We start from the raw sequence: 56,600 nt of genomic DNA, 5'->3' as shown, positions 1-56,600 counted from the left end.
GGAGCGTCTTGCCCTCGAGGTATTCGAGGGAGGCGCCGCCACCGGTCGAGATGTGACCGAACGCGTTTTCGTCGAAGCCGAGCGTACGCACGGCCGCGGCGGAGTCGCCGCCACCGACGACGGTGAAGCCGTCGGTCTCCACGAGTGCCTGGGCGACCGCCTTGGTGCCCTCGGCGTAGTCGGGGTGCTCGAAGACGCCCATCGGACCGTTCCAGAAGACGGTCCCGGCGTCGGCGAGCTTCGAGGCGTAGAGCTCTCGGGTCTTCGGGCCGATGTCCAGGCCCTCCTGGTCGGCGGGGATGGCGTCCGAGGCGACGGTGGTCGGGTTCGCCGGGGCCTTCGTCTTCAGGTCCGGGAACTCCGGGGACACCAGGACGTCGACCGGCAGCAGGAACTCGACGCCGCGCTTCTCCGCCTCCGCCAGGTACTCCAGGCACGTGGCCTTCTGGTCCGCCTGGAGCAGGGAGATGCCGACCTCGTGCCCCTTGGCCGCGAGGAAGGTGTAGGCCATGCCGCCGCCGATGAGGATGCGGTCGGCCTTCTTGAGCAGGTTGTCGATGACACCCAGCTTGTCCGAGACCTTGGCTCCGCCGAGCGCCACCACGTAGGGGCGCTTGACGTCCTCGGTGAGCTTCTTCAGGACGCCGACCTCGGTGGCGATGAGGTAGCCGGCGTAGTGCGGCAGCCGGGCGGGAAGGTCGACCACGGACGCGTGTCCGCGGTGGACGGCACCGAAGCCGTCGCCCACGTACACGTCGGCGAGGGCCGCCAGCTGGTCCGCGAACGCGCCGCGCTCCGCGTCGTCCTTGCTCGTCTCGCCCGCGTTGAAACGCAGGTTCTCCAGCAGCGCGACGTCTCCGTCGCCGAGCGCGGCGACGGTCGCCTTCGCGCTGTCGCCGACCGTGTCGGTGGCGAACGAGACGCTCCCGCCCAGGATTTCACCGAGCCGCCTGGCGACGGGGGCGAGAGAGAACTGCGGGTCCGGGGCGCCCTTGGGACGGCCCAGGTGGGAGGCGACGATCACCTTGGCGCCCGCCTCGGCGAGCTTGGCGATGGTCGGGGCGACGGCGCGGATGCGCCCGTCGTCGGAGATGGTCTCGCCGTCCAGCGGGACGTTGAGGTCGGCGCGGACGAAGACCCGCTGACCGGCCACGCCTGCGGCGAGGAGTTCGTCGATCGTCTTCATGAGTGAGGCTCCCGAGGGCTGATGGTGCTCCGTGATCGTAGTCATGGCCGTTCGGTACGTGAGTCAGGGCCCGGGCGCGCGTTCCCGCGCTGCCCGGGCCCTGCACTCACGCCGAGGTGTCTGCCCTGTCGATCAGAGCTGGTTGCCCACGAAGACCGTCAGGTCGACGAGGCGGTTGGAGTAGCCCCACTCGTTGTCGTACCAGCCGATCACCTTCACGCTCTTGCCGTCCTGGACCATGGTCAGGGACGAGTCGAAGGTGCAGGAGGCCGGGGCGTTGACGATGTCCGAGGAGACGATCTCGTCCTCGGTGTAGTCGAGGAGGCCCTTCAGCTCACCCTCTGCAGCCTTCTGGAAGGCGGCGTTGACCTCTTCCTTGGTGACCTCGCGGCCGAGCTCGACGACGAGGTCGGTGACCGAGCCTGTGGGCACCGGGACGCGCATGGCGATGCCGTCCAGCTTGCCCTTGAGCTGCGGAAGGACCAGGGCCGTGGCCTTGGCGGCACCGGTCGTGGTCGGGATGATGTTCTCGGCGGCGGCACGCGCGCGACGCAGGTCCTTGTGCGGGAAGTCGAGGATGCGCTGGTCGTTGGTGTACGCGTGCACCGTCGTCATCAGGCCCTTGACGATGCCGAAGTTCTCGTCGAGGACCTTCGCCATCGGCGCCACACAGTTGGTGGTGCAGGACGCGTTCGAGATGACGTGGTGGTTCGCCGGGTCGTACTTGTCGTGGTTGACACCCATAACGATGGTGATGTCCTCGTCCTTGGCCGGAGCCGAGATGAGGACCTTCTTCGCGCCACCCGCGATGTGCTTCGCGGCGTCTTCCTTCTTCGTGAAGATGCCGGTCGACTCGATGACGATGTCGACGCCGAGCTCGCCCCAGGGGATGTCGGCGGGGTTGCGCTCGGAGAGCACCTTGATGGTGTGGCCGTCGACCGTGATCGTGTCGGCGGTGTGGGAGACCTCCTGCTTGAGGCGGCCCAGGATCGTGTCGTACTTCAGCAGGTGAGCGGTGGTCGCGGTGTCACCCAGGTCGTTGACGGCCACAACCTCGATGTCGGCACCCTGTTCCAGCAGTGCGCGGAAGTAGTTACGCCCGATACGGCCGAAGCCGTTGATGCCTACGCGGATCGTCACGAACCGATCTCCTCGTGGTACGCCGGCCATGCGGTGCCGGCGAGCTGTATTTGGGATGTCCCCGACCACCCCCGACCCTACCTCTCCGAGGCTCCCGTGGTGACATCCAGATGCCTCATACGCGGCAGTGCGGTCCGTACCCGTCAGTAGGGGTACGGACCGCCACGCTTCGGGGTTTGGATCGCCCCGATTTGCCACGGAGTGTCGGTGGCTTACAACGGTGTTGTCACTCGTTCGTGAGCGGGTCGGCTCACTTGTCGAGTGACGTCAGCGCCTTTCCGAGCAGTGCCGCACGGTCGGCCGCCGCGGGCACCTGCTCCAGGCCGAAGCCCAGCAGCACGGTGTCCTTCGTGGTGACCGCTCCGTACGTCTTGAACAGGGCACCCGTGCGCGCCCAGTCCTTCAGGACCCCGGGGCTGCCCAGGGGCGGTCCGGCCGCGGTCCAGGCGCCCAGGGACGTCTCGAAGCCGTCGGTGTCCTTCGCGGTGCCGCCGACGACGAGCGAGGCGTCGTCCGCGAGGACACCGTGCCCGCCGGAGCTCGGGTCGGTGATGTAACTGATCGAGACCTCTACGGACTTGCCGGCGTAGGCGCTGAGGTCGAAGGCCGTCTGCCGCCAGCCCGCGGAGCTGCCGGTGAGGCTGTTCCAGGAACCGGTGGTACCGGTCGCCGCGCAGTCGCCGCCGGTGATCGTCAGGTAGTGGTTCAGCCAGGGGTGCTCGCCGATCAGGAAACCGGCCCCGCACTCCGACGGCACGGTGGTCCTGGTGGCCCCGCCCGTCTCCGCGAGGGTCGTCCAGTCGTCGGCGCCGACGGTGTGCGCCTCGACGACCGCGTGGTCGTAGCCGGGTTCGGTGTCCCACTGGAGCCGGGTGCTGAGGGACGGCTTGTCGGCCGCGCTCACGCCGGTGAGGTCGATGGTGCGGCTGAGACGCTTGTAGGCGTCGTCGGTGTGCACCGCGGCGGCCATGTAGGAGCCGGAGTACGGCCCGTACGGGTTGACCGTCCCGGCGAACTGGCCGGCGCCCGCGCTGGCGAACTGCGGGTACCGGTCCACGGCCAGCTCGTCGGAGGTGACGCTGTAGGTGCCGGCCTTGTCGAGCGGGTTGCCCGGCGCGTCACCGAGGGCTCCGGTGAAGCCGCCGAGGCCGCCGGAACCGGCGAAGCCGGTCGCGCCCGGGATCGAGGTGCGCGAGTAGGCACCCAGGTAGTACTGGCTGAAGTCGTTCGACGGGGTGCCGTCGGCGAGGCGTACGCTGCCGCCCGCGAGTTCGCCCGCCTCGATGAGCCGGCCGCCCTCGTTGAGGTAGGCGCGCAGCTGGATCTGGGTGTCGTTGCCGGGGCCGTTCGCGCCCGAGTAGTGGACGACGGTCCCGAAGTGCCCGAGCACGCCGAGCGCGTCGGGCGCGCCCTGGGTTGCGACGTCCCAGACGATGGCCCGATGGCCGTTGGCCTTCAACGCGTCCACGTAGGTCTGGGCCTGTGTCGCGGCCGCGCCCTCCTCGGCGACCACGAGGGTGTCCGCCTTCGGCCGTTCGGCGACGGTGTAGGTGAAGTGCGGGCCGGAGACCTTCTTGCCGTTCCTGGTCTCGCCGGTGAACCACACCTCGACCTTGTCGCCCGGCGCGCCGCCGCGGACCTTGGCCCGGTACTCGTCGAAGTAGAGGTTGTCCTCACCGCCGTAGACCGCACCGCCCTTCCAGGGCTTCAGTGCCTGGCCCCGCACGCGGCCGCCGTTGACGCGGTACTTGAGCTCCTTGTCGCGCACGGCCTTCCGTACGACGACCGCGATCCGCTGGTCGGCGCCGCGCGAGTACGACGTGGAGAACGTCGCCGGGGTGAAGTCGGCGGCGCTCAGGCCGACCGAGGAGACCGGCTGGTCGGGGTGGGCGGCGGTCTCGGCGACCGAGAGCGCGAACGGGACGTTCTTCGCGAACTCCTGCTGGATCAGCTTCTCGTCGTCCGGGAAGGTGAAGACCGACCGGCAGTCGGAGGCCTTCCAGGCGTCGTCGGGGTCGAGGTTCGACGCCGTCTGGCAGGTCGACATCTCGGGGGTGAACATCGACATGCCGTTGACGTTGGACGCGTGCCCGTCGGCCTCGCCGTTGGTGGTGTACAGCTCCGAGGAGATCTGCGAGTGGTAGCCGGGGATCGCCGGGTTGTCCGGGGTGCCCGCGAGCGCCTTGTAGGCGACGTCGTCCGGGGTCGGGGTGGCCACCTGCCAGCCGACACCGTAGAGGAGCAGTTCGGCGGCCGAGTGGTAGTTGATGCCGTAGCTGAAGCCGACGCGCTTCTCGAAGGCGTCCAGCGCCCGTGTCTCGGGCTCGGAACCCGGACCCGCGCCGCGGTAGGTCTCGCTGGTCGGGTTGGGGGACGAGCCCTCGTCGTCGTAGCCCCACTTGTAGGCGAAGTTGCGGTTGAGGTCGACGCCGTCGCCGGTGGAGATGACACCGTCGCCGTTGACGTCCCGCAGGTTCTTGCGCCACTGGCGGGTGGCGGGGCCCTGGAAGGTGTGGTCGTAGCCGTCGGGGTTGGCCGACAGGACGAACCACAGCTCGGTCGAGTCGACGATCTTCTTGACTCGCTTGTCCGTCTTGTAGTTGTCCAGGTAGTAGTGCATCAACCGCCGGGTCATCTCCGGCGTGATCCATTCTCGCGCGTGCTGGTTGGACATGTAGAGGACGGAGGGCTTGGAGCCGTCCTTGGACTTCCTGGCGTTCCTGGTCAGTTTGAGCGCGAGGATGTCCTGGCCGCCGACGGTCTTGCCGATGGACTCGACCTTGGCGAGGCCGGGGTTGGCCTGGCCCGCCCTGATCACCTCCTCCTTCAGCCCGCCACTGCCGCTGTAGGGGCGGAACACGCCCTGCGCCGCGTCCTCGACGCGTGTCTCCGCCTTGGCCGACAGGGTGTGTTCGGTGAGGGCGACGCCCTGCTTGCGCAGTTTCCTGGCCTGACTGTCGGTGAGGTAGACCTCGACGGCGGCCGTACCGCTTCCGGTGACCTTCTCGCCCAGCTCCTGGCCGTCCTGGCCCGCCTTGAGGAGCAGGGGCACCTGATTCCGGGTGACGTCGGCCCGGTAGACCCTGACCTGGTCGGGGTCGGTGTCGCCGGGACTTCCGTTCTGTGCCTGGGCTATGGGTGCGAGGCTCGCTCCGCCGAGCAGGAGCGCGCCGACAGCGAGGATCGATCTCGCTCTGTGTCTCATGAACCCCCCTAGCAGTGGTTCGCCGCAGCAGCGAACACATGCCAGGCTCATGACAGACCTTGATCGAGTCAAGGGCGCCTCACGAATGCGCAAACGCCGGTGCCGGTACCCAACAGGGCACCGGCACCGGCAAGTTGACCGCTACTCGTCAGCCGGCCAGATTGTCGGCCAGCTCCTCGGAGAGGTTGGCCTCCGTGCCCGGGATACCCAGGTCGGAGGCGCGCTTGTCGGCCATGGCCAGCAGACGGCGGATACGGCCCGCCACGGCGTCCTTGGTGAGCGGCGGGTCCGCGAGGGCCCCCAGCTCCTCCAGGGAGGCCTGCTTGTGCTCCATGCGCAGCCGGCCCGCGGCCGCGAGGTGCTCGGGCACCTCGTCGGCGAGGATCTCCAGGGCACGCTGGACCCGGGCACCGGCGGCGACGGCCGCCCGCGCGGAACGGCGCAGGTTGGCGTCGTCGAAGTTGGCGAGCCGGTTGGCCGTGGCCCGGACCTCGCGCCGCATCCGGCGCTCCTCCCAGGCCAGCACGGACTCGTGCGCGCCGAGCCGGGTCAGCAGGGCGCCGATCGCGTCACCGTCGCGGACGACGACCCGGTCGACGCCGCGCACCTCACGGGCCTTCGCCGCGATCGACAGCCGACGGGCGGCACCGACCAGGGCGAGCGCCGCCTCCGGGCCGGGGCAGGTCACCTCCAGGGAGGAGGAGCGTCCGGGCTCGGTGAGCGAGCCGTGTGCCAGGAAGGCACCGCGCCAGGCCGCCTCCGCGTCGCACGTGGCACCGGAGACCACCTGCGGGGGCAGGCCCCGAATCGGGCGCCCCCGGCCGTCCACGAGCCCCGTCTGCCGGGCCAGCTGGTCGCCGCCCGCGACGACGCGCACGACGTACCGCGAGCCGCGGCGCAGTCCGCCGGGCGCCATCACAATCAGCTCGGAGCTGTGGCCGAAGATCTCCAGGATGTCCCGCTTGAGGCGTCGAGCCGCCATCGCGGTGTCCAGCTCCGCCTCGATCACGATGCGCCCGCTCACCAGGTGGAGGCCGCCGGCAAACCGCAGAATGGCGGAGACCTCGGCCTTTCTGCAGCAGGTCCGCGTGACGGGGAGCCGGGAGATCTCGTCCTTCACCGCCGGCGTCATCGCCATGGGCCGATCCTTCCATGCATCCGAAAAATACGGTCGTACGCGGCGGCCAACAGCTCCGGGTCGTGCCGGGGGGAACCGTCGGTCCGGGCCACGGTCGCCAGCTCCACCGCGGCTCCGAGTCGCTTGGCGGCCTCGGTGAGCGAGTCGCGGTCGGGCACGGCGGCCTCGTCGGCCAGAACCACGTCCAGGGCGAGTTTAGGGGCGTGTCGCCCCAAAACCTCCAAATGACGCTGCGGGGAGAACCCTTCGGTTTCGCCGGGCTGCGGGGCCAGGTTCAGCGAGAGTACCCGGCGGGCCTTGGTCTGGGTGAGAGCGTCCAACAGCTCCGGGACGAGCAGGTGCGGGATCACCGACGAGAACCAGGAGCCGGGACCGAGCACCACCCAGTCGGCGTCCAGGACCGCCTCGACGGCCTCGGGCACGGCGGGCGGGTCGTGCGGCACCAGGTGGACGGACTGCACCTCGCCGGGAGTGAGGGCGACGGTCGCCTGGCCGAGGACCGTCTCCACTTCCTCCGGCCTGGCCGGATCGTGCCCCTTGACCAGGGCCTGGAGCTCCAGCGGGACGGCGGACATGGGCAGCACCCGCCCATGCGCGCCGAGCAGCTTGCCGACCAGGTCGAGAGCCTGCACATGGTCGCCGAGCTGCTCCCACAGGGCGACGATCAGCAGATTGCCGACCGCGTGGTCGTGCAGGTCCCCCTGCGAGTGGAACCGGTGCTGGATGACCCGGGCCCAGGTCTGGCCCCAGTCGTCGTCGCCGCACAGCGCGGCCAGCGCCTTGCGCAGGTCGCCCGGTGGCAGCACGCCCAGCTCGTCGCGCAGGCGCCCGCTGGATCCGCCGTCGTCGGCCACGGTGACGACGGCGGTGAGGTCACCCGTGATCCGGCGCAGCGCGGCGAGCGAGGCGGACAGCCCCATGCCGCCGCCGAGCGCGACCACCTTGGGCTGCGCGCCGCGGCGGCGCGGGCGGGCGCCGCGCGCTTCGGCGGGACGCCCGGCGCGTGCCTCGGGCGCCATCCGACGCAGCCTGGTCAGCCGCGGAGTTCGTTCCGTCATTCCCGTCCCATGTCCCGGTGCACGACCACCGTCTCCACACCCTCGGCCGCGAGCCGCGCGGCGAGCTTCTCCGACATCGCCACCGAGCGGTGCTTGCCCCCCGTGCAACCGATCGCGATGGTCACATAGCGCTTGCCCTCACGCCGGTAGCCGGCCGCGATCAGACGAAGCAGTTCGGCATACCGGTCGAGGAACTCCTTCGCACCCGGCTGGTTGAAGACATAGGCGGCCACCTCCTCGTTGAGGCCGGTGTACGGGCGCAGCTCCGGGACCCAGTGCGGGTTGGGCAGGAACCGCATGTCCGCGACCAGGTCGGCATCGACCGGGAGACCGTACTTGAAGCCGAAGGACATCACGGTGGCCCGCAGCTCGGGCTCCTCCTCGCCCGCGAACTGGGCATCCATCTTGGCGCGCAGCTCGTGCACGTTGAGACTGGAGGTGTCGATCACCAGGTCGGCGTCCCCGCGCAGCTCGCGCAGCAGTTCCCGCTCGGCGGCGATGCCGTCGACGATTCGGCCGTCGCCCTGGAGGGGGTGCGGGCGGCGCACGGACTCGAAGCGGCGCACCAGGGCGTCGTCGGACGACTCCAGGAAGACGATGCGCCGGGTGACGGCTCTGGAGTCGAGGTCGGCGAGGGATTCGCGCAGGTTGTCGAAGAAGCGACGGCCGCGCACGTCGACGACGACCGCGATCCGCGCCACATTGCCCTGGGACCGGGCGCCCAGCTCCACCATGGTGGGAATGAGCGCGGGTGGAAGGTTGTCGACAACGAACCAGCCGAGGTCCTCCAGACACTTGGCGGCCGTCGAGCGGCCGGCTCCGGACATGCCGGAGATGATCACCAGCTCGGGGATTGCCGCCTCGGGGACCCCGGCCTGTGTGACGTCCGTACTCACCTGTGCTCCGTTTTCCTGGACCGCTTCCCGCGGCTGGTCCGGGCCCGCTGCCCCATGGGCCTGATCTCGTTCCGGCGTGGGCTGTGCATCGTGCTCGGTCATGGCTCCTGCCGCCGTCGTTCGTCCGGGACGCCCGCGGTCACGGGCTCTCCCGAGGAATCCGCCGTCGTTTCGGGTTCCTCTTCCTCAATGATCTCTCCGGTCGCCGTGTTCACGGCGGGTACGGCCGGGGCCAGCCGGGCGAGGGTCGCCGCGATGGTCTCGGCCGTCTTCCGGCCTATTCCCGGCACTTCCTGGATCTGCTCGATTGTGGCGGATCGCAGCTTCTTCACCGAACCGAAGTGCTTGATCAGTGCCTGCTTCCGGGTCTCCCCGAGACCGGGCACATCGTCCAGGGGGCCCGCCCGGAAGCGTTTGGCGCGCTTGGTCCGCTGGTAGGTGATGGCGAAACGGTGAGCCTCGTCCCGGACTCGCTGGAGCAGATAGAGGCCCTCGCTGGTGCGCGGCAGCACGACCGGGTCGTCGTCGTCCGGCAGCCAGACCTCCTCCAGGCGCTTGGCGAGGCCGCAGACGGCGATGTCGTCGATGCCCAGCTCGTCGAGGGCCCGCCGGGCGGCCGCGACCTGCGGCCGGCCCCCGTCCACCACCACGAGCTGGGGCGGGTAGGCGAACTTCTTGGGACGGCCGTCGTCGTCCTTGAGGCCGGTGCCGCCGAGGCCGTCGGGCTCGGCGTCGTCCTCCACCCATTCGCCCGTCCGCTCCTTCTCCGCGAGGTAGCGGCGGAAACGGCGGGTGATCACCTCGTGCATGGAACGGACGTCGTCCTGGCCCGCGAAGCCCTTGATCTGGAAGCGGCGGTACTCGTTCTTGCGCTGGAGGCCGTCCTCGAAGACGACCATGGAGGCCACGACGTCGTCGCCCTGGAGGTGGGAGATGTCGTAGCACTCGATCCGGAGGGGGGCGCTGTCCAGGTCGAGGGCGTCCGCGATCTCCTCCAGCGCGCGCGAGCGGGTGGTGAGGTCGGAGGCGCGCTTGGTCTTGTGCAGGGCGAGCGCCTGCTGGGCGTTGCGTTCGACGGTCTCCATCAGGGCCCGCTTGTCGCCGCGCTGCGGGATGCGCAGCGACACCTGGGAGCCGCGGCGCCCGGTCAGCCATTCCTGGACCGGCTCGGTGGGCTCGGGCAGGGCAGGGACAAGGACCTCCTTGGGGACGGCGTCCCCGGTCTCCTCGCCGTAGAGCTGCTGGAGGGCGTGCTCGACGAGGGCGGCCGTGGTGACCTCCTCCACCTTGTCGGTCACCCAGCCGCGCTGACCGCGCACCCGGCCGCCGCGCACATGGAAGATCTGGACGGCCGCCTCCAGCTCGTCCTCGGCGACGGCGATCAGGTCGGCGTCGGTCGCGTCGGCGAGCACGACCGCGCTCTTCTCCATGGCCTTCTTCAGCGCCCCGATGTCGTCGCGCAGGCGGGCGGCCCGCTCGTACTCCATCTCCTCGGCCGCCTCCGTCATCCGCTTCTCAAGACGACGGAGGTATGTGCCCGTACGCCCGGCCATGAAGTCACAGAACTCCTCGGCCAGTTCACGGTGGTCGTCGGCGGAGACCCGGTCCACGCAGGGCGCCGAGCACTTGCCGATGTAGCCGAGCAGACAGGGGCGCCCGGTGCGGGCGGCGTTCTTGAAGACCCCGGCCGAGCAGGTGCGCACGGGGAACACCCGCAGCAGCAGGTCGACCGTGTCCCGGATCGCCCAGGCGTGTCCGTAGGGGCCGAAGTACCTGACGCCCTTCTTCTTGTGACCGCGCATCACCTGAACACGCGGGTAGTCCTCGTTCATCGTCACCGCGAGATACGGGTAGCTCTTGTCGTCGCGGTACTTGACGTTGAACCGGGGGTCGTACTCCTTGATCCAGGAGTACTCCAGCTGGAGTGCCTCGACCTCCGTGGACACGATCGTCCACTCCACGGAGGCGGCCGTGGTGACCATCGTGCGGGTGCGCGGGTGGAGGCTCGCCAGGTCCTGGAAGTAGTTCGCCAGGCGCTGGCGCAGGCTTTTCGCCTTTCCGACGTAGATCACCCGGCGGTGCTCGTCACGGAACCGGTACACCCCGGGAGAGTCCGGGATCTCGCCCGGCTTGGGACGGTAGCTGGAGGGGTCGGCCATGTCTCACACCCTACTGGCGAGCAGTGACAGCCCGGCGGGGCTGTGGACAACGCCCGCCGCCGCCCGGTCGGGCGAATCTCGGCCACTCCCGGGCACCTCGCGGGTCACCGAATGCCCGCGTTCGGCCGCGCTCTGTGAACGCCGGCCACCCCAAGGGCGAACCGGGAAACCGCGGGTCCGCCCGGGTACGACGGCACCCGCTCGGGCACCCCGCCCGGCCGGGTCGCGGCTCGGCCAGGTACGCCCCGCGCTCAGACCGGAGGTGTTGTCGCGTCTAGGTCAACACGCTTCAATGCGGGGGAACTCGGGAGGCCGTGAACGTCGGCGTACGGACGCGGCGTACGGGCGCGCAGACGCCCCGGCGCCCCAGGGGTGGCCCCGCCCGCGTGAACGGTCTGACCAACCGTAGTGATCATTCACAGAAAGGCCCCTCGGCATGCGGCACGCCACACAGCACGCGGACTTCGCCACCGCGGAACTGGACACGGCCCTGCGGGGCGGCCCCTTCCATGTCGCCCTCCGCGCCGCGATCGCCGCCCGCGGCCTGCCGCTCCAGCGCGTGCAGCATCACCTCTCACGGCACGGGGTCAAAGTGGGCGTGACGAGTCTGAGTTACTGGCAGCAGGGCGCCCGCCGCCCACAGCGCCCCGAGTCGCTGCGCGCCGTGCGGGCTCTGGAGGAGATCCTGCAACTGCCGGACGAGTCGCTGATCCGGCTGCTGGCCGAGGCCGACGAGCGCTCGGCCGCGCGACGCCCGGCGGCCCGCTCCTACCGCGCCCTGGTCGAGGCCTCGGACACGCTGGACCGGCTGCTGGCCGACCTCGGCTGGACCCTGGACGGCGGGCTGCACACCATCGGGCACCACGAGCGGGTACGCGTCGGTGCGCGCCGTGAACTGGCGGGCCGCGAGTCCCACCACATCGTGCGGGCTCACCGGGACGGCGTCGACCGCTTCGTGGCCGTCCACCACAGCGAGCCGGGCTGCGCACCGGAGAGCATGACGGTGCGCGCCCTGGAGAACTGCCGCACCGGACGTGTACGCCTGGACCAGCTGACCGGCGTACTGGTCACCGAACTGCTCTTCGGCACCCGGCTGCGGTCCGGCGACACTTACCTCTTCAGGTACGGCGTCGAGGACGGCGCGGCCGGAATCTCTCGCGAGTACGTGCGCGGCTTCGGCTTTCCCGGGGGCCAGTACGCACTCCAGGTGCGGTTCGACGCGCAGGCACTGCCGGTGCGCTGCCACCGGTTCGCCCAGCACTCCGCGGCCGCCCCGCGCAGCGGCCGGCGGGAGCTGCCGCTGAGCGTGCCACACCGCTCGGTGCACCTGGTCGAGCCGAGGGTCCGGCCGGGCCTCGTGGGGATCGCCTGGGACTGGGAGTGACCGACCGGGAATGACCGACCGGGCGTGACCCACTGGAAGTGCCCCCCCGTTACCGTTTTCGTGGCTCCGCAAAGGGGCCTCCGGCCTTCGGGTCCGGCATGACTTCCCCCCCTTGTTGTTGATGATCCGGGGGGTGGTGTCACCGGGCCCGGAGGCATCGACGGACCGCTGATGAGGGGCTTGAGCACCGGCTTCACCCGGGCCGGGAAAGCTCTCCGTAACGTGGGTGTGGCAGCTCGGTGCCGAGGCGAGGCCGGACGAAAGCGTGATGGAGGAGCCTGCACGTGATCGACACCGGTGACATCGACGTCTTCCTCGGCCTGGACGTCGGCAAGGGCGAACACCACGCCACCGCGGTGACCCCGGCCGGGAAGAAGGCGTTCGACAAGCGGCTGCCCAACACCGAGCCCAAGCTCCGCGAGCTGTTCGCGAAGCTCCAGACAAAGCACGGGACGGTGCTGGTCGTGGTCGACCAGCCGGCCTCGATCGGTGCCCTGCCGCTGGCGGTCGCGAGGGACATGGGCCGCCCAGTCGCCCTACTTACCGGGGCTGACGATGCGGCGGATCGCCGATCTCTATCCCGGCGAGGCCAAGACGGATGCGAGGGACGCGTTCATCATCGCGGATGCGTCCCGAGCGATGCCTCACACGCTGCGGGCGATCGACGGCGAGGACGAGACGATTGCCGAGCTCGAGATGATCGTCGGGTTCGACGACGACCTGGCCGGCGAGGCGACCCGCGTCGCGAACCGGCTGCACGGCCTGCTGACCCAGATCCATCCGTCGCTGGAGCGGGTGCTGGGGCCGCGGTTGCAGCACCCGGCCGTGCTGGCTCTGTTGGAGCGGTTCGGGTCTCCGGCCCAGATCCGCAAGGCCGGACGGCGCCGCCTGGTCACCCTGTTACGGCCGAAGGCGCCGAGGATGGCCGAGCGGCTGGTCGAGGAGATCTTCACCGCGTTGGATGAGCAGACCGTCACCGTTCCGGGGACCGAGGCGGCCACGCTGATCGTCCCGAGCCTGGCCGGATCCTTGGCCTCAGTCCTTGACCAGCGCAAGCTGCTGGCCGGGCGGATCGAGGAACTCCTGGACGCCCACCCTCTTTCGAAGGTCCTGACCTCGATGCCGGGAGTCGGCGTCAGGACCGGAGCCCGCATCCTGATCGAGGTCGGCGACGGCAGCACCTTCCCGACCGCCGGCCACCTCGCCGCCTACGCCGGTCTCGCCCCGGCGACCCGCAGCTCCGGGTCGTCGATCCGCGGCGAACAACCCTCCCGGAGAGGAAACAAACAGCTCAAACGGGCTTTCTTCCTCTCCGCGTTCGCCGCCCTCGGCGACCCGGCCTCCCGGGCCTACTACGACAAGAAGATCGCCCAGGGCAAGCACCACACCCAGGCCCTGCTCTGCCTCGCCAGACGCAGGGCCGACGTCCTCTTCGCGATGCTCCGCGACGGAACCTTCTACGAACCGCAGCCGTCTGCCTCAGCCACCTGACCTCGGGTCTGCGAGCAGAACGACTCGATCGGCCTCGACATCAAAGCCGAGCACGGGATGGCCATAGTGGCCTTCCGGATCCATCAGCACGGGCTTGTTCAGCCGCCTTCCGATCTCTCGCAGGAAGCCGCAGAACACATCGAGTCGATCCTGGCCCTGCAGCTCCCGCAGGTCGACGTCGAAGTCGACTTCGTCGTCGGCATAGAACCGGAAAATCGCCAGCACATCGGCAGTCGGCCAGACCCGCAGGTTTGGGCACTCGGCGTCCGCCGGGCGGCCCAGCACGGCCTCCGCCCGAGGCACCGGAAGCACCGTCTCTCCCTCGGAGTACTGGCACTTCCAGCCCTTCTCCGCGACAAGATCTAAGACCGCCTGCCAGTCCTGCACCGAGGCATCCGGGACACGCATGTCCGACAACGACCCCATCAAGTCCGGGTCGAAGAAGGAACTCACGTCATCCCACAGCAGATCAGCCACCCCGCCATGCTGCCCGGCTCCCTGACGCAACGCACCCCCGTTTCCCTTGACCAAAGACATAGGGGCACCCCCCCCGCTGCCCCGGCGGCGGTGGTCAGGCGCCGTGTCCCGCGACGATCCTGCCGTCGGCGACCTTGACCGGCAGCGGGTTCAGGGGCTCGGTGGCCGGAGCCCGGACCACCTTTCCCGTCACGGCGTCGAACTCGCTCCCGTGGCACGGGCAGATCAGGGTTGTGCCCTGGAGTTTGTTGATGGGGCACCCCGCGTGCGTACAGATCGTGCTGTACGCCTTGAGCGTGCCTGCCCGGTCTCGGCTGACGACCACGTTGTGCTCCCGGTACAGCGTGGCGCTTCCCTGTGCGACCTCACTCTCGGCTCCGAGGTCGACCGGCGCGGTGGGGGTCGCGTCCGCGGTGACGCCGCCGGGTGCCGAGCAGGCGGTGAGACCAAGTCCGGCCAGCGGCGTGACGGCGGCTCCGCGAAGGACGGCACGGCGGCTCGCGGAGGATCGGGGGGCCGAGGGTCGGCCGGGCATCGGGTCTCCACTGGTCGGGCTGGTGCGGGTGGTCGGAGGGTGGTGCGGGCCGACGATACCCGGACCGAGTCGTAAACGGCCCGGACCGAGTCGTAAACGCTTGCGTAAACGTTTACGACTTCCGTGCGATGGGATACCTTCCCGGCCAGAAGGCCCGTCCAGGCCCACGGAGGAGCACGATGCCGACCATGGCCGACGTAGCCCGGAGCGCCGGAGTCTCCGTGGCGACCGTCTCCCACGTGCTGAACGGCACGCGCCCTGTGCTGCCGAGCACTCGTCAGGCGGTGCTGGACGCGATCGACGAGCTGGGCTACACGCCCAACACGCTCGCCCGTTCGCTGGTGACCTCCCGCACCCGCTCCATCGGGCTCGCGGTGTCCGCGATCAGCAACCCCTACTTCACGGAGATCGTCCAGGGTGTCGAGGCCGCCGCCCTGGAGCAGGGCTACAGTCTGCTCATCGCCGACCCGCACGACGACCCCGTGCACGAACGCGAGGTCGTGCGGCTGCTCCATGAGCGCCGGGTGGACGGCATGATCGTCGCTCCCTCCGCCGATCCGCGGGAGCTGGTGGCCTACCTGGGGCGCCACTCGGTGCCGACCGTGTTTCTGGACCGGGTGATCGACACCCACCTCGACGGCATCGGCGAAGCCCCGCTCTTCGACCAGGTGTGCGCCGAGAACACCGAACCGGTGACCCGGCTCGTCACCCATCTCGCCGGACTGGGCCACCGCAGGATCGGTCTGGTCTCCGGCCTGCCGGGGCTCAGCACCACCGACGAACGGATCACCGGCTACCGGCAGGGCCTCGCCGCCGCGGGGCTGCCTCTCGACGACCACCTCGTGGTCCCCGGCGACTCCGGGTCGGCGCCCGCCGAGCAGGCGACCCGAGTGCTGCTGTCCCTGGCCGATCCGCCCACGGCACTGGTCACCGCCAACAACGCGATGACCATCGGAGCCCTCCGCGCCCTGCGCGCGCTCGATCTGGCCGTGCCGGACGACATCGCCCTGTGCTGCTTCGACGACTTCGCGTGGGCGGACCTGTTCTCACCCCGCCTCACCGCAGTCGCCCAGCCCAGCAGGGAGATCGGCACCCGGGCCGTGCGGGTGCTGCTGGACCGACTCGCCGCGCCGGACCGACCTGCCCGGACCTTGCGGCTGCCCTGCTCCTTCGTCCACCGCACCTCGTGCGGCTGCCCCGAGCGGCCCACGAGGGCCGCCGTCTCGCCCAGGAAGGGAACTTGACTCGTGATCGTCATCGCCGGTGAGGCACTGATCGACCTGGTACCGCGGGGTGCCGGCGCTCTCACGGACCTCCAGCCGGCTCTCGGCGGCGGCCCGTACAACACGGCCGTGGCGCTCGGCCGCCTTGGCTCCCCGACGGCCTTCTGCTCCCGTGTGTCGCGGGACGCGTTCGGTGAGGCCCTGCTCGACGGGCTGCGCAGGGCGGGCGTGGATGTCTCGGGTGTGCAGCGCGGCATGGAGCCGACCACCCTCGCGGTCGCCACCGTCGACGACAGCGGCTCGGCCGCCTACTCCTTCTACGTCGAGGGCACCGCCGACCGCCTGTTCAGCACCGCCGCCAGCCTCCCCGCCACGGCGCGCGCGGTGTCCTTCGGCACTTGCTCGCTCGTCCTGGAACCGGGGGCGAGCGCCTACGAGCAGCTGATGCGGACCGCGGCCGCACGCGGTCTGTTCACCGCGCTCGACCCGAACATCCGGGCAGGCCTGATCCCCGACGCGGACGCCTACCGGGCACGGTTCAAGAGCTGGCTGCCGTCGGTGACACTGCTCAAGGTCTCCGAGGAGGACGCCGAGTGGCTGGGTGGCACTCCGCGCGAATGGCTGGCCGCGGGACCTGCGGCCGTGGTGGTCACCCGGGGCGCCGACGGTCTGACCGCCTTCACCGGGGACGGTGCGGAGTACTCCGTACCGGGTGAGAAGGTCGAGGTCGTCGACACCATCGGTGCCGGCGACACGGTGAACGCGGCACTGCTGCACGGCCTGGCCGCGCGGGACGCCCTCTCTTCCGGGGCACTCGCCGGTCTGGACGCCGACGGCTGGAGGGGGCTGCTGCGGTTCGCGGCTCGTGCGGCAGCGGTGACCTGCTCGCGGGCGGGGGCGGAGCCGCCCTTCGCCGCTGAACTCGGGGACGTCCAGCGGCCTTCATGACTACTCGATGCTGTTGTCAAGGTTCGGCCGGACATGCGGTGCGCGGGACCTGTCGGACCGCGGTGCCGGGGTGGCTGTTGGTGGAACGAGCGGCGCCCCGCGAGGAGTTCCCGCGGGGCGCCTATTTTCTGAGGACTTGTCAGGACGTGTCCGTCCGGCTCACGCCTTGCGCGTCCGTGTCGTCTTCTTGGCCGGCGCGGCCTTCTTCGTGACCGCGGCCGCCTTTCCGGTCCCGGTGTCCGTGGTCCGGGCCGTGGCCGTCTTCTTCGCCGCCGACTTGGCGGCGACCGCCTTTCTGGCCGCCTTGCGCGGGGCGGGCACCGAGGACGCGTCGCTGATCCGGTCGGCGTCGAGGACCTCGCGCAGGAACTTGCCTGTGTGGCTCGACGGAACCCCGGCCACCTCCTCCGGCGTGCCCTCGGCGACAACGAGTCCGCCGCCCGCGCCGCCTTCCGGCCCCATGTCGACAATCCAGTCGGCGGTCTTGATCACGTCGAGGTTGTGCTCGATGACGATGACCGTGTTGCCCTTCTCGACCAGACCGGCCAGGACCTTCAGCAGTTTGCTGATGTCCTCGAAGTGCAGGCCGGTCGTCGGCTCGTCCAGGACGTAGACCGTGCGGCCGGTGGAACGGCGCTGGAGTTCACTGGCGAGCTTGACGCGCTGCGCCTCGCCGCCGGACAGGGTGGTAGCGGACTGACCGAGCCGCACATAGCCGAGACCGACGTCCTTCAGCGTGCTGAGGTGACGGGAGATCGCCGGGACGGCCTCGAAGAATCCCGTCGCCTCCTCGATCGGCATGTTGAGGACGTCGGCGATGGACTTGCCCTTGTAGTGGACCTCCAGGGTCTCCCGGTTGTAGCGGGCACCGTGGCAGACCTCGCACGGCACGTAGACGTCCGGGAGGAAGTTCATCTCGATCTTGATCGTGCCGTCGCCCGCGCAGTTCTCGCAGCGGCCGCCCTTGACGTTGAAGGAGAAGCGGCCGGGCAGGTAGCCGCGGACCTTCGCCTCGGTGGTCTCGGCGAAGAGCTTGCGGACGTGGTCGAAGACACCGGTGTAGGTCGCCGGGTTGGACCGCGGGGTCCGACCGATGGGCGACTGGTCGACATGCACGACCTTGTCGACCAGATCGTCGCCGTCCACCCGCGTGTGACGGCCGGGGACGTTTCTCGCGCCGTTCAGTTCTCGGGCCAGGTGTGTGTACAGAATGTCGTTGACCAGCGTCGACTTGCCGGATCCGGACACGCCCGTGACGGCCGTGAACACGCCCAGCGGGAAGGACACGTCGATGTCGCGCAGGTTGTTCTCGCGAGCGCCGTGCACCGTGAGGCGGCGGGACGGGTCCAGGGGACGACGGATGTCGGGTACCGGGATCGCCTTCCTCCCGGACAGGTACTGGCCGGTCTGGGACTCGGAGTTGGCCAGCAGTTCCTTGAGGGAGCCGCTGTGCACGACCTTGCCGCCGTGCTCGCCCGCGCCGGGGCCGATGTCGACGACCCAGTCGGCGACCTTGATGGTGTCCTCGTCGTGTTCGACCACGATGAGCGTGTTGCCCATGTCGCGCAGCCGGACCAGCGTCTCGATCAGCCGGTGGTTGTCGCGCTGGTGCAGGCCGATGGACGGCTCGTCCAGCACGTACAGCACGCCGACGAGGCCGGAGCCGATCTGTGTGGCCAGCCGGATGCGCTGGGCCTCGCCGCCGGAGAGGGTGCCCGCGGCACGGTTCAGCGAGAGGTAGTCCAGGCCGACGTCGACCAGGAACCGCAGCCGCTCGTTGACCTCCTTCAGCACGCGCTCGGCGATCTTCTTGTCGCGGGCGCTGAGCTTCAGCTGCCCCAGGAAGTCCGCGCAGTCGCTGATGGACATCGCGGAGACCTCGGCGATCGACTTCTCCATGATCGTGACGGCGAGGACGATCGGCTTGAGGCGTGAGCCCTGACAGGTGGGGCAGGGCACCTCGCGCATGTAGCCCTCGAAGCGCTCACGGCTGGCGTCGCTCTCGGCCTCGCTGTGCCGGCGCTTGACGAAGGGGACCGCTCCCTCGAAGGGCGTGGTGTAGACGCGCTCGCGTCCGTACCTGTTTCGGTACCGGACCTCGATCTGTGTCTTATGACCGTGGAGCAGGGCCTTCTTCGCGCGCTGTGGGAGGCCCCCGAAGGGGATGTCCGTGCGGAAGCCCAGCGCGTCGGCGAGGGCGCTGATCAGACGGCCGAAGTAGTCCTTGGTGTGGCCGTGCGACCAGGGGTGGATGGCGCCCTCGTCCAGCGACTTGTCCTGGTCAGGGACGATCAGCTCCGGGTCGACCTCCATGCGCGTGCCGATGCCGGTGCACTCGGGGCAGGCGCCGAAGGGTGAGTTGAAGGAGAAGGAGCGGGGCTCCAGTTCCTCGAAGGACAGGTCGTCGTACGGGCAGTACAGATGCTCCGAGTACATGCGCTCGCGCTCTGGGTCGCCGTCCGGGAGGTCGACGAAGTCCAGCACGACCATGCCGCCCGACAGGCCGAGGGCGGTCTCCACGGAGTCGGTGAGCCGGCGCTTCGCGGAGTCCTTCACCGTGAGGCGGTCGACGACCACCTCGATGGTGTGCTTTTCCTGCTTCTTCAGGGTGGGCGGCTCGGAGAGCTGGATGGTCTCGCCGTCCACGCGCGCGCGGCTGTAGCCCTTGGTCTGGAGGTCTGCGAACAGGTCGACGAACTCTCCCTTGCGTTCGCGGACCAGCGGGGACAGCACCTGGAACCGGCTGCCTTCCGGCAGTTCCAGGACCTTGTCGACGATGGCCTGCGGTGACTGCCGGGAGATGGGGCGGCGGCACTCGGGACAGTGCGGCTTGCCGATGCGCGCGAAGAGCAGACGCAGGTAGTCGTAGACCTCGGTGATCGTGCCGACCGTCGAGCGCGGATTGCGCGAGGTCGACTTCTGGTCGATGGAGACCGCCGGGGAGAGACCCTCGATGAAGTCCACGTCCGGCTTGTCCATCTGGCCGAGGAACTGGCGGGCGTACGAGGAGAGCGACTCCACATAGCGCCGCTGCCCCTCGGCGAAGATCGTGTCGAACGCCAGCGAGGACTTGCCCGACCCCGACAGGCCCGTGAAGACGATGAGCGAGTCGCGTGGCAGGTCGAGCGAGACATTCTTCAGGTTGTGCTCGCGCGCGCCACGGACGATGAGACGGTCGGCCACGCCGGTCCGCACCTTTCTTGAGAGAAGTGACAGGGGCGGGGCCCCCGTCACTTCCAGACTAGGGGGAGCCACTGACAACGCCGGTCGGATTCCCGGTTGGCTACAACAACCCGCGACCATCCAGCATGCCCGACGCCACGTCCGACCATATAGCACGCACATTCGATTTGCGGGCCTGGTCCATCACCTTCACCCGAAGGAGTGGCGGAGCTAGGGTCGGAGCCATGATTGATCATGAGCGTGACCTGGCGTCTGTACACGAAGCGACCGAGCGGCTTCTCGCCGCAGCCGCCGCCCTGGACAACGCGTCCACCGAAAAGCCGTCACGGCTGCCCGGCTGGACGCGTGGCCATGTGCTCGCCCACCTCGCCCGCAACGCGGACGCGCTGGTGAACGTTCTGGAGGGGCGCCCGATGTACACGTCCTCCGAGGCCCGGGACGCGGACATCGAGCGGGACGCGCCGCGCACCCTCGACCTGCACCTCGCGGACCTGCGTGAGAGCGCCGCACGGTTCCAGGAGGCAGGAGCCGTCCCCGCGGACTGGTCACGCACGGTGGCACTGCGCAACGGCGTCACCGACTCCGCGTCCAGGTTGCCGTTCCGGCGCTGGATCGAGGTCGAACTGCACCACGTGGACCTCGGTGTCGGGTATGAGCTGGAGGACCTGCCCGAGGAGTTCACGGTGCGCGAGATCGACTTCCTCGCGGAGCGCTTCGGTGGACACCCGGACGTGCCGTCCACCAGCCTGACCACCGGCGGAGGCCACGTCTGGACCACCGGCGGCGGGGCTCCCGGCGGTCCCGTCGTGGCGGAGGGGACACTCGCCGACCTCCTCGGCTGGCTCGCCGGACGCCGCGACGGGTCCGGGCTGACGGTGAAGGACGGCACGCTGCCGACCCTTCCCCCGCTGTAGATCACGGGCCCGGCCCGGAGGCGGACGGACGCGAGCCCGGGGGCGTGCGGACACGTCCCCGGGCCACTCCCCCGGCTATAGGCTGACCGGCATGACGTACAGCGGCGAGGTGACGGTCGGCGGACCGGCGGACGTGCACGAGCTCAAGGACCTGATGATCACCAAGATCGCGGTGGGTCCGATGAACAACAACGCCTATCTGCTGCGCTGTCGCGCCACCGACGAGCAGCTTCTGATCGACGCCGCCAACGAGGCGAGGACCCTGCTCGGCATGATCGGTGACGACGGCATCGCGTCCGTCGTCACCACGCACCGGCACGGCGACCACTGGCAGGCGCTCGCCGAGGTCGTGGCGGCCACGCGCGCGCGTACGTACGCGGGACGGGACGACGCCGCCGGCATCCCGGTGCCGACCGACGTACCGGTCGACGACGGTGACGTGATCCGGGTCGGGAACGTGGAACTCACCGCACGCCACCTGGTCGGGCACACTCCGGGGTCGATCGCACTGGTCTACGACGACCCGCACGGACATCCGCACGTCTTCACCGGGGACTGCCTGTTCCCCGGCGGCGTTGGCAACACGCACAAGGACCCCGAGGCGTTCGCCAGCCTGATCCACGACGTCGAGACGAAGATCTTCGACGCGTTGCCGGACGAGACCTGGGTCTACCCGGGCCACGGCAACGACACCACGCTCGGCACCGAACGACCGCACCTGTCGGAGTGGCACGCGCGCGGTTGGTGAGCAGCCGGGGCTCACTCAGGGGCGCTCGACTCTCATGCGCGCCCCCGCGTGCACGCTTTTCACGCCCCCAGCGCAGAATCCCCACGCACGACCGGCGCGAGCTCCATCCACGCGCCCCGTGTGAACTTTTCGCACGCGCCGATCCTCCGTGCGCGCTCCCGGGCCTCGTTGCCGCGCGGTCAACTGGAAGCAGCCCCGCGCAGGATGACGGCTCCTGAGCGGTACGGGTCGCCGGCCTTCCGATCCCCGCCCTCGGCCGGCGGCCCAGGCGCTCCGCCTCACGCGTCGGCCTGCGCCGCTCCCACCATGGCCGCCACCCGCTCCACGCCGAACACGTACCCCTGCACGCCGCAGCCCGCGATCACACCGTCGGCCCGCAGGGAGACGTAGGAGTGGTGCCGGAACGACTCCCGTTTGTGGATGTTGGAGATGTGGACCTCGACGACCGGCATGCCGTCGCAGGTGTTCAGCGCATCCAGGATCGCGACCGAAGTGTGCGAGTAGGCACCGGGGTTGATGACGATTCCGCAGTGGTGAAGCCGCGCCTCATGGATCCAGTCGACCAGTTGACCCTCGTGATTGGACTGCCGCAAGTCCACCGAACCCCCGTGCGTGGCCGCCGCCTTGGCGCACATCGCCTCGACATCGGCGAGCGTGTCCCTGCCGTAGATCTCCGGCTGACGCTGACCGAGCAGGTTGAGGTTGGGCCCGTTGAGGATCATGATTGGGGCGTTGGCCAGGCTTCGGGGCACGGTTCCTCCGGTCCGTTCGAGGCGGGGCGGTCGATGCGGACCGCCGCTCGGACCCGGTCTATCACGGTGCGCGGACAGGGCGAGGAGCATCGTCACCACCTGTGGCCTCCTGACGCGCTGTTGCCTCCCGACGCGCCACATGACCCATGTGTCACTCCCGTGCGCCCCCATAACTCATTTTCACCGTGGGTAACTGAAATGGTATGCATAATGCACACACTGTGAGAGCTCCTGCCCCCTCGATGCTGCGACTGGCGGCCGCCTCCCTCATCGGGACCGCGATCGAGTTCTACGACTTCTTCGCCTACGGAACGGCGGCAGCACTCGTCGTGGGGCCGCTGTTCTTCCCGGCCTTCTCCTCGGCGGCCGGGACACTCGCGGCCTTCGGGACGTTCGGCGTGGGATTCGTCGCCCGGCCGCTCGGGGCGGCGCTGTTCGGGCACATCGGGGACCGGCACGGACGACGCCCGGTGCTCGTCGCCTCTCTGCTGCTGACCGGGGTCTCGACGGTGGCGGTCGGCTGCGTGCCGACCTACGACTCGATCGGCGTCGCCGCTCCCCTGCTGCTCCTGCTGCTGCGCTTTCTGCAGGGGCTGGGGCTGGGCGGGGAGTGGGGCGGGGCGGCACTGCTGACCGCGGAGCACGCGCCGGCCGGACGGCGCGTGCTGTGGTCGAGCTTTCCGCAGATCGGGCCCGCCGTCGGCTTCGTGCTCGCCAACGGTGTGATGCTGGCCCTGTCGGCGACGCTGTCCGACGCACGGTTCACTCAGTGGGGATGGCGGGTGCCGTTCTGGGCGGCCGGGGCGCTGGCCCTGGTCGGGTTGTGGCTGCGGTCGTCGCTCACCGAGAGTCCCAGCTTCCTGGAGGTCGAGGACCGCGCGCGCCTGCCGCTCGCCGATGTCGCACGTCACCACTGGCGTCTGGTGTTGCTGACCGCCGGGGCGCTCACGATCGGGTACGCGGTGTTCTACACGGTGACGACCTGGTCCCTGGCGTACGGGACCGAGCGGCTCGGGGTGAGTCGTACGGTCATGCTGATCTGCATCATGGCCGCGGTCGTGGTGAAGGGATCACTCACGCCGCTGATGGCACTGCTCGGCGACCGCTACGGGCGGCGGCCGCTGTGCCTGGCGGGCTGTACGGCCGTCGCGCTATGGGTGTTCCCCATGGTCGCGCTCCTGGGGACCGCGGAGCCGCTGCTGATGTTCCTCGGATTCCTGGGGGCGCTGATCGGGTTCATCGCCATGTTCGCGGTGATCGCCGCCTACCTGCCGGAACTGTACGAGCCGCGGGTGCGCTGCACCGGCGCCTCGGTCGGGTACAACCTCGGCGGGGTCCTCGGGGGCGCCCTCACGCCGATCGTGGCGACCGCGCTCACGGAGCACGCCGGGCGCGTTCCCTGGGCCGTGGGCGCCTACCTGTTGGTGATCGCCCTGTTCAGCCTCGGATGCTTCGCGCTGCTGCCGGAGACCCGCCCGGTGCCGGTGGCGGCGGTGGAACCAGCCACTGGATGAGCCGTGATCCCGCAGTCCCACGACCCGCCGCCGACTGCCGTCACGGGTTGACGGCCAGTTCCAGATAGGCGGCGAACAGCACCAGGTGCACACCGCCCTGGAGTGGTGTGGCGCGTCCCGGTACGACTGTCAGGGAGCTGACCACGATGGTGAGGGCGAACAGCAGCATATGGGTGGGCCCGAGACCGAGGATCAGTGGCCCGGAGAGCCAGATGGAGGCGAGCGCGACGACGGGGATGGTCAGGCCGATGCTGGCCATCGCCGAACCGAGCGCGAGGTTGAGGCTGGTCTGCACCCGGTCGCGGCGGGCCGAGCGCAGCGCGGCGATCGTCTCCGGCAGCAGCACGAGCAACGCGATGATCACGCCGACGACGGCCTGGTTCAGACCGGCGGCCGCCACACCCGACTCGATGGCGGGCGAGACGCCCTTCGCCAGACCGACCACACCGATCAGGGCGAGGCCCAGCAGACCGAGGCTGATCCAGGCGGTGCGGGCGGACGGGGCCGCCGCGTGGGTGTCCACGGTGATCACCTCGCCCTGTCGGGTGATGGGCAGGAAGTAGTCGCGGTGGCGCACCGTCTGAGTGGCCACGAACAGCCCGTACAGGATCAGTGAGGTCAGCGCCGCGAAGGTGAGCTGTGCGCCGGAGAACTGCGGCCCCGGCTTGCTGGTGGTGAAAGACGGCAGAACGAGGCTGAGCGTGGCCAGGGTCGCCACGGTCGCGAGCGCCGCGCCGGTGCCCTCGGGGTTGAAGACGGCGGTGCCGTGGCGGAGCGAGGCGACGAGGAGGCACAGGCCGACCACACCGTTGCAGGTGATCATCACGGCCGCGAAGACCGTGTCCCTGGCCAGCGTGGCGCTCTTGTCGCCGCCGTCGACCATGAGCGTGACGATCAGGGCCACCTCGATGATCGTGACGGCGACGGCGAGGACCAGGGAGCCGAAGGGTTCCCCCACCCGGTGGGCCACCACTTCGGCGTGGTGGACGGCGGCCAGCACCGCCCCGGCGAGAACCACCGTCACGAGCGCCACGCCTCCACCGGGAAGGCGGCGCCCCCAAGTGAGGACCAGCAGGACGACTGCGAGCACCGGCACGAGGGTCGCCCACCGGCTGGTGAGCGACCCGAGCCGAGTGATCATGCTGCGATGGTGTCAGAGGCGTACGGGGTTCGCATTCCGGTCCTTTCCTGTTCCAGGATCCTGCCCCGGAGACCGACCGTCAGGTTCCGACGCTGTCCTTCGGAGCGTTCTCGTCGGCCGCCCGCGCCGCCTGCCTCCGGGACGCCAGCAGGCTGGTGATCGTGGTGACGATCAGGACTCCGCCGATCACACCCAGCGAGACCGGGATGCTGATCTCCGGAACGTGGACCCCGGACTCGTGCAGCGCGTGCAGTATCAGCTTGACGCCGATGAAGCCGAGAATGACCGACAGGCCGTACGACAGGTGCACCAGCTTCTTGAGCAGTCCGCCGATGAGGAAGTACAGCTGCCTCAGGCCCATCAGGGCGAAGGCGTTGGCCGTGAAAACGATGTACGGGTCCTGCGTCAGTCCGAAGATCGCGGGAATCGAGTCGAGGGCGAAGAGCACGTCCGTGGTGCCGATCGCGAGCATGACGACCAGCATCGGCGTCATCACGCGCTTGCCGTTCTGCTGGATCCACAGCTTGGTGCCGTGGTAGCGGTCGGCCACGCCGAACCTGCGCTCTGCGGCCTTGAGCAGCTTGTTCTCCTCGTACTCCTCCTCCGCCTCCTCGGTTCGGGCCTCCTGGATCAGCTTCCAGGCGGTCCAGATCAGGAAGGCGCCGAAGATGTAGAAGACCCACGAGAAGCTGGCGATGATCGCGGCTCCCGCGGCGATGAACACCGCGCGCAGGACCAGGGCTATCAGCACCCCGACGAGCAGCACACGCTGCTGGTACTGCGAGGGAACCGCGAACTTGGCCATGATCAGGACGAAGACGAAGAGGTTGTCGACGCTCAGCGACTTCTCGGTGATGAACCCCGCGAAGAATTCTCCGGCGGGCTGGCCACCGGCGAAGAAGAGCAGGCCGAGGCCGAAGAGCCCCGCCAGGACGATCCAGACGACGGTCCAGATCCCCGCCTCCTTGACCGACACGTCATGGGGTTTGCGCCCGATCAGGAAGTCGACCGCGATGAGGGCGGCGAGGCCCACGATGGTGAGGACCCACAGGGTCACCGAAACGTCCATTGCTCCTCCGGCAGTACGTAGCAGTACTTATCGGCGAACACTTCAGCGTCGCCGCTACCGGAGGTCTCTTCCACCCGAGATGGGCCGGCGCCCCGGGATCGGTCCGATCCGTATTGACGGGCACGCCGCAGCAGGCTGTAGCAGTCAGGGAGTACTCCCCTCCGTGCGGAAAACAGTACCCCAATCACCAAGGAAAGGTAAAGCGTTTGGTAAAGGTAAGACCAAAATCCCAGGTCAGGGCTCTTTACGTTCCCTTGGGGCGAGCTGCCGCGACCCGCGCGAGCACCTGCTGGAGCACTTCACTCCCGGGCGGAGCGAGAGACGGCTCATATGTCCAGGCGTGACCGACCCAGGGGTCGGCAAGGTGGTCGTCGGGGACCGGGGTGAGTCGCATGAGCGAACGCCACAGCGGGTCCAGCAACGGGCCGTAAGCGGCGGCGTCCGCGCGATCGGCGACCACCAGCAGATGGACGCCTACGGCCGGCCCCTCGTCGGCGATGTAGCGCAGTCGGGTCACGGCCCTGTCGTCGAAGCCGTGCGGGAAGTCGTTGACGATCAGCAGTTGCTGAGCCGTGTCGAGACCGGGCGGCAGGGCCCCGGCCGCACCGCCGCGCAGTGCCATCTGCAGCAGGTCGACCCGTTCGGTGAGCCGCCCCAGGACGTCCGCCACTCCCCCGGCGCCGGTCGCTGGAACAGCCCCCGGCACACCACTGCGCACCAGCGGTCCGAGCGCGTGGGCACCCGCGCCCGCCGGGTCGACAACCTGCACGCCGAAGTCGCCCACGGGATGAACCGCGAGCAGCCGCACGGCAAGCGCCACCGCCATCTCCATTGCGAGATGCCGCAACTGAACCGGGTCGAGGAAGGAGCCGTCGGAGGCCGCAGAACCGCTGTCGATCCACAGGCCCCGCTCCAGGGGCAGCCGGACCAGCATCGGAACGCGGAGCGCCTCGCTCTCGGGTAGATGCAGGTCACCCAGACGCAGGGCCATCGGAGGCTCGGCCGGTACCTGGTAGCCGTGCCAGACGGGGTTGTCCCAGCGGGCGTAAGCGGGCGGGAGCGCGAGTTCGACCACGTCGGACTCGGCGGTGAGCTGGGCCAGGTCGCGCTTGAACACCGCCCTGGCCTGATCGACGAGCTCGGTCCGCCGGGCCGTGGCCGCCTCGCGCGCCGTGTCGCCCGCGGCGCCGAGCCGGTTGCGCGGATCGGACAGGACCTGGTCGATCTCCTTTTCCATGCGGGACTCGGCGAAGTCGACCGCGCTGCGGTACGCGGCCGTGGTGCGGGCCAGGTCCTCGAACATGCCCCAGGCCTGGTTGTAGAGCCGCTCCTCCATGGACCAGCCGGCCGCGTCGCCCGCGACGGGCGGAGCGAACTCGCCGGGCGGAGCTGGTGGTGCCTGCGGCGGGGGCGGGGGTGGCGCGGCGTGACCCCGGCTCGGGTGGGTGTAGTCGATCCGGCCGTCGGCGGGCGCGGACGGCCCGGGGGTGGTGCTGTCGGGCTGGACGGTGTGCGGCGGTTCACTCGTGGCCTGGCCGTCGTAAGGTCCCGGTGCGCCGTACGGCGGGGCGGGACGCGGTGGTACGGCGCCCGGGCCGTTGTGCGGTGCCGTGCCGGTCTGTTCGGGGCCGGGCGCGGAGGGAGCCGTCCGGCGGGACCGGTCGCCGTCCGCCGCACGTGGCGCGGGCGCCGCTATCGAACGGGACAGACCCTGGGTTACCGCTTCCTGGATGCTGCCCGCGAGTTCGGCTGCCTGCGCCAGCCCCTGGTCCCCGAAGAGCGCGGCGAGGCCGCCGACGTAACCCTGGCCGACGGCACGCACCTTCCACACGCCCTGTCTGCGGTAAAGCTCCAGGGCCACGACGGCCGACTCGGAGTCCAGACCGGTGAGGACGAAGCGTGCGATCCCGGTGCCGTCGAGGCCGGTGACCGTCACGGATGGGGCGGCGACGGCGCCGAAGCGGGCCGGGCCGCCCGCACCCGACGGAAGGGCGAGCAGCACACTGACACGGTGCACGGCCTCCGGCATGGCGGCCAGATCCACCGCAAGGCGGTGGTCGGCCGCCGCCTGCCTGGAGACCTCGAGACCGGGGAGCGCGGGTGCACCCGGGTGGGCCACCCAATCGGTGCCGCGTGACGTGCCGCTCTCGTCGGCGAGCGCGGCAGCCGCCACGACCGGCGCGGCAGCCGAGACCCGGATCTCCAGCCGGACCTGGGAGAGCGGGTGGTTCTGCCCCCGCACCAGTTCGGCGGTCATCGCCTTCGTCCCCCTGTGTCGTGTTGTCGTGCGCCGCTCGCCGGGTCGTCCCGGTGGCCCTACAGGTGCGGCAGGATCGCCGGCATCAGGTCCTGGAAGGTGCGGCCGTTGGCCGGGGTGCCCAGAGCGGTCATCGTCCAGCCCGCGCCGGACCGGTGCACCTTCGCCATGATCTGGGCGGTGTAGGCGCCACCGCCGGCCAGGGTGTAACGGGCGAGCTCCTGGCCGTTGGTCTCGTCGACCAGACGGCAGAACGCGTTCTGCACCTCCTGGAAGGTCTGTCCCGTGAAGGAGTTCACGGTGAAGACGATCTGGTCGATGTGAACCGGGACCCGCGCCAGGTCGACGAGGACGGCCTCGTCGTCACCGCCCTGCCCCACGCCGCCGACGAGGTTGTCGCCGGTGTGCCGCACGGAGCCGTCGTCGCTCACCAGGTGGCGGAAGAAGACGACGTCGACCGGCTGCTGCCCCGCGAAGAGCACCGCCGAGGCGTCCAGGTCGATCTCCCGGGTGCGGGAGCCGAAGAGGCCTCGCCGGGGCGCCGCCTGCCAGCCGAGACCCATACGGACCGCGGTCAGGGTGCCTCCGTCCTTCTTCTCCAGGCTGATGGCCTGACCCTTGGTCATGTTGACGGTCACGGCTGCTTCCCCTCTCGGATTTCCCCTGCTGCCGCGGAACCCGCGGTTGATCAGAACCCTACGCACGGGCACCGGTGTCATCGAACCCAGGGACCCGGTTTGTGTCGGTCTTGCAACACTCCCCCGTGGCACTCGCATGGCGACGGAGGCCGGACGCGGGGTCAGGTCAGTCCCGCCTCGCGCATCTGGCGCAGTTCCTTCTTCATCTCGGCGACCTCGTCACGCAGCCGGGCCGCGATCTCGAACTGCAGGTCTGCCGCGGCGGCACGCATCCGCTCCGTCATCTCCTCGATCTGCCCGGCGAGTTCGGCGGCGGGACGGTCCGTCGGCACGGTGTCCTTGGCCTTGCCCTTGGCCGGTTTGGCAGCCTTCGCACCCTTGGCCGCCTTGCCGCCGAGCGACGGGACGGGAGCCTTGGCGCCCTTGCCGTCCTTCGGCTTGCGGTAGCCGGAGCCGAGCAGTTGCTCGGTGTCGACCTCCTCGCGGGCGATCTGCGCCACGATGTCGTTGATCTTCTTCCGGAGCGGCTGCGGGTCGACGCCGTTGGCCTTGTTGTAGGCGACCTGCTTCTCGCGACGGCGGTTGGTCTCCTCGATGGCCCGCTCCATCGCCGGGGTGATCTTGTCGGCGTACATGTGGACCTCGCCGGAGACATTGCGCGCCGCGCGGCCGATGGTCTGGATCAGCGAGGTGCCGGAACGCAGGAAGCCCTCCTTGTCGGCGTCCAGGATCGCCACCAGGGACACCTCGGGCAGGTCGAGGCCCTCACGGAGCAGGTTGATGCCGACCAGCACGTCGAACTCGCCGGCGCGCAGTTCGCGCAGCAGCTCGACGCGGCGCAGGGTGTCGACGTCGCTGTGCAGATAGCGGACCTGGATGCCGAGTTCCAGGAAGTAGTCGGTGAGGTCCTCCGCCATCTTCTTGGTGAGCGTGGTGACCAGGACGCGCTCGTCCTTCTCGGTGCGCTTGCGGATCTCGTGCACCAGGTCGTCGATCTGGCCCTCGGTGGGCTTGACGACGACCTCCGGGTCGACGAGGCCGGTGGGGCGGATGATCTGCTCGACGACACCGTCCCCGCGGGACAGCTCATAGGTGCCGGGAGTGGCCGACAGGTACACGGCCTGGCCGATCCGTTTCTGGAACTCCTCCCACTTCAGGGGGCGGTTGTCCAGGGCGGAGGGCAGCCGGAAGCCGTGGTCGACCAGGGTGCGCTTGCGGGAGGCGTCGCCCTCGTACATGGCGCCGATCTGCGGCACGGTGACATGCGACTCGTCGATGACGAGCAGGAAGTCCTCGGGGAAGTAGTCGAGCAGGGTGTTGGGCGGGGAACCGGGCGCGCGGCCGTCGAAGTGCATCGAGTAGTTCTCCACGCCGGAGCAGGAGCCGATCTGGCGGAGCATCTCGATGTCGTACGTGGTCCGCATGCGCAGACGCTGGGCCTCCAGCAGCTTGCCCTGCTTCTCCAGCTCGGCGAGCCGCTCCCCGAGCTCCTTCTCGATGTCGTTGACCGCGCGCTCCATGCGCTCCGGGCCGGCGACGTAGTGGGAAGCCGGGAACACGTAGAGCTGCTGGTCGTCGCTGACGATCTCGCCGGTGAGCGGATGCAGGGTGGACAGCGCCTCGATCTCGTCGCCGAACATCTCGATACGGACTGCCAGCTCCTCGTACACCGGGAAGATCTCGATGGTGTCCCCGCGGACGCGGAAGGTGCCGCGGGTGAACGCCATGTCGTTGCGGGTGTACTGGATGTCCACGAAACGGCGCAGCAGCTCGTCGCGGTCGAACTCCTCGCCGACCTTGAGAGGGACCATGCGGTCCACGTACTCCTGCGGGGTGCCGAGGCCGTAGATGCAGGACACCGAGGCGACCACGACGACGTCACGGCGGGTGAGCAGGGAGTTGGTCGCGGAGTGGCGCAGCCGCTCGACCTCCTCGTTGATCGAGGAGTCCTTCTCGATGTAGGTGTCCGACTGCGGGACGTAGGCCTCGGGCTGGTAGTAGTCGTAGTACGAGACGAAGTACTCGACGGCGTTGTTCGGGAGCAGTTCGCGGAACTCGTTGGCCAGCTGGGCGGCCAGCGTTTTGTTCGGCGCCATCACGAGGGTGGGGCGCTGGAGCTTCTCGATCATCCACGCGGTGGTGGCGGACTTGCCGGTACCGGTCGCGCCGAGCAGTACGACGTCCTTCTCGCCGGCCTCGACGCGCCTGGCCAGCTCGGCGATGGCCGCCGGCTGGTCACCGCTGGGCTGATAGTGGCTGACGACCTCGATGGGCGCCACCGTGCGTTCGATCTTGGAAACGGGCCGCATGTCATCCACCGTACGACCCCGCACTGACAACGGGCCCCGATCAGCGGTTTTGCGGGGTGCGCAAGCGGCTGTGCTCCTGTGTCCGGGCCGGCTGTCCACCGATCCGCGGGCGCGGGCGGCGGGCCGGGTGGTGGGTGACGGCGTCGGCCGGAATGCCGGGCCTGTGCTCCGGGCGGGTCTGCTCGGGGCGGCCCGTGACCAGCAGCGGGTCGAGCAGCACGACGACTCCCGCGAGGAGGAGGAAGGCGAGGGGGCCGATCAGCATCGGGCCGAGCAGGGAGGCGGGCGAGTCTCCGACGGTGGTCGGCTCGGTGCCGTGCAGGTGGACGCTGAGGGCGGCCATGCCGGTGTAGTGCATGCCGCTGACGGCGAGTCCCATGACGAGGCTCGCGCCGACGCTCCCTCGGAAGCCCCTCACCCGGCCCGCGGCCCACAGGGCGGCGGTCGCGGCCACGACCGCTATGACGACCGAGGCGGCGACGGTGAGGGTGTTGTATTGCAGCCTCCCGTTGAGGCGCATGCCCGCCATTCCGAGGTAGTGCATCGAGGCGATGCCCAGACCGGTGACCGTGCCGCCGGTGAACAGTGCCGCCCCGGTGGCACCGCGGTAGCCGACTATGAAGATCCCGGCACCCACCATGACGATGGCCAGGCCCAGGCTCTCGTACGTCATGGGTTTGTCGTAGTGAACGGGTGTCTGCTCGACCGTGAAGCCCATCATGGCGATGAAGTGCATGGTCCATATGCCGGAGCCGATCGCGACGGACCCGAGGGCGAGCCAGGCGGGCCGCCAGGAGTGGGTCACCAGCATGGACCTGGTGGTACAGCGCAGGCCGAGGGCTCCGCCGAGGCACGCCATCAGGTAGGCCACCAACGGGGTGACGAGCCCGTAGCTGAATCCGTCGACCGTGCCTCGCATGCGTGGCTGCCCTTCACCCTTTGCGTCCCGGAATACCTGAAACTGACCCCCCGTCCCAGGACCGCTTCGAGCGGTCAAGGTTGACGCAGACGAGTATGACCCCCACCGGAATGGTCGAACGATTTTTCCGGCAAAGAAACACGTCCCTGCCTCAGTTGTGCGGCATCAGTGTGCGGACTTGGACAACTCCATTCATTCCGTGGCCATCGCGTGCACGCCCGTTCTCGACTCTCTGCTGTCACTCTGGTGCTGTCCGCATTCGCCCGACACGAGGAGTACGCATGCACGCGCGCGTAGTTGCCGCCACGACCACCGCGCTTCTGGGGACGGCCACGCTGCTGATCCCCACCCCGCACGCCCGCGCGGGCGTCGTCGGCGGGCAGCCGAGAGTGGTGGCCCACCGGGGTGCTTCCGCTCATGCCCCGGAAAACACACTGCCCGCCATCGACGAAGCCGCCCGGCTGGGGTTCTCCTGGGTCGAGAACGATGTCCAGCGCACGAAGGACGGCGAACTCGTCGTCATTCACGACGACAGCCTGCGGCGCACCACGAACGTCGAACAGGTCTTCCCGAACCGCTCCCCCTGGAAGGTGAAGGACTTCACCGCCGCCGAGATCGCCCGTCTGGACGCGGGCAGCTGGTTCGGCCGCGCCTACGCGGGCACGCGTGTGCCGACGCTGACGCAGTACATGCGCCGGGTCGAGCACGACCACGAGAAGCTGCTCCTGGAGATCAAGAACCCCGAACTCTATCCGGGCATCGAGCGGCAGACGCTCAAGGTCCTCAGCAACGAGGGCTGGCTGGACCAGAGGCATCTGGGCCGGCTGATCGTGCAGAGCTTCAGCGCGGACAGCGTGCGGACCGTCCACGACCTGAAGCCCGCCCTGACGACCGGGTTCCTCGGCACACCGTCAGTAGTCGATCTGCACCGGTACGCGGGCTTCGCCGATCTGGTCAATCCGTCGCACGCGTCCATCTCGGCGACCTACGTCGCCGCCGTGCACGCGCTCAACGGGCCGCACGGCAGGCGGATGGGGGTGTACGCCTGGACCGTGGACGACGCGGCCACCGCGCGCACCGTGGCCCGGTACGGCGTCGACGGCGTCATCACGAACAGGCCGGAGGTGGTGCGCGCCGCTCTGGGCGGGAACTGAGACCCCGCCTATGCGGATCGATGTCAGTGGCGGGTCGTACCGTGGGCGCATGGACAGCCCTGGGCAGTACGAACAGCAGGTCGTGTGGACCGTCGTGGACACCGGCATCGGTCCGCTGTTCCTCGCGGCGACCCGCGAAGGCCTGGTCAACGTCGTGTTCCACGCCACCGACGCGGTGCGCGACCGGGCCCTGGAGCGACTGGCGTCCCGGCTGGGCGCCGAACCCGTCGAGGCACCCGGTTCACCGCTGCTGTCCGAGGCGATATGCCAGATCGAGGCGTATTTCGCGGGCGAGCGGCACGGCTTCGAGCTGCCCCTGGACTGGTCACTGGTCGCCGGATTCAACCGGCAGGTGCTGCGCGAGCTGGCGTCCGGGGTGCCGTACGGCAAGGTCGTCGGATACGGCGATCTGGCCGGGCGGGTCGGACAGCCGGGCGCGGCGCAGGCGGTGGGCGCGGCGATGGGTGCCAACCCGTTGCCGGTCGTCGTGCCGTGCCACCGGGTCGTGGAGAGCGACGGCGGCATCGGCGGCTTCGGGGGCGGGCTGGAGGCCAAGCGGAGTCTGCTCGCCCTGGAGGGTGTCCTGCCCGAGCCGCTGTTCTGACGGCTCGGGCCAGCCGTCCGGCCGGTCTGGGCGTAGTGCCGCCCTAGGCGTAGTGCCGGGCCTCGAAGACATTGCCGTCGGGGTCGCGGAAGTAGAAGCTGCGCGGAGCCTCTCCACGGGCTCCGTACAGGTCGTGGGCGATCTCGGACACCGCGACACCGTGCTCCTGGAGGCGGCCGCGCAGCGCGTCGAAGTCGTCGGACGACAGGGACAGACAGATGTGGTTGACGGCGTGGCCGGCGCTGCCGGCGGAGTCCGGAAGCATCCGCATGTGCTCGGCGATGGTGAGCGGTGCCAGGTCGAGGATGGTCTCCTCGTTGACCCGCACGGACGGGAACGACGTCTTCCCTTCTGTGAACTCGGCGACCCGTAGGGGTTCCAGACCGACCGCCTTCGCGTAGAAGTCGGCCGAGGCGGCGGGATCGCTCACCCAGAGAACAACATGGTCAAGGCGTGCCGATTCGTTCGTCATGCCGTCCAGGCTGGTGGCGTCGGCCACAGGGCACAAGCGTTTATCGGGGTACGCGGCCCGCCAGACATCAGGGAGAACCGACCGACAGGAGGCAGTCGCGTGGTGCTGGTGGTATCAGAAGAAGTGCGGGAGGCGATCGATGCGCGCCGCCCCGTGGTGGCCCTGGAGTCCACGATCATCGCGCATGGGCTGCCGCGCCCGCGCAATCTCCAGGTGGCCCTGGAACTGGAGGAGGTGGTCCGGGGCGAGGGCGCCGTGCCCGCGACCATCGCCGTGCTGGACGGGCGGCCGTGTGTCGGCCTGGACAAGCGGCAGTTGGAGCGGGTCGCCAACGAGGACGGGATCCGCAAGCTGGGCCATCGCGACCTGCCGCTCGCCGTGTCGGCGGGAGCCAGCGGAGCGACCACGGTGTCGGCGACCGCGTTGCTCGCGGCGCTGGCGGGTGTCCGGGTGTTCGCGACGGGCGGGCTGGGCGGTGTGCACCGGCAGTGGACGGTGACGCAGGACGAGTCCGCCGACCTCGGGCTGCTGGCGCGCACACGGATCACGGTGGTGTGCGCGGGGGTGAAGTCGATCCTGGACGTGCCGGCCACGCTGCAGCGACTGGAGACGTTGGGCGTCGCCGTCGCCGGGTACGGCACGGATCGTTTCCCCGGCTTCTACCTGTCCGACTCCGGGCACCCGGTCGACTGGACGCTCGGCACGCCGGACGAGGTGGCGGGGGTCATGCGGGCGCAGGACGCGCTGGGAGTGCCGGAGTCGGCGCTGATCGTCGCGAATCCCGTCCCCGAGGAGGAGCAGCTCGATCCCGCGCTGCACGCGCGCGTACTCGCTGACGCGTTGCGGGCGTGCGACGCGGAGGGGATCTCCGGGCAGGCCGTCACTCCGTTCCTGCTCGATCACCTGGTGCGGCACACGGACGGGGCCTCGCTGCGTGCCAACCTGGCGGCGGTGCGCGGCAATGTGCGGTTGGCGGCGCGGATCGCGGCGGCCTGGGCCCGCGGGTGACGGCGGGCCGGGGCACGGCGGGCGGACACGGGACGGACGGGACGGAGGAGGCAGCGGAAAGCGCCCGGGCGGAGTCGGCGGTCGACCGGGGTGCGTCGGCGCGTAGCGGGAGCCCGCGCCGGAGGGGGGCACTGCTGGTGGCCGGAGACGTGGTCACCGATGTCGTCGCCCGGCACCATGGGCCGCTCGCGGCGGGTACCGACACGGCTGCCGTGATCCGCACGCTACCCGGTGGCGCAGGCGCCAACGTGGCCTGCTGGGCCGCCCACACGGGCTGCGCGGACGTACGGCTGCTCGGCCGGGTGGGAGCGGACGCGGCGGCCTGGCACGAACGGGAGCTGGTCGCGGCCGGGGTGCGGCCGCGGCTGGTGGTGGACCCGCGGGCCGCGACAGGAACGGTCATCTGTCTGGTCGACGCGGGTGCCTCGGCCGAGCGTACGTTTCTCACGGACAGCGGCGCGTCGCTGCGGCTCGAAGCCGCGGACTGGTCGGACACGCTGCTCGACGGCGTTGCACGACTGCATCTGTCCGGTTATCTCCTGTTCTCCGGATCAAGCAGGGCTTTCGTGGCGGCGGCTCTCGGCGCGGCCCGCGCGCGGGGCGTGCCGGTGAGTCTGGATCCCGCGTCGGCGGGCTTCCTGCGGGAGCTGGAGGCGGATCGTTTCCTGGAACTCGCGGCGGGCCTGGACGTGCTGCTGCCCAGCCGTGACGAGGCTTGTCTGCTGACGGGACGGTCCGATCCGGCGGACGCGGCGGCGGAGCTCAGTCGGCACATCCCGTTGGTGGTGGCGAAGCTTGGCGCGGAGGGGGCGCTGGTGGCCCGGTCCGGCGCCGTGCTCGCGCGTGTTCCCGCGGAACCGGTGACGCCCCGGGACACCACGGGTGCCGGAGACGCGTTCACCGGCGCGTTCCTCGCCTCTCTGGTGGCGGGTGCGGAGCCCGAGGTCGCCGCGGCGGCAGGGTGCCGGGCAGGGGCGCGGGCGGTGCGGGAGGTGGGCGGCAGACCTCCGGTGCCTGGCTGACCTCGCGCTCGGTGCCCGACTCACCCCATGCACGGTCACCCCGGTGCCCGGCTGGCCCCATGCACGGTCGCCCCCGGTGCCCGGCCTCTAGCGCCCGGCTGAGCCCGGATGCCCGGCTGGCCTCAGGTCTCCGGCGTCCGGTCGACGCGGCGTCCTGGTGGCGTGAGCGGCTGTCGGCTCACGCCGGTCGCTCACGCCTTGCGCCCCCAAGCAGAGATCATCGGGGCCGTCGCCAGATCCATGCCGCCGGCGGCGATGTTGGCCAGGTGCTGGTCGATCTCCTCGTCGGTCGCCAGACCCGCGGTGACGAGTTGTTCACGGATCTGCCGCACGGTGGCGGACTCCAGATCGGCGCAGGCCTGCGAGGTGACAGGGAAGTAGGCGTCGGCCTCCACCCGGAGCAGCCCGGCCTCGCGCAGCAGGCGCGGGAGTTTGCGGCCGTAGGCCAGGTCGGCGCCGCGACCCGCGAGCAGCTTGCGGAATCCGTGCCTCAGCCGGTTGGCGAGCTGCTGCTCGGGGCCGTACTCGTCGGGGCACAACAGCGGCTGAAGGGCCGGGTCGCCGTCCTCGACGAGGAGCCGCCCACCGGGCCGCAGCGCCTTGGCCATGGACCGCAGCGCCTTGTCACGGTCGGGGACATGGACGAGGACGAGCCGTGCGTGCACGAGGTCGAAGCCCTCCCCGGGGGGCTCCTCGGCGCCGACGTCGTGGGCGCGTACCTCGACCGGCGGGCGGTCGGCCTCGTCGAGCAGCGTGGTGTCGATGTCGGTCGCGATGACCTTGCCGGTCGGGCCGACCTTCTTGGCCAGCCAGGACACCACGGAGGTGCCTCCGGCGCCGACCTCCCAGCAGCGCCAGCCGGGACCCACACCGAGGTCTTCGAAGTGCCGGAAGGTGACGGGGTCGAAGAGGGTGGCGAAGGCCTCGAAGCGCCGGCCTGCCTCGGTCTGCCGGTTGTCGAGGAGATATCCGTCGGTTCGCGTCATGGCGCGATCATCCCAGTTGCCCTGCCCGTCGGGGACGGTTGACGCTCCGACTTGTCCACAGCCGGGAACAAAGCGGAATCATCTGTTCCCACAGGCTTCCCCGCGCTTCGCGACGAACTGGCAGACTTTCGGCAAGCGCGGCAGCACGGCGCGAGGAGAGCCACGCAAGGAGAGCCAGATGTCCATGGCAGGAAATCTGCGGAAGGTCCGGGACCTTGGCAGGGTCAGCGGCCTGCGCAGAGTGGCGCGGCTGGCCCGGCGGCGGCCGCGGGTGGACCTGAGCCATCCTGCCCGGTCACCGCTCGGCTCGTCGGTGGTCAAGTGCGTGACGTACCGGGACGGGGTGCGGGTCCCCGTGGGCGGCGATCTGGTGGACGCCGTGGAGCGGGTGCGCAAGCACGGTGCCGGCTTCGTCTGGCTGGGGCTGCACGAACCGACGGACGGCGAGTTCGCGGGTATCGCCGAGTTGTTCGACCTGCACCCGCTGGCGGTCGAGGACGCGGTCGAGGCCCATCAGCGCCCGAAGCTGGAGCGGTACGGAGAGACGCTGTTCGCGGTGTTCAAGACGGTCTGCTACGTCGAGCACGAACAGCTCACGGCGACCAGCGAGGTGGTGGACACCGGCGAGATCATGGTGTTCGTCGGCCGGGACTTCGTGATCACGGTGCGGCACGGTCGGCACGGCTCGCTCGGGCCGTTGCGCGAGGAGCTGGAGTCGGACCCCAATCAGCTCGCGAAGGGGCCGGCGGCGGTTCTGCACGCGATCGCGGACCATGTGGTCGACGATTATCTGACCGTCACGGACTCGGTGCAGGCCGACATCGACCTGGTCGAGACCGCCGTGTTCGCGGAGAACGGCGCACGAACCGACCCTGGGCGCATCTACCAGCTCAAGCGTGAACTCCTGGAGCTGAAGCGGGCCGTGGTGCCACTCGCCCGCCCGGTCGAGGATCTCGCCACACGGCCGATAAGGGTGATCGCGCCGGAGATACAGGCCTACTTCAGGGACGTACTGGACCATCTGATGCGGGTCAAGGAGCAGATCGCCTCCTTCGACGAACTGCTCAACTCCATACTCCAGGCACACCTGGCGCAGGTGACGGTCGCGCAGAACGAGGACATGCGCAAGATCACGGCCTGGGCCGCGGTGATCGCCGTGCCGACGATGGTGTGCGGGGTCTACGGCATGAACTTCGATCACATGCCGGAGCTGCACTGGCGGTTCGGCTATCCGCTGGTCATCGGCGTGATATCACTGGCCTGCCTGGCGCTGTACCGGGGCTTCAGGCGCAACGGCTGGCTCTGACGGCTCGTCGCGGTCAGAGCGGTGACGGTCAGTGCGGTGATGGCGCGGTCCTGGCGTAGACGCTCTCGGTGAAGGCGGCGATCTGGTCGTCGCTCAGGTGCTGGGCCAGATCGGCCTCGCTGATCATGCCGACCAGGCGCTTGTTCTCGATGACGGGAAGCCGGCGGATCCGGTGTTCCCTCATCTCGTGGAGCACTTCGCCCACGTCGGCGCTCGACTCGATCCAGCGGGGCGTGCCCTGGGCCATCTCCCCGGCGGTGATCTCGGCCGGGTCGTGCCCCATGGCCACGCAGCCGACGACTATGTCCCGGTCGGTGAGGATGCCGCAGAGGCGTTCGTCACGGTCACTGATGGGCAGCGCTCCGACGCCCAGCTCGCGCATCAACTGGGCGGCGCGGTCAAGGGTCTCGTGGGCGGGGATCCACTGAACGCCACGGTGCATGATGTCGCCGGCGGTGGTCATGGGGTACCTCCCGATGCCGGATCGGCCGGCGCGGCGCGGGACGCACCGCTGCTCCGGCGCCTCTCATTGTCCCGCCCCCGGCCCCATCACCGCACCTCAGGGCGGGCGTCCCACGGAGGGTTTTGGATCAGCCGTTCCACGCCGGGTGGCGCGGATCGTCGGCGCGCACCAGGACGTCGGCAGTCGTGGCGGGGCCGGTCTCGTCGGTGTACCGCTCGAAGGCGGGCAGCGTCCAGTGGTCCGCCTCGGGTGTGCGGCGGCGCAGGGCTCCCGGCGAGAGGAGGACGTGAACGCTCAGGTCGAACGGAAACCAGTGGTGAAGGAGGAGAGGGCCGTGGAGCAGCAGGAACCCGCCGGGCGGGAGTTGGACGTAGGCGCTGCGCGTGGCGCGGTCGGTGACCGGGTCCCACAGGTCGGGCAGGACTCGGCCGTCCCCGCCGGGTTCGAGCGGGCCGAAGACCTCACGCCACAGGGCGGCGGTGTCGTACCAGCCGCCGTAGTACGACTCGACGTCCCGGCGGCCGTGCTCCAGCCGGAGCGAGGCCGGACGAAGGAAGTCCTCGGTACCCACGACGAGCGAGGGGCGACCGCGCACGCGCAGTTCCTCCGCGACCCGCCGTGCGAGGTCACCGGGTCGGGCCGCGGGGGCGCCGTCGAAGGCGATCCTCGGCCAGGGACTGCCGTCGGCGGGTCTCAGGTCCAGCAAACGTCCGGCGAGCAGTTCGCCGAGCCTGTCCCAGGTGATCGCTTCGAGTCGCACAGCCGCCATCATGGCGCGCCCCCGGAGCCGGTCCGACGGCGGTCCGCGGGAGAGGCCGGGACGAGTGGGGAAGGAAACGAGTATGGCCGGCTTGGCAACTCCCCCTTTCCGCAGTGGACTTCTCGTTGTGCAGCCGCTCCGGCGCAAGCGGTGCGCAGCCTGCCGCCGTGGGCCTCTGTCGCTGCTCGCCCTGGAGAACGGTGTGCCGCGCTGCCTCGACTGCGTGGATCTCGGCCATCTGGTGTTCCTGCCGCGCGGCGGCACGGCGCTGACCCGGAGGTCGCGGGAGGAGAGCGCGCTGTCGGCGGTGGTGGTGCGCTTCAACCGGCGCAAGGGGCGGTACGAGCGGCAGGGAGTTCTGGTCGAGGAGGCGGCCCTGGCACGGGCCGAGGTGCGGTGTCTGGCCGACGCGGAGGCTCGCCGCCGACGCCGGGCGCGGGACGCGCACCGCCGGGCCGTGGAGGACGTGTGCTTCGCGGAGGCGTTCGCGGCCGAGATCCTGCGGCTGTTTCCCGGGTGCCCGGCGGACCGGGCACGCGTGATCGCCGGGCACACGTCGGTACGGGGCAGTGGCCGGGTCGGACGGAGCGCCGCGGGGCGGGCACTGACCGAGAGCGCGGTGACCTCAGCGGTCGTGGCCTCCGTCCGGCACCTGGACACGCCGTACGACCAGCTGCTGATGAGCGGGGTCAGCCGGTACGAGGCGCGGCGGCGGATCGCGGCGGGGGCGGAGGCGGTGCTGCGGGGATGGCGTCGGAGCACGGCGGAGGTGGGCTGAGGGCCCTGGCCGGCGAGCCGAGGCCGCTGAGGTCCACAAACGGCCGAGCCCTACGGCCACTGAAGTCCACACGTCGACACCGCCCCCGGGTGCCGCTGCCCAGACGGCGGCGCTACCCGCCTGGGCGAGGGCTCTCGCCGGGGTGCGGCTGCCCCCCCACCCCGAGGGCCCGTTCCCCGCCTGGTCAGGGCCTGGTCAGGGCTGCCGCGGAAAGCGCTGCCCATCGCCCTGCGGGGGTCGCCGGAGGGACGTATCGTGGCCGAAAGGGTGCGCCACGATGCCGCACGGGCCCGTCGTACGCGTACGCAAGGAAGACGACCATGGCCGATCCCAAGGGTTTCATGACCACGCCGCGCCAGGAGTGGCCGCGTCGGCCCGTCGAGGAGCGGGTCCGGGACTGGGACGAGGTCTATGTCCCCGGGGCGCTGCTGCCGATCATCAGCAAGCAGGCCGACCGCTGCATGGACTGCGGTGTCCCCTTCTGCCACGACGCCTGTCCGCTCGGCAACCTGATCCCGGAGTGGAACGACCTGGTCAGCCGCGAGGACTGGCGGGCGGCAGCGGAGAGGCTGCACGCGACGAACAACTTCCCGGAGTTCACCGGGCGGCTGTGTCCGGCGCCGTGCGAGGCGGGTTGTGTACTGGCGATCAACCAGCCGGCCGTCACCATCAAGAACGTCGAGTGCGCGATCGCCGACCGGGCGTGGGAGGAGGGTTTCGCGCCACCCCGGCCCCCGGACCGGCTGTCGGGGCGGACGGTCGCCGTGATCGGGTCGGGGCCGACGGGACTGGCCGCGGCCCAGCAGTTGACCCGGGCCGGGCACACGGTCGCCGTGTACGAGAGGGACGACCGGCCGGGCGGGCTCATGCGGTACGGCATCCCCGCGTTCAAGATGGAGAAACGGCACCTGGACCGGCGACTGGAGCAGATGCGCGCGGAGGGCACCAAGTTCCGTACGTCGACGGTGGTCGGGCGGGACATCAGGGCGGACGGTCTGCGGGCGCGGTACGACGCCGTCGTCATCGCCACGGGTGCCACCGCGTGGCGCGAACTGACCGTGCCCGGCCGCGAGCTGACCGGAATACACCAGGCGATGGAGTATCTGCCCCTGGCCGACCGGGTGTGCCAGGGTGATCTGGAGGTCTCGCCGATGTCTGCAGCCGGCAAGCACGTCGTCATCGTGGGCGGTGGCGACACCGGAGCGGACTGCCTGGGCACCGCGGTACGGGAGGGCGCCGCGTCAGTGTCCCAGCTGGACATCTACGCCCTGCCCGGCGTCGAGCGGGACGACGACACGGAGCCCTGGCCGACGTATCCGAAGATCTACCGTCTGTCTGCCGCGCACGAGGAGGCGCGTGACCTGGAGACGGCACCGGCGGCGGACGCCGACGCACGGCTCTTCGCGGCGTCGACGCTCCACTTCACCGGGGACGCGAGCGGACATGTGCGGTCGCTGCACCTGGTCGAGGTGGACGCGCGGCGGCAGCCCGTGCCGGGTACCGGGCGGACGCTTCCGGCCGACCTGGTGCTGCTCGCCCTCGGCTTCTCCGGGCCCGACCGGGGAGACGGGCTCATCGACCAGCTGGGGCTGGCGATGGAGCCACGCGGCACGATCACCCGGGATCGTGAGTTCACGACCAACGTGCCCGGGGTGTTCGCCGCCGGGGACGCCGCGCGCGGACAGTCGCTGATCGTCTGGGCGATCGCGGAAGGGCGAGCCGTGGCGGCCGCCGTCGACCGCTATCTGACCGGCAGCTCACGACTGCCGTCCCCGATATCGCCGTACGACCGCCCGATGGCCGTATGAGCGAAAGGGCAGAGGGTCAGCGAATCAGGAAGTCGGCCTCTCCGGCCTTCGCGCCCTCGATGAACGCGGACATCTCGTCCGAGGTGTAGATCAGCGCAGGGCCGTCCGGGTCGGTCGACTGACGGACGGCGATGCGGCCGTCGGCCAGCTTCATCGCCTCCAGGCAGTTGCCCCCGTTACCGCCGCTCCACGGCTTGTGCCAGCCCTCGTTGCCCAACTCCCTCGCGGGCATGCCGTTGTAGATGCGCCGGTCCATTCAGAGCTCCTTGCGGAGATCCCGGAGGATCTCCTTCGTGCGGTGTGCCGTGGCGGCCTGGGCCGCCATTCGGTCCATGACCTCCAGGTGAGTCGCCACCTCCGAGCGCGCGTCCAGATAGACGGCGCCGGTCAGGTACTCGCTGTACACCATGTCCGGGAGCTCCGGCACGGCGAATCGGAACAGCACGAAGGGCCCGTAGGTGCCCGGGTGCGGCCCGTTGGCGAACGGGGCGATCTGGAGCGTCACGTGGGGCAGCTTCGCCGCCTCCAGCAGCTTGTCGATCTGCTCCCGCATCACCTCGGGGCCGCCAACCGTGCGGCGCAGCGCGGTCTCGTCCATCACCGCCCAGAAGCGGGGGGCGTCGGGGCGGTCGAGCAGTTCCTGGCGCCGTATGCGCAGCGCGACATGGCGCTCGATGTCCTCGGGGCTGGTCTGACCGATGGCTCCCGATCTGAGCACCCCGCGCGCGTAGTCCTCGGTCTGCAGCAGGCCGGGTACGAAGTGCGGCTCGTAGGAGCGGATCAGGGAGGCCGCGCCCTCCAGGCTGACGTACATCGAGAACCAGTTGGGCAGGATGTCATGGAACCGCTGCCACCAGCCGGGCTTGTTGGCCTCGTCGGCCAACTGCACGAAGAGTTCGGCCTCGTCGTCGGAGACGCCGTAGGCCTTCAGGAGGAGTTGGAGGTACGGGATCTTGAACGTGACCTCGGCCAGCTCCATGCGGCGGACGGTGGCCGGGGCCACGCGGAGGACGCGGGCCGCCTCCTCGCGCTTGAGCCCGGCGCGTTCCCGCAGGTCCAGCAGGCGCCTTCCGAGCACGACCTGCCCCACCGTCGGCGCGGACCGCGGTTCGCTCACGTCCCACCTCCACGAACGAATCCTGAACAGCCCTGCGGCGCCATTCGAAGATCCGTTCGAAGATCCGCTGGATCGTCGGTGATCCCAACTGGCGCCGCTCGAGGTGCTGTTGCGAGCAGTGTGTCACGGCCTTTCACCGCGTCATACAGCACTCTGCATTTTTCAGAGTGCCACTTGCCAAGTGTCCACGGCGGGGCGATAGTGGCAAGCGTGATTCCGTCAGCACCCTTAGGAACAGACGCCGTCGCGGACCGTCCAGGTCGCGACGCGACCGCGGGAGTCGCCCTTGCCGGGGCTGCTGCCGCCGCCGTGCGCCAGTTCCGGTTCGAACTGGCCGCACATCCGGGTTCTGCCGCCCAGGCGAGACGCCTGACGCGGGCCCGGCTGACCGGCTGGTCGGTGTGCGCGGACACCTGCGACGCGGCGGCTCTGGTCATTTCCGAGCTGGTCACCAATGCGATCGTGCACACCGCGAGCAGTCGCGTCGTGTGCGAGCTGCGCGACCACGACGACACGGTGCGCATAGCCGTGTGCGACGAGGGCTGTGCGCCCGGCGAGCCCCACCCGTCCCCGCAGCGGCCCGACGAGGAGCACGGGAGGGGGTTGCTTCTCGTCGACGCCGTGTGCCGGTCGTGGGGGGCTCAGGAGCACGGGCTCGGGCTGTTGGTCTGGGCAGAGCTGCCGCGTCAGTCCGACACCGCGTGGGGCATACCCGAACCCCGCGCACCGCACAATGACCTGGGGTGGGGGGCCCGGCCCAAGTCCGGGCAGCCCAACAGCTCGGGCGAGGACCACCAGGAGCAGGCGCACGCGCTGACCGACACCCGGGCGGGAACCCCGGCGGACGCATACGACGCCGACCCTTCGCGTCACGCTCCACACCACCTGTCGCACCCCACCGGTGCCACGCACCGGACCGGGGCCGCGAACAACGTCCCGCCCCAGCCGACAGCACGGCGCCACCCGTGGTCCGGGGCTCAGCCGCCGCCCCCGCAGCACGTCGGCTCCCAGCCCCGCACTTCCCGCCGTATGCGGCCGGAATGGCCGTGAGCCGCGGTGTCTCCGGGGCCGGCAGGGCTCTGGGACTGAACACCTTGGTGCGTCTGCGACGCGAGCAGGGTTCGGACGACGCACCCGGGTATCCGTCGCTGCCCGAGGGCATGACGGCACCGCTGGGCAGCGACGCGGTGGCGCTGCCCGCCCGTCTGGGGGCCCGGATCGTGCCCTGGTTGCCGCGCGTGGGATGCGTGTACGCCGACGAGACGCACTGGTGGTGGATCGTCCCGGCCGACTCCGACTACGCCCTGCCCTGGCCCTCCCCCGCCCACTACGAGCCCGGTGCCCGGATCCCGGAGGCCGCACGCCTCATCAACCGGCCGGACGACACGGTGCCGTACACCCCGCCGATCCTGCTGTACTTGGCGCTGTGCCGGGTGACGGGCACCACCCCGGACTGGTCACGCCCGATAAGCGCCTGAGCACGTAGGCGCCTGAACGCGTGGGCGCCTGGGCACGACAACGTCACCCACCGGGCACGCGCCCCTGCGCCCCTGTCGCCCCGTCAGGCGCCCCGGACGAGTTCCTCGCCGCCACGGACGATCACCAGGAAGGTGTCCGTGGAGAGGTCCATGACGACCTCGGCGGCCAGCCCCTCCAGGCGCCGCGCGTGAGCGAACTCCTCCGCGGGCCAGGAGCCTCGCGGCCCGCCGGCGGGAAAGCGTTCGAGCACCGTTCGCCCGTTCACCACCCTGCACCTCCCAAAGCGTCGTACCTGTAGGGGTTAACGCTCCGGAGGGCGTGATGGCCTCGGTCGGTGACATGACTGAGACCCACCTGACACCCGCCCGGCGCGGACGGTGCGGGTCCGTGTCAATACCTCACCGACGGCGTCAGTACGTCACCGGCAGCGCGCGCAGGCCTCGGGCGCGCACGGACGGGTGCCACCGCGGTTCCTCGTCGGGGAGGGCGAGGTCCGGGAGCCGTTCCAGCAGCGCGCCCAGCGCGATCTCCGTCTCGGCGCGGGCGAGCGGCGCACCCAGGCAGTAGTGGATGCCGTGGCCCAGGGCGAGATGGCCGGAGGTGTCGCGGTCGAGATCGAGACGGTCGGGGTCCGGGAAGCGCGCCGGGTCACGGTTGGCGGCGGACAGGGAGACCCAGACCGTCTCGCCGGCCGGGACGGTGACACCGCCGATGGTCACGTCCTCGACGGGGAAGCGCCGGATGCCGAGCAGCGCCGGGCCCTCGTAACGGGCGAACTCCTCCACGGCCGCCGGGATGCGCGCCGGGTTCTCGCGCAGCGCGGCGAGCTGTGCGGGGTGCTGGAGCAGGGCCAGCACCGCGTTGCCGATGAGCCGGACGGTGTTCTCGTACCCGGCGAACAGGATGAGGAAGGTGAGCGACATGAGCTCGTCCTCGGTGAGCCGGTCACCCCCCTCGTCGCGCACGCGGATCAGGTCGGAGAGGAGATCGTCGCCGGGGGTGGCGCGCTTGTCGGCGAGGAGCCTGGTGAAGAAGCCGAGCATGGCGGCGACCGCCTCCCGCCCGCCCTCGGGCCGGGCCGGGTCGGGGATCACGAGGCTGTCCGTCCAGGTCCGGAAGTCCAGCCGGTGGTCGTCCGGGATGCCGAGCAGATCGCAGATGACGGTGATGGGCAGCGGCGCGGCGTAGGAGGCGACCAGGTCGGTGGTGCCGTGCGGTCCGAGAGCGTCGAGGAGTTCGTCGGCGGTGCGCCGGATCGGCTTGCGGAGCGCTTCGATGCGGCGCGGGGTGAAGGCCTGGGAGACCAGCCGTCGGATGCGAGTGTGGTCGGGCGGGTCCATGTTGGAGAGGTTGGCGTCGAGGGCGGGCGGCAGGGCGAGACCCTTGTACGTGCCCGGCGTGGCATGTGCCTTGTCCAGCGAGAGGCGCTGGTCGCCGAGGGCGGCCCGGACGTCCTCGTACCGGGTGACCAGCCAGGCCGGTGTGCCGTCCGGTCCGGTGATGCGGTGCACCGGTGCGGTGTCGCGCAGTCGCCGGTAGACGTCGTAGGGGTGCTCGATGAGGCCGTCCGCGGGATCCATGGGAGCCACCCTATGAGGAGGCGTCAGATGCCGTGCTCCTGGATCCGTCACGTGCTTCGGCGGGGCCGGATGTCGTGGGAGGCCATGGGAGTTCGTTCGTCGTCCGCGCGGAAAAATTCGGATGCGTCCCTGGCCGGAGGGTGATCCGATGATCAGTCAGTTGTCGCTTGTCCACATCAGGAGCCCACATGATCAGGCGTGTCACCGTCCCCGGTCTCTTCCCTCCGCCCGCCTACTCGCACGCATCCGTGGTGGAGACCGGTACACGGCTCGCGTTTCTCGCCGGGGCCGTGCCGCTCGACGAGAAGGGGGAAGTGGTGGGACCGGGCGATCCGGTGCGGCAGGCCGAGCGGGTGATCGCGAATCTGGGCGAGCAGCTCGACTCCTTGGGCAGTGACCTGACTCATGTGGTGGCCACGGACGTGTATGTGGTGAGCGCTGAGCCCGCCGTGCTCTCCGAGGTGTGGGAAGTGGTCGAGGCGTCGGGGCTGAGCGTCGGACCGCACTCGTCGACGCTCATCGGCGTGGCCTGTCTCGGCTACACGGGACAGCTGGTGGAGATCACGGCCACGGCCGTCGTACCGGACGGACCCGCGCCCGTGAGCGGGGAACCGGCACCTGTGTTGCGCCGGGCCACCGCGCCCGACGCCAGGGTCGCCGCCGATGTCTGGCTGCGGTCGTTCTCCGCGGCGCTGCCGACGGTCGTACGGCCGCGCTCCGACGGCGAGGTGCACGACTACTTCCGGGACGTGGTCGTGCCGCGGCTGGAGACCTGGGTGGCCGAGTCCGCCGACGGCGCGATCGTGGGCGTGATGGTGCTGGACGGCGATCTGCTGGCCCAGCTCTATCTCGCCCCCGACTGGCGGGGACGCGGCCTCGGGGACCGGTTCGTCGCCCTGGCCAAGGAACGCGTCCCGCAGGGCCTCACCCTGTGGACCTTCCAGGTCAACGAGCCCGCGCACCGCTTCTACGAGCGGCACGGTTTCGTCGCCGTCGAGTTCACGGACGGCGCCGACAACGAGGAGAGGGAGCCGGATGTCCGTTACGTGTGGCGGCCGTGACCGCTGAGCCCGGGGTGCCCGGAGCCGCCCTCGTCTCGGCTGCTTACACTCATGCCGCCATTCAGGCACGGACAAGATCCTTCGGATGAACACAGGGCAGGGGCGGGGATGATCAGCAGACGCGGGCTGTTGGGCGGAGCGGCGTTGGTGGGGACCGGTGCGATGACGGGCGTGTTGGCGGGAGCGGGTTCCGCCGCCGCCGACGCGCCGCTGAACACGCCGTTCACTCCTGTCACCACGCCGCATCTCGCGGAGGCCGAGCGGATGGTGCAGTACCAGCGACTGCTGGCCACCGGCCATCTGACGGACGGTCTGGTCGGGCACTGGCCGCTGGACGGCTCCGCCGACGACCGCAGCGGACACGAGCACCCCGTCACGCTGGGCACGGGCGCGAGCTGGTCGGCCCTGCGGGCCGGCGGCGAACTGACCCTCACCGGGGACCCGGACGGGTACGCCGCCACCGGTTCCGTCCTCGACACCACCGCTCCGTTCTCGGTCGCGGCGTGGGTGCGTCTGGCGGACGGCGACAGTCCGGCCTCCCTGACCAACATGTACACCGCGGTGAGCCAGGACGGCGGCTCCGCCAGCCGCTTCCTGCTCCAGTACGACAACACGGTCGGCACCTGGGCGTTCAAGGTCCGCGGCGAGGACCAGAGCTCCAAGGCATCCGCCGTCTCCGTCACCCCCGTCACCAAAACCGGCGTCTGGACACACCTCACCGGTGTGTGGGACGGAACGCACATCCACCTGTACGTCGGTGGCGTGCTGAAGGGCAGCGCCGAGACCAGCCTGTCGTGGGCGGCCGCGCAGGGCTTCAACATCGGCCGGGCGCGCTGGGACGGCGCCTACGTGAACCGGTTCAAGGGCGCGGTGGACGACGTGCGGGCCTACTCCCGCGCGCTGACCGCCGACGAGGTCGCCCTCATCAGCGGCACCACGGCCCGCGCGAACAACCAGTACTACATGAGCACGTCGTCGACGCTCACTTGGGGCACGCCCGACAAGCTGTCGAGCTGGGTCGCGAAAGCCCGCTGCTCGTCGTTCATGACCGGCCTCCTGAAGCACACCTACGGCTGGGCCACGGACGACTACTTCCTCCAGTACTTCCAGGAGAAGGTTCCGGAGGCCGCCGACTACTGCACGGCGTTCACGAAGGGCACCGCGGGTCCCCGCTTCCAGCGCATCCGCAAGGTCGCCGACCTGCGGCCGGGCGACCTGGTCGCGATCGACTACAGCGGCAGCGACACCAAGAACACCGGTCACATCGTGATGGTCCGCGAGGTCAAGGGCGTCTACACCGGGAGCTCGACGGTCAGCGGCGAGACGCAGTACGCGGTCGAGATCGTCGACTGCACCTCGGATCCGCACGGGGTGTACGCGAAGGCCGGCTACGCGGCGTTCCCCGACACCCGCATGGTCGACGACGTCGAGGACCCGGAGAACCCGGGCGTCGGGAACTTCGAGGGCGTGGGCATCGGGCACATGATGTTCTACGCCGACAACACCACCGGCGAGTTCTCCCGGTACCGGTGGAGCGTGAACAGCGGCGCCTCGAACACGTACCCCCAGAGCCGGCGGCCGGTCGCGGCGGCGCGGATCGCCTGAGGCAGGACCTACGGAGGCGGGCTCGTCCGGGTGACGAGTCCCGCCGCCCGGGCGGCCGTGCCCAGAACCTCGCGCAGCATCTCGGGCGTGAGCCGGCCGGTGAAGGTGTTGCGCTGGCTGACGTGGAAGCAGCCGAACAGGTCCAGGGCGGCCCCACTGTCCGATCCCTCGGGTCCGTCGGGTCCGTCGGGTCCGTCGGGTCCGTCGGGTCCGTCGGGTCCGTCGAGCCGTACCCGGGCGCCGTGGGCGAAGGCGGGCCGGGGCCGGGGCACGTGCCAGCCTGCCTCGGCGAGCGCGGGCAGCGTGGCCTGCCAGCCGAAGGCACCGAGCACGACGACGGCCCTGAGCGTCGGGGACAGCAGTCCGAGTTCCCGGACCAGCCAGGGCCGGCACGCGTCGCGTTCCCCGGGGGTGGGCTTGTTGGCGGGCGGGGCACAGTGCACGGGCGCGGTGACGCGTACGCCGTACAGTTCCAGGCCGTCGTCGGCGCTGACGGAGTCGGGCTGCGACGCCAGGCCGATCTCGTACAGCGCCCGGTACAGCACGTCCCCGGAGCGGTCGCCGGTGAACATGCGGCCGGTGCGGTTGCCGCCGTGTGCGGCCGGGGCGAGGCCGACGATCAGCAGGGGGGCGTCGGGTGGTCCGAAGCCCGGCACCGGACGGCCCCAGTAGGTCCAGTCGGCGTAGGCGGCGCGCCTGGTGCGGGCCACCTCCTCACGCCAGGCGACCAGTCGTGGGCAGGCCCGGCAACCGGCGATGCGGTGGTCGAGGGCGGGCAGGCCGCTGGTTCCCATGGCTCCACCGTATGCCGGGCCCGGGAAAAGGGGTCCGGTTCACCCGGGCAATGCGGTTAAGGTCGGGTACATGCCTTCCGAGGACGCGACTGACAACAGGGACCGGAGCGCCGGGGGTACGGCCGATGCCTCGGACCCGCGGGGGCCGAAGGACCGACAGGACCCGCAGGACCGGCAGGACCCGGACATCGCCGCCGCGGTCGCCGCCGCCGAGGCCGCCGCTCCGGCCCCCGGCGAGAGTGTCCGTATCGACAGCTGGATCTGGGCCGTACGTCTGATCAAGACCCGCTCCCTGGGAGCCACCGCCTGCCGTGGCGGGCACGTCCGGGTGAACGGCGAGCGTGTCAAGCCCGCCCATTCCGTGCGCGCAGGAGACGAGGTGCGGCTGCGGCAGGAGGGCTGGGAGCGGATCGTCGTCGTCAAGCGCCTGATCCGCAAGCGGGTCGGTGCCCCCGTGGCCGCGCAGTGCTACGTCGACAACTCCCCGCCGCCCCCGCCCCGCACGGCAACGGCCCCCGTGGGCATCCGCGACCGCGGAGCCGGACGGCCCACCAAGCGCGACCGTCGCGAACTGGAGCGGCTGCGCGGAGCGGGCGGACCCGGAAGCACCGAAGGCCGGCCCGAGGGACGGTGACCGGGCGGTCACGGCCGCCGCACCAGCCGCAGCAGCTCCCTGTTGTGCCCGCGCCGGGCCCAGGCCACGAGGGTCAGGGGCACGATCAGGATGAGCGGGGTCGCGGCGTACTGGCCGTCGAAGACCGTGAGCTGGACGATGAACGCGCCCACCATCAGCGCGCTGAGCGCCATGGCCGCGACCGACTGCAGGACGGGGATCAACAGGCCCACCGCCCCAGCGAGTTCGAGGGCTCCGATGGTGTACATGCCCGCGCTGCCCCAGCCGATCCGGTCGAAGGACTCGACCGCCGAGGGGTGCGCGATCAGCTTGGGCAGCGCGCTCGCGACGGCGTAGAAGAGCGCGAGGAGCACCTGCACCGCGCGCAGGGCGATCATGGCGCGGCGACCGCGGGACGTCGGGACGGGGGCGGCTGGAACGGTGGTCTCGGACACGGGTTCTCCTGAGTGAGGCGGTCTGGTCCCTGCTGTTGTCATGGAGGTAGACCGGGCCTCACACGGAAACTCATCGGAGTACGTTGTAGGGAGGAGCCGTGATTACGATGCGTACAGGCAGTGAGCCCGTGACCGCGCGCAGTGCCCTGCGGGCGCGGTTCTGGCTGAGCCTGTGGGGCGTGGTGTGGGCGGTCTTCGGCACGACCATCTTCGCGCTCACCGGGCACGTCGGCTGGGCGGCCGCCTGCGGTGTGCTGTGGCTGATCGCTGCTGTCGACATGACCATGATCCTCAGACACATCCGGCAGGGCCCGCACTACCAGCCGGGCCGTGAGGTCCCGCCCTACCGGCCGGCGGAGGACCGTCCGCCCTGGCGGCGGCCTCCGCAGCGCCGGCATTCGTGACTCAGGAGTCGAAGCGCGCGGCCTTCAGGTACTCCGGGTTGGGGTCCAGCGCGGCGGCCAGCCGGAAGTGGCGCTTGGCCTGGTCGGGGCGTCCCATCCGCTCGTAGGTACGGGCCAGCGCGAAGTGCGCGAACGCGTTGTCCGGCTCGCGCTCCAGAACGATGGTGAACTCCAGCTCCGCGGGTCGCAGTTGCGCGGCCGCGAAGAAGGCGCGGGCGCGCAGCAGCCGTGCGGCCGTGTTCTCGGGGTGGGCGGCGATGACACCGTCGAGCAGTTTCACCGCGCCCCGCGGGTCCCGTGCGTTGAGCAGTTGCTCGGCGGCACGGAAATCGATGACGTGCGTCTCCGGAGTACGTCCGGTCGAACCGCTGATCTCGGGCACGGCACAGTCCTTCCCTCGCTGAAGCCGTTCAACGCCCCGGTACCGGGCCGCTATTCCCCGGGCGCCTGTTCCCGCGCCTCCTGGACCAGCGCGGCCCACACCTCGTCAACGCGCCGCTCCAGCGCCTCAAGGGGTACGTCGTTGTCGATGACGACGTCCGCGATTTCCAGGCGCTTCTCGCGGGTCGCCTGCGCCGCCATACGGGCACGGGCGTCCTCCTCGGTCATCCCCCGCAGCCGTACCAGCCGGTCCAGCTGGGTTCCGGGGGGCGCGTCGACGACGACCACGACGTCGTACAGCGGTGCGAGGCCGTTCTCGGTGAGGAGCGGGACGTCGTGGACCACCACCGCGCCGTCGGCCGCGGCGCCCTCCAGTTCCTGGGAGCGGGCGCCGACCAGGGGGTGGACGATCGAGTTCAGCACGGCCAGCTTGTCCGGGTCCGCGAAGACCACGGACCCCAGCCTGGGCCGGTCCAGGCTGCCGTCGGCAGCGAGCACCTCCTCGCCGAAGGCCTCGACGACCGCCGCCAGACCGGGAGTTCCCGGCGCGACGACCTCCCGCGCGATACGGTCCGCGTCGATCAGCACGGCGCCGCGGGCGACGAGCAGCCGTGACACCTCGCTCTTGCCCGCGCCGATCCCACCGGTGAGCCCCACTTTCAGCATGTCGGCAAGTCTAGACAGTCCCTAGATCTCGCCCTCCCGCTCCGCCAGGAACTTCTCGAACTCGCGGCCGATCTCGTCCGCCGAGGGGATGTCCACCGGTTCGGCGAGCATGTTGCCTCGGCTCTCGGCGCCCGCGGCGGCGTCGTACTGGTGCTCAAGGCCCTGGACCAGAGAGGTCAGTTCCTCGTCGCCTTCCTGGATCTGCCGGTCGATCTCGGTCTGGGTGCGGTGGGCGTCGGTGCGCAGGGCGTGGGCGATGCCGGGCAGGACCAGGCCGGTGGCGGCCGTGATGGCCTCCAGGACGGTCAGCGCCGCGTCCGGGTACAGGGAGCGGGCGATGTAGTGCGGAACGTGCGCGGCGACGCCCAGTACGTCGTACCCGGCCTCCATGAGCCGGTACTCGACGAGCGCCTCGGCGCTGCCGGGCACCTGTGCCTCGTCGAAGGGGCTGCGGTGGCCCGGGACGAGTTCGGTGCGGTTGCCGTGCGGGGTGAGGCCCACCGGGCGGGTGTGCGGGACGCCCATGGGTATGCCGTGGAAGTTCACGGAGAGGCGGACGCCGAGGCGCTCCACGATCTGCCGTACGGCGGCGGCGAAGCGCTCCCACTCGACGTCCGGCTCGGGACCGGAGAGCAGCAGGAAGGGCGCGCCCGTGGTGTCCTGGACGAGCCGGACCTCGATCGCGGGCTCCTCGTACTCGGTCCAGCGGTCCCGCTTGAAGGTGAGCAGCGGGCGGCGGGCCCGGTAGTCCACGAGCCGGTCGTGGTCGAAGCGGGCCACGACCTGGTGCGGCAGCGTGTCGAGGAGCCGGTCGACGATCTGGTCGCCGGTTTCACCCGCGTCGATGTATCCGTCGAAGTGGTAGAGCATGACGAGACCGGCCGACTCCTGGGCGAGCGCCATGTCGACGACGGCGAGCCCCTTCGGCTCCCACGTGTACAAACCCTGCGGATCAAGCACTGTGACCGCTCCTCCTCGTGTCCGTAGTCGTCAACACGGCCCGGAACGTGGGCATTCCCGTCCGTGCCCCTGATCAGGCACCTTTCAGCGGCATTTCATGGGCTGGTCCACCACCGCGCGAGGTTCCGGCCGGGCACACACCACCCGGCACACGCCGAGGGCCCGCATCCCAGGTGGGATGCGGGCCCTCGGTCACTGCTCAGGCGTCAGGCCTCAGCGGCGGTGAGCCTCAGCTCTGGCCGCCGGCGAGCTTCTCACGCAGCGCGGCGAGCGCCTCGTCCGAAGCGAGCGCGCCGGAGGTGTCGGCACCCTCGGAGGAGTACGAACCACCGCCGGCCGCGGCCGGAGCCGCAGCCTCGCCACCCTCGGCGGCGGCAGCCGCGTCGGCCTCGCGGGACTTGATGACCTGCTGCTGGTGCTGCTCGAAGCGGGTCTGCGCCTCGGCGTACTGGTGCTCCCACGCCTCGCGCTGGGTCTCGTAGCCCTCGAGCCAGTCGTTGGTCTCGGGGTCGAAGCCCTCGGGGTAGATGTAGTTGCCCTGGTCGTCGTAGGACGCGGCCATGCCGTAGAGGGTCGGGTCGAACTCGACCGAGGCCGGGTCGCTGCCGAAGGACTCGTTGGCCTGCTTCAGCGAGAGGCTGATGCGGCGACGCTCGAGGTCGATGTCGATGACCTTGACGAAGATCTCGTCGTTGACCTGGACGACCTGCTCCGGGATCTCCACGTGGCGCTCGGCCAGCTCGGAGATGTGGACCAGACCCTCGATGCCCTCGTCCACGCGGACGAACGCACCGAACGGAACCAGCTTGGTGACCTTGCCGGGGACGACCTGGCCGATCTGGTGCGTGCGGGCGAACTGCTGCCACGGGTCTTCCTGGGTCGCCTTCAGCGACAGGGAGACACGCTCGCGGTCCATGTCGACGTCGAGAACCTCGACGGTGACCTCCTGGCCGACCTCGACAACCTCGGACGGGTGGTCGATGTGCTTCCAGGACAGCTCGGAGACGTGGACCAGACCGTCGACGCCACCCAGGTCCACGAAGGCACCGAAGTTGACGATCGAGGAGACCACGCCGGAGCGGACCTGACCCTTCTGGAGGGTCGTGAGGAACGTCTGGCGGACCTCGGACTGGGTCTGCTCCAGCCAGGCGCGGCGGGACAGGACCACGTTGTTGCGGTTCTTGTCCAGCTCGATGATCTTGGCCTCGAGCTCCTTGCCCACGTAGGGCTGGAGGTCGCGGACACGGCGCATCTCGACGAGGGAGGCCGGCAGGAAGCCACGGAGGCCGATGTCGAGGATGAGACCACCCTTGACGACCTCGATGACGGTACCGGTGACGATGCCGTCCTCTTCCTTGATCTTCTCGATGGTGCCCCAGGCGCGCTCGTACTGGGCGCGCTTCTTCGAGAGGATCAGGCGGCCTTCCTTGTCCTCCTTCTGGAGAACGAGGGCTTCGATCTCGTCACCGACGGCGACGACCTCGTTGGGGTCGACGTCGTGCTTGATCGAGAGCTCACGGCTCGGGATGACACCTTCGGTCTTGTAACCGATGTCGAGCAGGACCTCGTCCCGGTCGACCTTCACGATGACGCCGTCGACGATGTCGCCGTCGTTGAAGTACTTGATCGTCTCGTCGATCGCGGCGAGGAAGGCTTCCTCGTTACCGATGTCGTTGACCGCAACCTGCGGGGTGGTGGCGGTGGTCTCGGTGCTGCTCGTCATGTGGGAAAGGGCTCCGGTACGGACATTGAAGTCGTAGGTACTGCTACGCCGGGAGCCCGTATCGCTCTGAAGAAGCCGGACAGCCAAGGAAGCGCCCCACCGGTGAACCGATGATGGCGCCTCGACAACCGAGGGGACATACAACAGATGCGAGCGCAGCCTGCTAGGTCTGAGGTGCGCAGGCCCGCAGCGCAACTTGTAGCATACGGGCGCGGCCGGACAGGGTCAATGCGCGAAGCCCCCACCGGGGGCGGATCCCCACATACCCGGCACAGAAACCCTCGAAGGGTTGCAGGGAAGAGTACGACGAGGGAGCGGATCATCCAAGAGTCAGAAGCGTTCGAACCGGAAGCCACCCGGCGTGCCGCCGGGGTCACGGAGAGCTCCCGGGCCAACCGGGGCTGGTGGGACCGGAACGCGGACGAGTACCAGGTCGAGCACGGCACCTTCCTCGGCGACGACCGTTTCGTGTGGGGCCCCGAGGGTCTCGACGAGCTGGAGGCCGGGCTGCTCGGCGACCCCGCGGAGCTCAAGGGCAGGGACGTCCTGGAGATCGGCGCGGGCGCGGCGCAGTGCGCGCGCTGGCTGGCCGCCCAGGGAGCGCGCCCGGTGGCGCTCGACCTGTCGCACCGCCAGCTCCAGCACGCGCTGCGGATCGGCGGATCGTTTCCGCTCGTCTGTGCCGACGCCGGGGCGCTGCCCTTCGCGGACGCCTCCTTCGACCTGGTGTGCTCGGCCTACGGGGCGCTGCCGTTCGTGGCGGACCCGCAGCTGGTGCTGCGCGAGGGGTACCGGGTGCTGCGGCCGGGCGGCCGTTTCGTCTTCTCCGTGACGCACCCGCTCCGCTGGGCCTTCCCGGACGAGCCCGGGCCCGAGGGCCTCACGGTGTCGGCCTCCTACTTCGACCGCACGCCGTATGTCGAGCAGGACGAGGACGGCGGGGCGGTCTACGTCGAGCACCACAGGACGATCGGCGACCGCGTCCGGGACGTCGTGGCGTCGGGATTCCGTCTGGTGGACCTGGTCGAGCCGGAGTGGCCGTCCTGGAACACCTCGGAGTGGGGCGGCTGGTCCCCGCTGCGCGGCGGTCTCATCCCGGGCACGGCGATCTTCGTGT

The 56,600-nt window shown here is 70.2% G+C and carries 50 protein-coding genes and 3 pseudogenes (2 of these 53 running past the window's edge); 22 read left to right on the top strand and 31 right to left on the bottom strand.

Features of this window, described 5'->3' with window-relative positions; all coding sequences use genetic code 11:
• From ACIPK3_RS05430 to uvrC, 7 genes are all read right to left on the bottom strand, one after another.
• Positions 1–1,186, bottom strand: partial view of a phosphoglycerate kinase gene (locus ACIPK3_RS05430; protein ID WP_402566863.1) — the 5' portion only. It extends 26 nt beyond the left edge of the window; 1,186 of the gene's 1,212 nt are visible here — the first part of the coding sequence; the start codon lies at positions 1,184–1,186; its stop codon lies beyond the left edge, outside the window.
• 132 nt (positions 1,187–1,318) lie between these two features.
• Positions 1,319–2,326 (bottom strand): type I glyceraldehyde-3-phosphate dehydrogenase, encoded by a 1,008-nt coding sequence (gene gap, locus ACIPK3_RS05425; protein ID WP_402566690.1) that lies wholly within the window; start codon positions 2,324–2,326, stop codon positions 1,319–1,321.
• 250 nt (positions 2,327–2,576) lie between these two features.
• Positions 2,577–5,531, bottom strand: a complete 2,955-nt coding sequence (locus ACIPK3_RS05420; RefSeq protein ID WP_402566689.1) for a M14 family zinc carboxypeptidase — start codon at positions 5,529–5,531, stop codon at positions 2,577–2,579.
• A 148-nt stretch (positions 5,532–5,679) separates the two neighbouring features.
• Positions 5,680–6,669, bottom strand: a complete 990-nt coding sequence (gene whiA, locus ACIPK3_RS05415; RefSeq protein WP_402566688.1) for a DNA-binding protein WhiA — start codon at positions 6,667–6,669, stop codon at positions 5,680–5,682.
• Positions 6,660–7,727: a uridine diphosphate-N-acetylglucosamine-binding protein YvcK gene (yvcK, locus tag ACIPK3_RS05410; RefSeq protein ID WP_402566687.1), complete on the bottom strand. Its 1,068-nt coding sequence runs from the start codon at positions 7,725–7,727 to the stop codon at positions 6,660–6,662. The genes whiA and yvcK overlap by 10 nt, the downstream gene beginning before the upstream one ends.
• Entirely contained in the window at positions 7,724–8,725 is a 1,002-nt protein-coding gene (gene rapZ, locus ACIPK3_RS05405) for an RNase adapter RapZ (RefSeq protein ID WP_402566686.1), read from the bottom strand. Before rapZ ends, yvcK begins: the two co-directional genes overlap by 4 nt.
• The gene (uvrC, locus tag ACIPK3_RS05400; RefSeq protein WP_402566685.1) at positions 8,722–10,782 is read right to left on the bottom strand and encodes an excinuclease ABC subunit UvrC; all 2,061 of its coding nucleotides are present in this window, start codon (positions 10,780–10,782) and stop codon (positions 8,722–8,724) included. Before uvrC ends, rapZ begins: the two co-directional genes overlap by 4 nt.
• 436 nt (positions 10,783–11,218) lie before the next feature.
• Here uvrC and ACIPK3_RS05395 point away from each other — a divergent pair, with 436 nt between their 5' ends.
• On the top strand, positions 11,219–12,166 hold the full coding sequence (locus ACIPK3_RS05395) for a hypothetical protein (RefSeq protein ID WP_402566684.1): 948 nt from the start codon (positions 11,219–11,221) through the stop codon (positions 12,164–12,166).
• 287 nt (positions 12,167–12,453) lie between these two features.
• Positions 12,454–13,657: pseudogene (locus ACIPK3_RS05390) on the top strand (IS110 family transposase).
• Here the strand turns inward: ACIPK3_RS05390 and ACIPK3_RS05385 are convergent.
• The gene (locus tag ACIPK3_RS05385; protein ID WP_402566683.1) at positions 13,646–14,134 is read right to left on the bottom strand and encodes a hypothetical protein; all 489 of its coding nucleotides are present in this window, start codon (positions 14,132–14,134) and stop codon (positions 13,646–13,648) included. The pseudogene ACIPK3_RS05390 and the gene ACIPK3_RS05385 overlap by 12 nt on opposite strands.
• A gap of 94 nt (positions 14,135–14,228) precedes the next feature.
• Positions 14,229–14,669 carry a Rieske (2Fe-2S) protein gene (locus ACIPK3_RS05380; protein WP_402566682.1) on the bottom strand — a complete coding sequence of 147 codons (441 nt, stop codon included), beginning with the start codon at positions 14,667–14,669 and terminating at the stop codon, positions 14,229–14,231.
• A gap of 179 nt (positions 14,670–14,848) precedes the next feature.
• On the opposite strand from ACIPK3_RS05380, the gene ACIPK3_RS05375 reads away from it, so the two are divergent.
• A complete protein-coding gene (locus tag ACIPK3_RS05375) occupies positions 14,849–15,913 on the top strand; it encodes a LacI family DNA-binding transcriptional regulator (RefSeq protein WP_402566681.1) in 1,065 nt (354 codons plus the stop codon).
• Positions 15,914–15,916: 3 nt separating this feature from the next.
• Positions 15,917–16,840 (top strand): carbohydrate kinase, encoded by a 924-nt coding sequence (locus tag ACIPK3_RS05370; RefSeq protein WP_402566680.1) that lies wholly within the window; start codon positions 15,917–15,919, stop codon positions 16,838–16,840.
• 159 nt (positions 16,841–16,999) lie between these two features.
• Here the strand turns inward: ACIPK3_RS05370 and uvrA are convergent, their stop codons facing one another.
• Positions 17,000–20,023, bottom strand: a complete 3,024-nt coding sequence (gene uvrA, locus ACIPK3_RS05365) for an excinuclease ABC subunit UvrA (protein ID WP_402566679.1) — start codon at positions 20,021–20,023, stop codon at positions 17,000–17,002.
• Positions 20,024–20,247: 224 nt separating this feature from the next.
• On the opposite strand from uvrA, the gene ACIPK3_RS05360 reads away from it, so the two are divergent.
• Positions 20,248–20,937 (top strand): maleylpyruvate isomerase family mycothiol-dependent enzyme, encoded by a 690-nt coding sequence (locus tag ACIPK3_RS05360; RefSeq protein ID WP_402566678.1) that lies wholly within the window; start codon positions 20,248–20,250, stop codon positions 20,935–20,937.
• A 91-nt stretch (positions 20,938–21,028) separates the two neighbouring features.
• The gene (locus ACIPK3_RS05355) at positions 21,029–21,685 is read left to right on the top strand and encodes an MBL fold metallo-hydrolase (protein WP_402566677.1); all 657 of its coding nucleotides are present in this window, start codon (positions 21,029–21,031) and stop codon (positions 21,683–21,685) included.
• Between the two features lie 278 nt (positions 21,686–21,963).
• Here the strand turns inward: ACIPK3_RS05355 and aroQ are convergent, their stop codons facing one another.
• Complete coding sequence (aroQ, locus tag ACIPK3_RS05350; protein WP_402566676.1) at positions 21,964–22,437, bottom strand: type II 3-dehydroquinate dehydratase; 474 nt, start codon at positions 22,435–22,437, stop codon at positions 21,964–21,966.
• 242 nt (positions 22,438–22,679) lie between these two features.
• Here aroQ and ACIPK3_RS05345 point away from each other — a divergent pair, with 242 nt between their 5' ends.
• Positions 22,680–23,951 (top strand): MFS transporter, encoded by a 1,272-nt coding sequence (locus tag ACIPK3_RS05345; protein WP_402566862.1) that lies wholly within the window; start codon positions 22,680–22,682, stop codon positions 23,949–23,951.
• A gap of 40 nt (positions 23,952–23,991) precedes the next feature.
• Here ACIPK3_RS05345 and ACIPK3_RS05340 read toward each other — a convergent pair whose 3' ends face one another.
• From ACIPK3_RS05340 to ACIPK3_RS05315, 6 genes are all read right to left on the bottom strand, one after another.
• The gene (locus ACIPK3_RS05340; RefSeq protein WP_402566675.1) at positions 23,992–25,092 is read right to left on the bottom strand and encodes a calcium:proton antiporter; all 1,101 of its coding nucleotides are present in this window, start codon (positions 25,090–25,092) and stop codon (positions 23,992–23,994) included.
• A 79-nt stretch (positions 25,093–25,171) separates the two neighbouring features.
• Positions 25,172–26,161, bottom strand: a complete 990-nt coding sequence (locus tag ACIPK3_RS05335) for a TerC/Alx family metal homeostasis membrane protein (RefSeq protein ID WP_402566674.1) — start codon at positions 26,159–26,161, stop codon at positions 25,172–25,174.
• A 244-nt stretch (positions 26,162–26,405) separates the two neighbouring features.
• Complete coding sequence (locus ACIPK3_RS05330; protein WP_402566673.1) at positions 26,406–28,418, bottom strand: TerD family protein; 2,013 nt, start codon at positions 28,416–28,418, stop codon at positions 26,406–26,408.
• 59 nt (positions 28,419–28,477) lie between these two features.
• Positions 28,478–29,056, bottom strand: coding sequence for a TerD family protein (locus tag ACIPK3_RS05325; RefSeq protein ID WP_402566672.1), 579 nt, complete (start codon positions 29,054–29,056; stop codon positions 28,478–28,480).
• A gap of 161 nt (positions 29,057–29,217) precedes the next feature.
• Positions 29,218–31,365, bottom strand: coding sequence for an excinuclease ABC subunit UvrB (gene uvrB, locus ACIPK3_RS05320; protein WP_402566671.1), 2,148 nt, complete (start codon positions 31,363–31,365; stop codon positions 29,218–29,220).
• 40 nt (positions 31,366–31,405) lie between these two features.
• The gene (locus tag ACIPK3_RS05315) at positions 31,406–32,284 is read right to left on the bottom strand and encodes an MHYT domain-containing protein (RefSeq protein ID WP_402566670.1); all 879 of its coding nucleotides are present in this window, start codon (positions 32,282–32,284) and stop codon (positions 31,406–31,408) included.
• A gap of 281 nt (positions 32,285–32,565) precedes the next feature.
• On the opposite strand from ACIPK3_RS05315, the gene ACIPK3_RS05310 reads away from it, so the two are divergent.
• Both ACIPK3_RS05310 and ACIPK3_RS05305 read left to right on the top strand, forming a co-directional pair.
• Positions 32,566–33,438: a glycerophosphodiester phosphodiesterase gene (locus ACIPK3_RS05310; protein ID WP_402566669.1), complete on the top strand. Its 873-nt coding sequence runs from the start codon at positions 32,566–32,568 to the stop codon at positions 33,436–33,438.
• A 49-nt stretch (positions 33,439–33,487) separates the two neighbouring features.
• Positions 33,488–34,042, top strand: a complete 555-nt coding sequence (locus ACIPK3_RS05305; protein ID WP_402566668.1) for a methylated-DNA--[protein]-cysteine S-methyltransferase — start codon at positions 33,488–33,490, stop codon at positions 34,040–34,042.
• 43 nt (positions 34,043–34,085) lie between these two features.
• Here the strand turns inward: ACIPK3_RS05305 and ACIPK3_RS05300 are convergent, their stop codons facing one another.
• Positions 34,086–34,514 carry a VOC family protein gene (locus tag ACIPK3_RS05300; RefSeq protein ID WP_402566667.1) on the bottom strand — a complete coding sequence of 143 codons (429 nt, stop codon included), beginning with the start codon at positions 34,512–34,514 and terminating at the stop codon, positions 34,086–34,088.
• Between the two features lie 99 nt (positions 34,515–34,613).
• On the opposite strand from ACIPK3_RS05300, the gene ACIPK3_RS05295 reads away from it, so the two are divergent.
• Positions 34,614–35,522 carry a pseudouridine-5'-phosphate glycosidase gene (locus tag ACIPK3_RS05295; RefSeq protein ID WP_402566666.1) on the top strand — a complete coding sequence of 303 codons (909 nt, stop codon included), beginning with the start codon at positions 34,614–34,616 and terminating at the stop codon, positions 35,520–35,522.
• Positions 35,523–35,659: 137 nt separating this feature from the next.
• Entirely contained in the window at positions 35,660–36,544 is an 885-nt protein-coding gene (locus ACIPK3_RS05290) for a carbohydrate kinase family protein (protein ID WP_402566665.1), read from the top strand.
• Positions 36,545–36,735: 191 nt separating this feature from the next.
• On the opposite strand, the gene ACIPK3_RS05285 is transcribed toward ACIPK3_RS05290, so the two are convergent.
• A complete protein-coding gene (locus ACIPK3_RS05285) occupies positions 36,736–37,530 on the bottom strand; it encodes a methyltransferase (protein WP_402566664.1) in 795 nt (264 codons plus the stop codon).
• A 178-nt stretch (positions 37,531–37,708) separates the two neighbouring features.
• Between ACIPK3_RS05285 and ACIPK3_RS05280 the strand changes: the two genes are divergently transcribed.
• Positions 37,709–38,836 carry a magnesium and cobalt transport protein CorA gene (locus ACIPK3_RS05280; protein WP_402566663.1) on the top strand — a complete coding sequence of 376 codons (1,128 nt, stop codon included), beginning with the start codon at positions 37,709–37,711 and terminating at the stop codon, positions 38,834–38,836.
• Between the two features lie 28 nt (positions 38,837–38,864).
• Here the strand turns inward: ACIPK3_RS05280 and ACIPK3_RS05275 are convergent, their stop codons facing one another.
• A complete protein-coding gene (locus ACIPK3_RS05275; RefSeq protein ID WP_402566662.1) occupies positions 38,865–39,299 on the bottom strand; it encodes a CBS domain-containing protein in 435 nt (144 codons plus the stop codon).
• Positions 39,300–39,426: 127 nt separating this feature from the next.
• Positions 39,427–40,059: a uridine kinase gene (locus tag ACIPK3_RS05270; RefSeq protein ID WP_402566661.1), complete on the bottom strand. Its 633-nt coding sequence runs from the start codon at positions 40,057–40,059 to the stop codon at positions 39,427–39,429.
• Positions 40,060–40,141: 82 nt separating this feature from the next.
• Here ACIPK3_RS05270 and ACIPK3_RS05265 point away from each other — a divergent pair, with 82 nt between their 5' ends.
• Together ACIPK3_RS05265 and ACIPK3_RS05260 are read left to right on the top strand one after the other, a co-directional pair.
• Positions 40,142–40,837, top strand: a complete 696-nt coding sequence (locus ACIPK3_RS05265) for a DUF2293 domain-containing protein (protein WP_402566660.1) — start codon at positions 40,142–40,144, stop codon at positions 40,835–40,837.
• A 320-nt stretch (positions 40,838–41,157) separates the two neighbouring features.
• Positions 41,158–42,645, top strand: coding sequence for a glutamate synthase subunit beta (locus ACIPK3_RS05260; RefSeq protein WP_402566659.1), 1,488 nt, complete (start codon positions 41,158–41,160; stop codon positions 42,643–42,645).
• A 16-nt stretch (positions 42,646–42,661) separates the two neighbouring features.
• Here the strand turns inward: ACIPK3_RS05260 and ACIPK3_RS05255 are convergent, their stop codons facing one another.
• A complete protein-coding gene (locus ACIPK3_RS05255) occupies positions 42,662–42,901 on the bottom strand; it encodes a DUF397 domain-containing protein (RefSeq protein WP_402566658.1) in 240 nt (79 codons plus the stop codon).
• Entirely contained in the window at positions 42,902–43,762 is an 861-nt protein-coding gene (locus ACIPK3_RS05250; RefSeq protein ID WP_402566657.1) for a helix-turn-helix domain-containing protein, read from the bottom strand. It abuts the gene before it with no gap.
• Positions 43,763–43,936: 174 nt separating this feature from the next.
• Here ACIPK3_RS05250 and ACIPK3_RS05245 point away from each other — a divergent pair.
• Positions 43,937–44,599, top strand: a pseudogene (locus tag ACIPK3_RS05245) (ATP-binding protein); the annotation flags it as partial.
• A gap of 203 nt (positions 44,600–44,802) precedes the next feature.
• A complete protein-coding gene (locus ACIPK3_RS05240; protein WP_402566656.1) occupies positions 44,803–45,240 on the top strand; it encodes a hypothetical protein in 438 nt (145 codons plus the stop codon).
• Positions 45,241–45,323: 83 nt separating this feature from the next.
• Here ACIPK3_RS05240 and ACIPK3_RS05235 read toward each other — a convergent pair whose 3' ends face one another.
• Together ACIPK3_RS05235 and ACIPK3_RS05230 are read right to left on the bottom strand one after the other, a co-directional pair.
• A complete protein-coding gene (locus ACIPK3_RS05235; RefSeq protein WP_402566655.1) occupies positions 45,324–45,509 on the bottom strand; it encodes a hypothetical protein in 186 nt (61 codons plus the stop codon).
• 142 nt (positions 45,510–45,651) lie between these two features.
• Positions 45,652–46,821 (bottom strand): cytochrome P450, encoded by a 1,170-nt coding sequence (locus tag ACIPK3_RS05230; RefSeq protein ID WP_402566654.1) that lies wholly within the window; start codon positions 46,819–46,821, stop codon positions 45,652–45,654.
• A 188-nt stretch (positions 46,822–47,009) separates the two neighbouring features.
• Between ACIPK3_RS05230 and ACIPK3_RS05225 the strand changes: the two are divergent.
• The 3 genes and pseudogenes from ACIPK3_RS05225 to ACIPK3_RS05215 all read left to right on the top strand — a co-directional run.
• Positions 47,010–47,342: pseudogene (locus tag ACIPK3_RS05225) on the top strand (RidA family protein); the annotation flags it as partial.
• Positions 47,343–47,420: 78 nt separating this feature from the next.
• On the top strand, positions 47,421–47,882 hold the full coding sequence (locus ACIPK3_RS05220; protein ID WP_402566861.1) for a GNAT family N-acetyltransferase: 462 nt from the start codon (positions 47,421–47,423) through the stop codon (positions 47,880–47,882).
• 108 nt (positions 47,883–47,990) lie between these two features.
• Positions 47,991–49,487, top strand: coding sequence for a LamG domain-containing protein (locus ACIPK3_RS05215; RefSeq protein WP_402566653.1), 1,497 nt, complete (start codon positions 47,991–47,993; stop codon positions 49,485–49,487).
• Between the two features lie 8 nt (positions 49,488–49,495).
• Here the strand turns inward: ACIPK3_RS05215 and ACIPK3_RS05210 are convergent, their stop codons facing one another.
• Positions 49,496–50,281 carry a uracil-DNA glycosylase gene (locus ACIPK3_RS05210; RefSeq protein ID WP_402566652.1) on the bottom strand — a complete coding sequence of 262 codons (786 nt, stop codon included), beginning with the start codon at positions 50,279–50,281 and terminating at the stop codon, positions 49,496–49,498.
• Positions 50,282–50,351: 70 nt separating this feature from the next.
• On the opposite strand from ACIPK3_RS05210, the gene ACIPK3_RS05205 reads away from it, so the two are divergent.
• Positions 50,352–50,915 (top strand): RNA-binding S4 domain-containing protein, encoded by a 564-nt coding sequence (locus tag ACIPK3_RS05205; RefSeq protein WP_402566651.1) that lies wholly within the window; start codon positions 50,352–50,354, stop codon positions 50,913–50,915.
• 8 nt (positions 50,916–50,923) lie between these two features.
• Here ACIPK3_RS05205 and ACIPK3_RS05200 read toward each other — a convergent pair whose 3' ends face one another.
• Positions 50,924–51,391, bottom strand: a complete 468-nt coding sequence (locus tag ACIPK3_RS05200; protein ID WP_402566650.1) for a DoxX family protein — start codon at positions 51,389–51,391, stop codon at positions 50,924–50,926.
• Between the two features lie 65 nt (positions 51,392–51,456).
• On the opposite strand from ACIPK3_RS05200, the gene ACIPK3_RS05195 reads away from it, so the two are divergent.
• A complete protein-coding gene (locus ACIPK3_RS05195; RefSeq protein ID WP_402566649.1) occupies positions 51,457–51,753 on the top strand; it encodes a DUF6343 family protein in 297 nt (98 codons plus the stop codon).
• A gap of 1 nt (position 51,754) precedes the next feature.
• Here ACIPK3_RS05195 and ACIPK3_RS05190 read toward each other — a convergent pair whose 3' ends face one another.
• The 4 genes from ACIPK3_RS05190 to rpsA form a co-directional block, all read right to left on the bottom strand.
• A complete protein-coding gene (locus tag ACIPK3_RS05190; RefSeq protein ID WP_402566648.1) occupies positions 51,755–52,135 on the bottom strand; it encodes a tetratricopeptide repeat protein in 381 nt (126 codons plus the stop codon).
• A 50-nt stretch (positions 52,136–52,185) separates the two neighbouring features.
• Positions 52,186–52,800 (bottom strand): dephospho-CoA kinase, encoded by a 615-nt coding sequence (coaE, locus tag ACIPK3_RS05185; protein ID WP_402566647.1) that lies wholly within the window; start codon positions 52,798–52,800, stop codon positions 52,186–52,188.
• Between the two features lie 21 nt (positions 52,801–52,821).
• Positions 52,822–53,760 (bottom strand): PAC2 family protein, encoded by a 939-nt coding sequence (locus ACIPK3_RS05180; RefSeq protein WP_402566646.1) that lies wholly within the window; start codon positions 53,758–53,760, stop codon positions 52,822–52,824.
• Between the two features lie 229 nt (positions 53,761–53,989).
• Entirely contained in the window at positions 53,990–55,483 is a 1,494-nt protein-coding gene (rpsA, locus tag ACIPK3_RS05175) for a 30S ribosomal protein S1 (protein WP_402566645.1), read from the bottom strand.
• A gap of 228 nt (positions 55,484–55,711) precedes the next feature.
• Between rpsA and ACIPK3_RS05170 the strand changes: the two genes are divergently transcribed.
• Positions 55,712–56,600: the 5' portion of a class I SAM-dependent methyltransferase gene (locus ACIPK3_RS05170; RefSeq protein ID WP_402566644.1), read on the top strand. 14 nt of this gene lie beyond the right edge of the window; 889 of the gene's 903 nt are visible here — the first part of the coding sequence; the start codon lies at positions 55,712–55,714; the stop codon falls past the right edge of the window.

The sequence above is a fragment of the Streptomyces sp. NPDC086787 genome (assembly GCF_044745865.1).
Classification (GTDB): domain Bacteria; phylum Actinomycetota; class Actinomycetes; order Streptomycetales; family Streptomycetaceae; genus Streptomyces.
The sequence above is the reverse complement of the archived record's forward strand: the minus strand, read 5'-3'. Positions and strand labels throughout refer to the sequence as shown.

Coding starts and splice junctions, on each gene's coding strand:
- ACIPK3_RS05395 (WP_402566684.1), top strand. CDS start 11,219: ATGCGGCACGCCACACAGCACGCGGACTTCGCCACCGCGGAACTGGAC.
- ACIPK3_RS05335 (WP_402566674.1), bottom strand. CDS start 26,161: ATGGACGTTTCGGTGACCCTGTGGGTCCTCACCATCGTGGGCCTCGCC.
- ACIPK3_RS05375 (WP_402566681.1), top strand. CDS start 14,849: ATGCCGACCATGGCCGACGTAGCCCGGAGCGCCGGAGTCTCCGTGGCG.
- ACIPK3_RS05360 (WP_402566678.1), top strand. CDS start 20,248: ATGATTGATCATGAGCGTGACCTGGCGTCTGTACACGAAGCGACCGAG.
- ACIPK3_RS05355 (WP_402566677.1), top strand. CDS start 21,029: ATGACGTACAGCGGCGAGGTGACGGTCGGCGGACCGGCGGACGTGCAC.
- ACIPK3_RS05340 (WP_402566675.1), bottom strand. CDS start 25,092: ATGATCACTCGGCTCGGGTCGCTCACCAGCCGGTGGGCGACCCTCGTG.
- ACIPK3_RS05275 (WP_402566662.1), bottom strand. CDS start 39,299: ATGACCACCGCCGGCGACATCATGCACCGTGGCGTTCAGTGGATCCCC.
- ACIPK3_RS05345 (WP_402566862.1), top strand. CDS start 22,680: ATGCTGCGACTGGCGGCCGCCTCCCTCATCGGGACCGCGATCGAGTTC.
- whiA (WP_402566688.1), bottom strand. CDS start 6,669: ATGGCGATGACGCCGGCGGTGAAGGACGAGATCTCCCGGCTCCCCGTC.
- ACIPK3_RS05210 (WP_402566652.1), bottom strand. CDS start 50,281: ATGGGAACCAGCGGCCTGCCCGCCCTCGACCACCGCATCGCCGGTTGC.
- ACIPK3_RS05300 (WP_402566667.1), bottom strand. CDS start 34,514: ATGACGAACGAATCGGCACGCCTTGACCATGTTGTTCTCTGGGTGAGC.
- ACIPK3_RS05310 (WP_402566669.1), top strand. CDS start 32,566: ATGCACGCGCGCGTAGTTGCCGCCACGACCACCGCGCTTCTGGGGACG.
- ACIPK3_RS05265 (WP_402566660.1), top strand. CDS start 40,142: ATGGCCGGCTTGGCAACTCCCCCTTTCCGCAGTGGACTTCTCGTTGTG.
- ACIPK3_RS05280 (WP_402566663.1), top strand. CDS start 37,709: ATGTCCATGGCAGGAAATCTGCGGAAGGTCCGGGACCTTGGCAGGGTC.
- ACIPK3_RS05205 (WP_402566651.1), top strand. CDS start 50,352: ATGCCTTCCGAGGACGCGACTGACAACAGGGACCGGAGCGCCGGGGGT.
- rpsA (WP_402566645.1), bottom strand. CDS start 55,483: ATGACGAGCAGCACCGAGACCACCGCCACCACCCCGCAGGTTGCGGTC.
- ACIPK3_RS05255 (WP_402566658.1), bottom strand. CDS start 42,901: ATGGACCGGCGCATCTACAACGGCATGCCCGCGAGGGAGTTGGGCAAC.
- uvrB (WP_402566671.1), bottom strand. CDS start 31,365: ATGCGGCCCGTTTCCAAGATCGAACGCACGGTGGCGCCCATCGAGGTC.
- coaE (WP_402566647.1), bottom strand. CDS start 52,800: ATGCTGAAAGTGGGGCTCACCGGTGGGATCGGCGCGGGCAAGAGCGAG.
- ACIPK3_RS05315 (WP_402566670.1), bottom strand. CDS start 32,284: ATGCGAGGCACGGTCGACGGATTCAGCTACGGGCTCGTCACCCCGTTG.
- ACIPK3_RS05260 (WP_402566659.1), top strand. CDS start 41,158: ATGGCCGATCCCAAGGGTTTCATGACCACGCCGCGCCAGGAGTGGCCG.
- rapZ (WP_402566686.1), bottom strand. CDS start 8,725: ATGACCGAGCACGATGCACAGCCCACGCCGGAACGAGATCAGGCCCAT.
- ACIPK3_RS05230 (WP_402566654.1), bottom strand. CDS start 46,821: ATGGATCCCGCGGACGGCCTCATCGAGCACCCCTACGACGTCTACCGG.
- ACIPK3_RS05200 (WP_402566650.1), bottom strand. CDS start 51,391: ATGACAACAGCAGGGACCAGACCGCCTCACTCAGGAGAACCCGTGTCC.
- ACIPK3_RS05285 (WP_402566664.1), bottom strand. CDS start 37,530: ATGACGCGAACCGACGGATATCTCCTCGACAACCGGCAGACCGAGGCA.
- uvrC (WP_402566685.1), bottom strand. CDS start 10,782: ATGGCCGACCCCTCCAGCTACCGTCCCAAGCCGGGCGAGATCCCGGAC.
- yvcK (WP_402566687.1), bottom strand. CDS start 7,727: ATGACGGAACGAACTCCGCGGCTGACCAGGCTGCGTCGGATGGCGCCC.
- ACIPK3_RS05330 (WP_402566673.1), bottom strand. CDS start 28,418: ATGACCGCCGAACTGGTGCGGGGGCAGAACCACCCGCTCTCCCAGGTC.
- ACIPK3_RS05420 (WP_402566689.1), bottom strand. CDS start 5,531: ATGAGACACAGAGCGAGATCGATCCTCGCTGTCGGCGCGCTCCTGCTC.
- ACIPK3_RS05240 (WP_402566656.1), top strand. CDS start 44,803: ATGGCCGTGAGCCGCGGTGTCTCCGGGGCCGGCAGGGCTCTGGGACTG.
- ACIPK3_RS05215 (WP_402566653.1), top strand. CDS start 47,991: ATGATCAGCAGACGCGGGCTGTTGGGCGGAGCGGCGTTGGTGGGGACC.
- ACIPK3_RS05305 (WP_402566668.1), top strand. CDS start 33,488: ATGGACAGCCCTGGGCAGTACGAACAGCAGGTCGTGTGGACCGTCGTG.
- ACIPK3_RS05380 (WP_402566682.1), bottom strand. CDS start 14,669: ATGCCCGGCCGACCCTCGGCCCCCCGATCCTCCGCGAGCCGCCGTGCC.
- ACIPK3_RS05195 (WP_402566649.1), top strand. CDS start 51,457: ATGCGTACAGGCAGTGAGCCCGTGACCGCGCGCAGTGCCCTGCGGGCG.